The 57671-nt window shown below is 46.1% G+C and carries 49 protein-coding genes, 7 tRNA genes and 2 pseudogenes (2 of these 58 only partly in view); 21 read left to right on the forward strand and 37 right to left on the reverse strand.

Annotation, left to right across the window (positions count from 1 at the left end):
- The 10 genes from BQ7489_RS11720 to BQ7489_RS11765 form a co-directional block, all read right to left on the reverse strand.
- A protein-coding gene (locus BQ7489_RS11720; protein WP_072531152.1) for a site-specific integrase crosses the window boundary here: on the reverse strand, positions 1–1311 show its 5' portion. It extends 45 nt beyond the left edge of the window; 1311 of the gene's 1356 nt are visible here — the first part of the coding sequence; its start codon is at positions 1309–1311; its stop codon lies off the left edge, out of view.
- Positions 1312–1511: 200 nt separating this feature from the next.
- A complete protein-coding gene (locus tag BQ7489_RS11725; RefSeq protein ID WP_072531153.1) occupies positions 1512–1733 on the reverse strand; it encodes a DUF2795 domain-containing protein in 222 nt (73 codons plus the stop codon).
- A gap of 63 nt (positions 1734–1796) precedes the next feature.
- On the reverse strand, positions 1797–2366 hold the full coding sequence (locus BQ7489_RS11730; RefSeq protein WP_072531154.1) for a cob(I)yrinic acid a,c-diamide adenosyltransferase: 570 nt from the start codon (positions 2364–2366) through the stop codon (positions 1797–1799).
- A 10-nt stretch (positions 2367–2376) separates the two neighbouring features.
- A complete protein-coding gene (locus BQ7489_RS11735) occupies positions 2377–3054 on the reverse strand; it encodes an O-methyltransferase (RefSeq protein WP_072532166.1) in 678 nt (225 codons plus the stop codon).
- Between the two features lie 107 nt (positions 3055–3161).
- A complete protein-coding gene (locus BQ7489_RS11740; RefSeq protein WP_072531155.1) occupies positions 3162–3647 on the reverse strand; it encodes a ferritin in 486 nt (161 codons plus the stop codon).
- A 136-nt stretch (positions 3648–3783) separates the two neighbouring features.
- Positions 3784–4992: an MFS transporter gene (locus tag BQ7489_RS11745; RefSeq protein ID WP_072531156.1), complete on the reverse strand. Its 1209-nt coding sequence runs from the start codon at positions 4990–4992 to the stop codon at positions 3784–3786.
- Positions 4993–5188: 196 nt separating this feature from the next.
- Positions 5189–6787 carry a hypothetical protein gene (locus BQ7489_RS11750; protein WP_072531157.1) on the reverse strand — a complete coding sequence of 533 codons (1599 nt, stop codon included), beginning with the start codon at positions 6785–6787 and terminating at the stop codon, positions 5189–5191.
- Positions 6788–6789: 2 nt separating this feature from the next.
- Entirely contained in the window at positions 6790–7824 is a 1035-nt protein-coding gene (locus tag BQ7489_RS11755) for an HlyD family secretion protein (RefSeq protein WP_072531158.1), read from the reverse strand.
- A gap of 36 nt (positions 7825–7860) precedes the next feature.
- Positions 7861–9171: a TolC family protein gene (locus BQ7489_RS11760; protein WP_072531159.1), complete on the reverse strand. Its 1311-nt coding sequence runs from the start codon at positions 9169–9171 to the stop codon at positions 7861–7863.
- 348 nt (positions 9172–9519) lie between these two features.
- Positions 9520–9603 (reverse strand) — tRNA-Leu (locus BQ7489_RS11765).
- Positions 9604–9773: 170 nt separating this feature from the next.
- On the opposite strand from BQ7489_RS11765, the gene BQ7489_RS11770 reads away from it, so the two are divergent.
- Positions 9774–10772 carry a TlpA disulfide reductase family protein gene (locus BQ7489_RS11770; RefSeq protein WP_072531160.1) on the forward strand — a complete coding sequence of 333 codons (999 nt, stop codon included), beginning with the start codon at positions 9774–9776 and terminating at the stop codon, positions 10770–10772.
- 48 nt (positions 10773–10820) lie between these two features.
- Here BQ7489_RS11770 and BQ7489_RS11775 read toward each other — a convergent pair whose 3' ends face one another.
- Together BQ7489_RS11775 and BQ7489_RS11780 are read right to left on the reverse strand one after the other, a co-directional pair.
- The gene (locus BQ7489_RS11775; RefSeq protein ID WP_072531161.1) at positions 10821–11270 is read right to left on the reverse strand and encodes a cupin domain-containing protein; all 450 of its coding nucleotides are present in this window, start codon (positions 11268–11270) and stop codon (positions 10821–10823) included.
- A gap of 296 nt (positions 11271–11566) precedes the next feature.
- Positions 11567–11650, reverse strand: a tRNA-Leu gene (locus BQ7489_RS11780).
- 164 nt (positions 11651–11814) lie between these two features.
- Here BQ7489_RS11780 and BQ7489_RS11785 point away from each other — a divergent pair.
- Positions 11815–12855 (forward strand): mannose-1-phosphate guanylyltransferase, encoded by a 1041-nt coding sequence (locus BQ7489_RS11785; RefSeq protein ID WP_072531162.1) that lies wholly within the window; start codon positions 11815–11817, stop codon positions 12853–12855.
- Positions 12856–12947: 92 nt separating this feature from the next.
- Here BQ7489_RS11785 and BQ7489_RS11790 read toward each other — a convergent pair.
- Positions 12948–14021 (reverse strand): annotated as a pseudogene (locus BQ7489_RS11790) (TonB-dependent receptor plug domain-containing protein); the annotation flags it as partial.
- A 117-nt stretch (positions 14022–14138) separates the two neighbouring features.
- Here BQ7489_RS11790 and BQ7489_RS11795 point away from each other — a divergent pair.
- On the forward strand, positions 14139–15089 hold the full coding sequence (locus BQ7489_RS11795) for an IS1595-like element ISPvsp1 family transposase (protein ID WP_072531163.1): 951 nt from the start codon (positions 14139–14141) through the stop codon (positions 15087–15089).
- Between the two features lie 27 nt (positions 15090–15116).
- Here BQ7489_RS11795 and BQ7489_RS11800 read toward each other — a convergent pair.
- The 4 genes and pseudogenes from BQ7489_RS11800 to BQ7489_RS11815 form a co-directional block, all read right to left on the reverse strand.
- Positions 15117–16418: pseudogene (locus BQ7489_RS11800) on the reverse strand (TonB-dependent receptor); the annotation flags it as partial.
- A 117-nt stretch (positions 16419–16535) separates the two neighbouring features.
- Positions 16536–16940 (reverse strand): HIT family protein, encoded by a 405-nt coding sequence (locus BQ7489_RS11805; RefSeq protein ID WP_072531164.1) that lies wholly within the window; start codon positions 16938–16940, stop codon positions 16536–16538.
- A gap of 51 nt (positions 16941–16991) precedes the next feature.
- Positions 16992–17456, reverse strand: a complete 465-nt coding sequence (gene greA, locus BQ7489_RS11810) for a transcription elongation factor GreA (RefSeq protein ID WP_072531165.1) — start codon at positions 17454–17456, stop codon at positions 16992–16994.
- Between the two features lie 189 nt (positions 17457–17645).
- Complete coding sequence (locus BQ7489_RS11815; RefSeq protein ID WP_072531166.1) at positions 17646–18791, reverse strand: TlpA disulfide reductase family protein; 1146 nt, start codon at positions 18789–18791, stop codon at positions 17646–17648.
- Positions 18792–19238: 447 nt separating this feature from the next.
- Between BQ7489_RS11815 and pnp the strand changes: the two genes are divergently transcribed.
- Complete coding sequence (gene pnp, locus BQ7489_RS11820; protein ID WP_072531167.1) at positions 19239–21431, forward strand: polyribonucleotide nucleotidyltransferase; 2193 nt, start codon at positions 19239–19241, stop codon at positions 21429–21431.
- A gap of 74 nt (positions 21432–21505) precedes the next feature.
- On the opposite strand, the gene BQ7489_RS11825 is transcribed toward pnp, so the two are convergent.
- The 3 genes from BQ7489_RS11825 to BQ7489_RS11835 all read right to left on the reverse strand — a co-directional run bounded on the left by BQ7489_RS11825 (position 21506) and on the right by BQ7489_RS11835 (position 24113).
- Entirely contained in the window at positions 21506–22867 is a 1362-nt protein-coding gene (locus tag BQ7489_RS11825) for a glycoside hydrolase family 43 protein (RefSeq protein ID WP_072531168.1), read from the reverse strand.
- 298 nt (positions 22868–23165) lie between these two features.
- Positions 23166–23330, reverse strand: a complete 165-nt coding sequence (gene rd, locus BQ7489_RS11830; protein WP_007570351.1) for a rubredoxin — start codon at positions 23328–23330, stop codon at positions 23166–23168.
- A 75-nt stretch (positions 23331–23405) separates the two neighbouring features.
- Positions 23406–24113 (reverse strand): SIR2 family NAD-dependent protein deacylase, encoded by a 708-nt coding sequence (locus BQ7489_RS11835; protein WP_072531169.1) that lies wholly within the window; start codon positions 24111–24113, stop codon positions 23406–23408.
- Positions 24114–24248: 135 nt separating this feature from the next.
- Between BQ7489_RS11835 and BQ7489_RS11840 the strand changes: the two genes are divergently transcribed.
- Both BQ7489_RS11840 and BQ7489_RS11845 read left to right on the forward strand, forming a co-directional pair.
- Complete coding sequence (locus BQ7489_RS11840; RefSeq protein ID WP_072531170.1) at positions 24249–24833, forward strand: BamJ family beta-barrel-assembly machinery protein; 585 nt, start codon at positions 24249–24251, stop codon at positions 24831–24833.
- A gap of 66 nt (positions 24834–24899) precedes the next feature.
- Positions 24900–25763: a BamJ family beta-barrel-assembly machinery protein gene (locus BQ7489_RS11845; RefSeq protein WP_072531171.1), complete on the forward strand. Its 864-nt coding sequence runs from the start codon at positions 24900–24902 to the stop codon at positions 25761–25763.
- Between the two features lie 152 nt (positions 25764–25915).
- Here BQ7489_RS11845 and BQ7489_RS11850 read toward each other — a convergent pair whose 3' ends face one another.
- Positions 25916–27610: a Na/Pi cotransporter family protein gene (locus BQ7489_RS11850; RefSeq protein WP_072531172.1), complete on the reverse strand. Its 1695-nt coding sequence runs from the start codon at positions 27608–27610 to the stop codon at positions 25916–25918.
- A gap of 80 nt (positions 27611–27690) precedes the next feature.
- On the opposite strand from BQ7489_RS11850, the gene BQ7489_RS11855 reads away from it, so the two are divergent.
- The 6 genes from BQ7489_RS11855 (at position 27691) to BQ7489_RS11880 (ending at position 34434) form a co-directional block, all read left to right on the forward strand.
- On the forward strand, positions 27691–29364 hold the full coding sequence (locus BQ7489_RS11855; protein ID WP_204352772.1) for a nucleoside kinase: 1674 nt from the start codon (positions 27691–27693) through the stop codon (positions 29362–29364).
- A 112-nt stretch (positions 29365–29476) separates the two neighbouring features.
- Positions 29477–30955, forward strand: a complete 1479-nt coding sequence (gene rpoN / locus BQ7489_RS11860; RefSeq protein ID WP_072531174.1) for an RNA polymerase factor sigma-54 — start codon at positions 29477–29479, stop codon at positions 30953–30955.
- Positions 30956–31046: 91 nt separating this feature from the next.
- Positions 31047–31643 carry a hypothetical protein gene (locus BQ7489_RS11865; RefSeq protein WP_072532167.1) on the forward strand — a complete coding sequence of 199 codons (597 nt, stop codon included), beginning with the start codon at positions 31047–31049 and terminating at the stop codon, positions 31641–31643.
- Between the two features lie 34 nt (positions 31644–31677).
- Positions 31678–32058, forward strand: coding sequence for a glycine cleavage system protein GcvH (gene gcvH, locus BQ7489_RS11870; RefSeq protein ID WP_072531175.1), 381 nt, complete (start codon positions 31678–31680; stop codon positions 32056–32058).
- Positions 32059–32072: 14 nt separating this feature from the next.
- Positions 32073–32582, forward strand: coding sequence for a 5-(carboxyamino)imidazole ribonucleotide mutase (gene purE, locus BQ7489_RS11875; protein ID WP_072531176.1), 510 nt, complete (start codon positions 32073–32075; stop codon positions 32580–32582).
- 4 nt (positions 32583–32586) lie between these two features.
- Positions 32587–34434 carry a 4-hydroxy-3-methylbut-2-en-1-yl diphosphate synthase gene (locus BQ7489_RS11880; protein ID WP_072531177.1) on the forward strand — a complete coding sequence of 616 codons (1848 nt, stop codon included), beginning with the start codon at positions 32587–32589 and terminating at the stop codon, positions 34432–34434.
- Positions 34435–34525: 91 nt separating this feature from the next.
- On the opposite strand, the gene BQ7489_RS11885 is transcribed toward BQ7489_RS11880, so the two are convergent.
- Positions 34526–36220, reverse strand: coding sequence for a S41 family peptidase (locus tag BQ7489_RS11885; protein ID WP_072531178.1), 1695 nt, complete (start codon positions 36218–36220; stop codon positions 34526–34528).
- 47 nt (positions 36221–36267) lie between these two features.
- Positions 36268–37254 carry an adenosine kinase gene (locus tag BQ7489_RS11890; protein ID WP_072531179.1) on the reverse strand — a complete coding sequence of 329 codons (987 nt, stop codon included), beginning with the start codon at positions 37252–37254 and terminating at the stop codon, positions 36268–36270.
- A 78-nt stretch (positions 37255–37332) separates the two neighbouring features.
- Between BQ7489_RS11890 and BQ7489_RS11895 the strand changes: the two genes are divergently transcribed.
- The 4 genes from BQ7489_RS11895 (at position 37333) to BQ7489_RS11910 (ending at position 38711) form a co-directional block, all read left to right on the forward strand.
- Positions 37333–37406: transfer RNA gene (locus BQ7489_RS11895), tRNA-Asn, on the forward strand.
- Between the two features lie 23 nt (positions 37407–37429).
- Positions 37430–37503, forward strand: a tRNA-Asn gene (locus BQ7489_RS11900).
- A 25-nt stretch (positions 37504–37528) separates the two neighbouring features.
- Positions 37529–37602, forward strand: a tRNA-Asn gene (locus tag BQ7489_RS11905).
- Between the two features lie 182 nt (positions 37603–37784).
- Positions 37785–38711 carry a magnesium transporter CorA family protein gene (locus BQ7489_RS11910; RefSeq protein WP_072531180.1) on the forward strand — a complete coding sequence of 309 codons (927 nt, stop codon included), beginning with the start codon at positions 37785–37787 and terminating at the stop codon, positions 38709–38711.
- A gap of 75 nt (positions 38712–38786) precedes the next feature.
- Here the strand turns inward: BQ7489_RS11910 and BQ7489_RS11915 are convergent, their stop codons facing one another.
- Positions 38787–40235 (reverse strand): DUF1593 domain-containing protein, encoded by a 1449-nt coding sequence (locus tag BQ7489_RS11915; RefSeq protein ID WP_204352753.1) that lies wholly within the window; start codon positions 40233–40235, stop codon positions 38787–38789.
- A 249-nt stretch (positions 40236–40484) separates the two neighbouring features.
- Here BQ7489_RS11915 and BQ7489_RS11920 point away from each other — a divergent pair, with 249 nt between their 5' ends.
- Positions 40485–41432: a 2-hydroxyacid dehydrogenase gene (locus BQ7489_RS11920; RefSeq protein WP_072532169.1), complete on the forward strand. Its 948-nt coding sequence runs from the start codon at positions 40485–40487 to the stop codon at positions 41430–41432.
- A 12-nt stretch (positions 41433–41444) separates the two neighbouring features.
- Here the strand turns inward: BQ7489_RS11920 and BQ7489_RS11925 are convergent, their stop codons facing one another.
- The 5 genes from BQ7489_RS11925 to BQ7489_RS11945 form a co-directional block, all read right to left on the reverse strand.
- Positions 41445–42701, reverse strand: coding sequence for a permuted SH3 domain-containing protein (locus BQ7489_RS11925; RefSeq protein WP_072531181.1), 1257 nt, complete (start codon positions 42699–42701; stop codon positions 41445–41447).
- Between the two features lie 22 nt (positions 42702–42723).
- The gene (locus tag BQ7489_RS11930) at positions 42724–44193 is read right to left on the reverse strand and encodes a TolC family protein (protein WP_394334070.1); all 1470 of its coding nucleotides are present in this window, start codon (positions 44191–44193) and stop codon (positions 42724–42726) included.
- A gap of 186 nt (positions 44194–44379) precedes the next feature.
- The gene (locus tag BQ7489_RS11935) at positions 44380–45297 is read right to left on the reverse strand and encodes a DMT family transporter (protein ID WP_072531183.1); all 918 of its coding nucleotides are present in this window, start codon (positions 45295–45297) and stop codon (positions 44380–44382) included.
- A gap of 251 nt (positions 45298–45548) precedes the next feature.
- Entirely contained in the window at positions 45549–46226 is a 678-nt protein-coding gene (locus BQ7489_RS11940; RefSeq protein WP_072532170.1) for a response regulator transcription factor, read from the reverse strand.
- Between the two features lie 15 nt (positions 46227–46241).
- On the reverse strand, positions 46242–47663 hold the full coding sequence (locus BQ7489_RS11945) for a sensor histidine kinase (protein WP_072531184.1): 1422 nt from the start codon (positions 47661–47663) through the stop codon (positions 46242–46244).
- Between the two features lie 162 nt (positions 47664–47825).
- Here BQ7489_RS11945 and BQ7489_RS11950 point away from each other — a divergent pair, with 162 nt between their 5' ends.
- The gene (locus BQ7489_RS11950; RefSeq protein WP_072531185.1) at positions 47826–48707 is read left to right on the forward strand and encodes a GLPGLI family protein; all 882 of its coding nucleotides are present in this window, start codon (positions 47826–47828) and stop codon (positions 48705–48707) included.
- Between the two features lie 12 nt (positions 48708–48719).
- Positions 48720–51233 (forward strand): carboxypeptidase-like regulatory domain-containing protein, encoded by a 2514-nt coding sequence (locus tag BQ7489_RS11955; protein ID WP_072531186.1) that lies wholly within the window; start codon positions 48720–48722, stop codon positions 51231–51233.
- A gap of 98 nt (positions 51234–51331) precedes the next feature.
- Here BQ7489_RS11955 and BQ7489_RS11960 read toward each other — a convergent pair.
- The 8 genes from BQ7489_RS11960 to prmC form a co-directional block, all read right to left on the reverse strand.
- Positions 51332–51416: transfer RNA gene (locus tag BQ7489_RS11960), tRNA-Leu, on the reverse strand.
- 13 nt (positions 51417–51429) lie between these two features.
- A tRNA-Gly gene (locus BQ7489_RS11965) sits at positions 51430–51502 on the reverse strand.
- Positions 51503–51587: 85 nt separating this feature from the next.
- Positions 51588–52928 (reverse strand): argininosuccinate lyase, encoded by a 1341-nt coding sequence (gene argH, locus BQ7489_RS11970; protein WP_072531187.1) that lies wholly within the window; start codon positions 52926–52928, stop codon positions 51588–51590.
- 22 nt (positions 52929–52950) lie between these two features.
- The gene (locus BQ7489_RS11975) at positions 52951–53373 is read right to left on the reverse strand and encodes a polyketide cyclase (RefSeq protein WP_072531188.1); all 423 of its coding nucleotides are present in this window, start codon (positions 53371–53373) and stop codon (positions 52951–52953) included.
- A gap of 107 nt (positions 53374–53480) precedes the next feature.
- Positions 53481–54116, reverse strand: coding sequence for an orotate phosphoribosyltransferase (pyrE, locus tag BQ7489_RS11980; protein WP_072531189.1), 636 nt, complete (start codon positions 54114–54116; stop codon positions 53481–53483).
- A 98-nt stretch (positions 54117–54214) separates the two neighbouring features.
- A complete protein-coding gene (locus BQ7489_RS11985; protein ID WP_072531190.1) occupies positions 54215–54904 on the reverse strand; it encodes a ComF family protein in 690 nt (229 codons plus the stop codon).
- The gene (locus BQ7489_RS11990) at positions 54888–55367 is read right to left on the reverse strand and encodes a regulatory protein RecX (protein WP_072531191.1); all 480 of its coding nucleotides are present in this window, start codon (positions 55365–55367) and stop codon (positions 54888–54890) included. The genes BQ7489_RS11985 and BQ7489_RS11990 overlap by 17 nt, the downstream gene beginning before the upstream one ends.
- Positions 55364–56206 (reverse strand): peptide chain release factor N(5)-glutamine methyltransferase, encoded by an 843-nt coding sequence (gene prmC, locus BQ7489_RS11995; RefSeq protein ID WP_072531192.1) that lies wholly within the window; start codon positions 56204–56206, stop codon positions 55364–55366. The genes BQ7489_RS11990 and prmC overlap by 4 nt, the downstream gene beginning before the upstream one ends.
- 35 nt (positions 56207–56241) lie before the next feature.
- Between prmC and ribD the strand changes: the two genes are divergently transcribed.
- Both ribD and BQ7489_RS12005 read left to right on the forward strand, forming a co-directional pair.
- The gene (gene ribD / locus BQ7489_RS12000) at positions 56242–57279 is read left to right on the forward strand and encodes a bifunctional diaminohydroxyphosphoribosylaminopyrimidine deaminase/5-amino-6-(5-phosphoribosylamino)uracil reductase RibD (RefSeq protein ID WP_072531193.1); all 1038 of its coding nucleotides are present in this window, start codon (positions 56242–56244) and stop codon (positions 57277–57279) included.
- A 143-nt stretch (positions 57280–57422) separates the two neighbouring features.
- Positions 57423–57671: the start of a BamI family beta-barrel-assembly machinery protein gene (locus BQ7489_RS12005; RefSeq protein WP_072531194.1), read on the forward strand. It continues 1197 nt past the right edge of the window; 249 of the gene's 1446 nt are visible here — the first part of the coding sequence; the start codon lies at positions 57423–57425; its stop codon lies off the right edge, out of view.

A 57671-nucleotide genomic window follows, 5' to 3' on the forward strand; every position in this document is an offset into this window, starting at 1 on the left:
TGCCGATAGCGTTTCCGGCAGGAAACGGGCATAAACCTTCTCTGTAATATCCGTGCTGCTATGTCCGAGCAGACGGCTGACTACCGACATGGATAGTCCCTTGTTAAGCGCAAAAACCGCAAATGAGTGCCTGGCTGCGTGCATCGAGAGACTGAACGGAAGGCCGATTTGTTCACCGACAACGGCCAGCGACTGATTGATGCATTTCGTGGCATTGTTGCGGGCTTTGTACAGTGCCTCCGCATCATCCAGATCCAAAGTCTCTTTTACAAGGTTGAACACATATCGGCATCCCTCACGTTTTTCCCGCCATTGCTGTAATATATGTAATGCAGGTTCAGTAAGAGGTATGACGTGACGTTTGTTTGTCTTTATCATAATCTTCCGCAACTCTTTCCTTGCGAAGTCGATATGTTTCCATTGCAGGGTCATCACATCCACTACACGGAGACCGCAGGCGTGGAACGCAAAGAAGAACATTTCTAGAAATTCTTTTCTGCGCGGTTCAGTACAAGTCTTGTAATATTCAAGCAATGCCGCCATCTGTTCCTTACTTAGACTTTTGCCGTCAAACTCTGCCTCTTCTTCAGAAAGCGATACCTTAGTTACAATGCGCATATCTTGAATCCTTGCATTGACGGCAGGTTCCATCATGCCCATTTCACAGGCGTATGCACATGCTTTTAATATCGGAGTCAAAGAGTGGTTGATAGTGGCATCACTGTTCTGCTTGATTTCCCTGCGCCACGATATATAACTGTCTAACAACTCCGGAGTCATATCGCCTACATAAATGCTGTCAGAACGATAGGTTCCCTGTCGGGTAGCCCTCAGGAATGTCTGGAATATATTCATGCAGCTCTTTCCGTTTTCATACCGGCTCCTTCCGATTCTGTTTCTTGCATAGTCAGAAGAAAGACGTTCCAATGTAAACTCCACGAAGTCCTTTCCTTGGTCACGGCGCGCAAGAGGTTTGTCAGCAAGAAAGCCGGATACGACATCAGCGGTTATCTGATTAGGATGTTTTTCGTTATATTCGGCAAGTTGCGAATCTATACGTTCAACACGAGCTAGCAATAACTGGTTAAGTCGTTTGGCTTCACCGCCATGACTTGCACGAATTTCACCTCGTCCCTGATTGCCGTTCTGGTTCCAGTCCGCAACTTTGACGAAGACATTCGTAGTCTTGCGAATTATCTGCCTGTTCCAAGTGTATTCCAACTCGACAGGATAGGCTTTTTCCTTGTCAACCACTTTCGGTGTACGAAGGCGGAATTTGCCCAATGGATATAGTCTTTTCGGTCTTCCCATATGCTTTTCCTCCCAATTCAATATTCCTGAGGAGAAACAAAGGTAATGTATTTTAGACAAACAAACCCTGTTTTCGAGAAGAAAAACCGCAATTTAGACAAACAAACCACACCATCAAGCACCATAAAACACCAACGCGACAAACAAATTTTCATTGTTCATCGCGCTGGTATTCAATTGTTTAACCTATCTGAAGGCTATCAATATTCCTCCTCGTTGAAGAAGAAATCTTCTTTGCTCGGATAATCGGGCCAGATATCTTCGATACTTTCGTAAATATCGCCTTCATCTTCCATTTCCTGCAAATTTTCTATTACTTCCAGCGGAGCGCCCGAACGCATCGCATAGTCAATCAACTCATCTTTAGTAGCTGGCCATGGCGCATCTTCCAGTTTTGAGGCCAATTCCAATGTCCAATACATAGTATTTATTTTATTAAAAGTTATTTTATTCTATTTTGAGCCACAAATGTATAATAAATTCTTTCACTTGCAACTCTTATCCCAATAAATTTCATTGTAATGTGTTAAATCATTTAACTTTCTCGATAAAACGAACAAATAATCTGACAATCTGTTTACAAATTGTTTCACTTTCTCATCAACTTGACATCCTTCCCGTTCTTCCAGATCGAGAATCCTTCTTTCCGTACGCCGACATACCGTACGACATATATGGCACACAGAAGCCTCGCGGGAACCGCCGGGAAGTACAAAAGCCTGCAAAGGAGGCAATGATCCGTCCAGCAGGTCAATCGCCTTCTCCAAACGTTCTACCGTTTCATCCGATATCCGGCTTTCCATCTTCAAATCAGTCTGTGTCTGGTCTGTAGCCAGATAAGAACCAACCGAAAACAACTTATGTTGCACATATTGCAGAAGACTCCGATCATCACCGTCTTCCATCAAAGAAATGAGCATACCTAAAAAAGAATTAAGTTCGTCGACCGTTCCATATGCCTCCAGACGGGCATGAGTCTTCGACACACGTATACCGCCAACCAACGAAGTTGTCCCATTGTCTCCTGTACGGGTATAAATCATACTTTTCTTCATAGCATTATAGTTAAAGGAAATTTACCACTCGATGTTCTTTTATACGCTTTTTATCAAAGAATACCAGACCTATATCATACAAGTCGAATGTAACTCCCGTACGTGGATCTGCAACCACCTGCCTCCACCATTCTTTTTTCTCCTTGTTTTCATAAGGACTTCCCACAACAAAGCAGGTATTCTTGCCAGCGTACGGCAACAACCGTTCAAAAACTTTTCGGTAAGAAGAAGTATGGGCTATATGAACCAACCCAAGACGCTCCTTTCCGGCCAGCAGTTTATCGACATCATCTTCCCATGCCGCACCATAGAAAATATTTGGCTTATCCGACAAAAAAGAATTAACTGCAGATTCCTTTTGACCGTCAGACCAGGTCAATAGAGGAACATTCCTTGCCGCTGCCATATAACTGGCCTCCAGTCCGCTACCTGTTCCAAACTCCCAAATGGATTCAGGCCGCAAATAATTCACCAGGCGGAACAGTAATTTGTCTGTTTTCTCCCGATAATGAGGAAAAGCCACTCTCGTTTTCCGCTCTTTATGCAAAACTGTATACGCGTAATATGGCATCTGTTCATAAATGACAAATGTAATCAGGAAAAAATCAGATGGGGAATGTACTCCATACCCACATCGATGACGGAAACGACAGCACCAGTTCCATCCGCGTAACAACAAACTTGTCATATGTTCCAACTTAGTAACCGGAACAAAGATAGCAAAAAACAAAAAAGTATTGTCACCCTATACCGGGTAACAATACTTTTTATGAAAAAATCAATGTATAAATTCCATCATTTACGTGCACCTAACTTATCGTCAAGATAAAGTATACCGGCATGATCACCGCATTTCTTCAATTTCTCAACGATACTCTGAGCAGTTGCTTCTTCTTCAACCTGTTCACGGACATATCCCCACAAGAAATCCTGAGATGCTTTATCCTTGACTTCAGAAGCCACATTCACCAAATTATCGATCAGCTCGGATACATGACATTCATGATCATATACATGTTCAAACACTTCCTGAACGCTGCCCCATCCTTGTGGAACAACATCAATCTTATCAACCAATGCTACACCTCCACGTTTTGCCAGATAATCGGCCAAATCATAAGCATGCTGCAATTCTTCCTGTGACTGTAGTCTCATCCAGTGTGCAAATCCATCAAAACCTTCTTTCTTCAAATAAAAAGACATGGACAAATACAGGTTAGAAGACCATAATTCGGCTGTAATCTGTTCATTGATTGCTGCTTGTAATTTTTCTGAAATCATAATATAATCGTTTTTTAATTAATAATCAATCCTTTAATCTATCCGCAAATTCAATGCCAAAAACAAATAGTATATATCGAAAAAACTTAATTTCCTGGGAAATACGCCAAATTGACATCAGCTGTATAAAAAAACGTCATCTATTCCTTACCAGATTAGGCAGAAACACCGCCAAAATGCCAAACAGCGGCAACAATGTAGTAATCTCAAAAACATACCTGATGCTTGTTTCATCTGCCAGCCACCCAAAAAATACGGAACCTATTCCTCCCAAAGCAAACGAAAGTCCATAAAATACACCGGCCATAGTCCCGAACTTTTCAGGTATCAGATCGGTTGCATATACCAGAATGGAAGAGAATGCCGACGATATAATCAACGCCGTCACAACAGCAAGGGTCATTGTCCAATACAGACTGTCTACATAAGGCAAAAAAACCGTAAATGGAGATGCCCCAAATATAGAACCTAATATCACATACTTACGCCCGAATCTGTCGCCTATGGCCCCTCCGGCAATAATACCTACCGCAAATGCAAAAAGATAAATGAACAGACAGATCTGAGAATCTTGTATTGTCAGCCCGAATTTATCTATCAGGAAAAAAGTAAAATAATTGGCCATGCTGTTCACATAGAAATTCTTCGCAAACATCAGAGCTACCAAAAGGATCAATGCGAAACCTATCTTTTTCTTCGACAATCCGGAAGATTCTCCTTCCACCCTCAGATGTTTCCATCTTACCCCGTCAGCCAACTGCCTGCTTAACCATCGGCCGATCCAGACAAGCAGCAATGCTGCCACGACAGCCACACCGGCAAACCACCCGATAGCCCTCAAGCCATAAGGCACAACAACCATGGCAGCTACAAGCGGACCTACAGCATTACCCCCCTCACCCCCTACCTGAAAAACAGACTGGGCAAACCCCTTACGACGCCAAGATGCCATCCGGGCTACCCGCGATGCACAAGGATGAAAAACGGAAGACCCCAAACCGATAATCGCAACTGCCAGCAGAATGAACGAAAACCGGCCGGCAAAAGAAAGCAGCAACAATCCGGCAAACGTAAGACACATTCCGAACACCAATGAATAAGGACGGGGATGACGGTCGGTATACGACCCTACAAAAGGCTGGAACAAAGAGGTAGCCAACTGAAAGACCAGCGTTATGATTCCTATCTGGACAAAAGAAAAGCCGAATTTCTCCTTGATCAAAGGATAGCTGGCCGGAATGACAGACTGTATCATATCATTCAACAAATGTGTCAGCGTAATGACAATCAGAACCTCATAAACGGTTCTTCTTGCCGTAAACCTTTTTTGACTGTGTGCTTTCATAGATTTTCATCTTACACGTACCGAACAGCTACTTGATCCAAGTAACGATAAGTAAATATAAACAAAAATCCACAGATTTCCAAAGAGATAAGGCAATTAAATTCCCCAGGGTCCGACTCTCCTATGGAGCATATACAAAATCAGGCTTAATACCTGGTACGGTATCAAGCCTGAAAAACGATCTATACTATCTGTCTCACTTGCCTTGCTTGTCCGACAAAGACTCGGCAACTTCCTTACGCAACCCTCTCCAGGTCGGCATCAGCTTCAATTCCCTCCGTATAGGCATATCATACAACAGGAACAGCAGAAGCAACAAAATACACGCATATGCAGCCCATCCATACAACTGTTTGATGCTGATTTCCATCACTCCCGACATAAAGCTCTCCATAGAGTGCTCAAAGAACGACGGATCCCGGCTCAAAGCCACACTGTCTACGGCAGCACCATACCGGGCTATGTTATCGGTTACATAATAGGAAAATCCTTGTGTATAAAGTGCGGCTCCCATCACACCTCCCATCACCATATGAAGCATATTGAACACACTGAGCCCCTGGAAAAAATGCTGGAAAGTCATAATCTCCTCCAGACAGACCATGAAGGTAGCGCTCAATACGGCATAAGAGAATCCACGACAAACCGCAGGAAGATAAAGTTCGGAAATATGGATATCAGCCGATATCACAAAATAATATCCTAACAGATAACATATCAGTGCTATAATACCGACAATCAGCAGGCGCAAGTAGTTGAAACGTTTGACATGCATCCACCAATAGGCAAACAAACAGCCACAAACCACCCCGATGCCGATAAACCAGTCAAGCTGTACACTGACCAAGGCTTCGTAATGCATGACTTCTTCATAATAGATCTCTTCCAACACATGTTCCGTTGCCAGAAAACCCTCTACCAAAGTTATGAGGATAAGTATGGGGAACAAATGACGGTATGTCCACATCTTGGGCTCTATATAGGGATGACGGATAGAAAACATACGCCCGAGACAGATAACCAGTGTAGCTACAATGGCCACAGCCAACTGGCACATGACCGGACTGTTCCACCAGTCATAGAAATCAGCGTAATCGAAAAAATACGCCAGCTCCAGCAATAAGGCAGCCCACAGAACCGCCCCCAGCCAGTCAATCCCGAACAGAGGGAATTTCTTCATCATCCGGAAATGCCGGGTACAGGTAAACAGGATTATCAGTTCTACCATCATTACACCGGCTATACACCAATGCATATAGCTCCAATGATAATAATACATCAGGTAAGTAGCCAGCAGGTCGGACAGCTGCATACTACCCAGAATCACAATGTGAAGCAAAGGGAAAAAGACCGTAAAATCACGCTTGGGAGTCATCCAAAGCTGGATGTTTGACATTGCCTCAAACGTACCCTGAATCTTGCATATCCCTTCCACAAAACAAACTGCCCATAACAACGGCAGGAAAGTGATGTGAGGTGCCAACAGGTTACACACCATCACCCCCGATGCGGCCGCAATCATTAACGTCTTGTTTGTAAACCGGAACTTCATGCGGAACAGCAAAGGAAAATAAATAGCCATTCCGGCCAGATTCGAATACAGACACATCAACAGATCTTCACGCATCAGGGAAGTCTCGCCCACCATCTGGTTGACTGTACCCAGATACAAACCGCCGGAAAACTGGAAGGTGAAGGCAAAAAGCACATAAATCCAAGGACGAATCTTTTCCGGTACAAAACTTCGAAACATAGGCATGGAAAAAGGCATGCCTAATCCACCTGGTCCTCCCATAATCAATATCTGACTTTACATTCTACATTAAATCCGGCACGAAGCAGCTTCAGATCTTCCTTATCATTTCCTGTCAGGCTGATACGTACAGGTACCCTCTGTTCTGTCTTCACGAAATTACCGGTGGCGTTGTCTTGCGGAATCATGGAGAACGAGGCTCCGGTGGCATCCGAAATAGATTCGACGATTCCCGTATAGGTTACACCCGGCACAGCATCGGCTGTGAAAGTGACCTTGGCACCTTCCTTGATATGCGGAAGCTGAGTCTCACGGTAATTGGCAATGACCCACAGATCACTTCCGTCTACAATATTCAGCATCGTCTGGCCAGGCTGTACCAACTGGCCTTCATGTATATCCTTACGTCCGGTAACTCCGTCGCACGGGGCTACAATCACTGTATATGAAAGATTCAGACGAGCCAGATCAACGGCAGCCTGAGCCAGACGTACCCCCGCCTCGTTCTGTCCCAAACGGTGCGTCTGTTCACTTTTCACCAGCGAAGTTGAATGTCTAGCCCGGGAAACCTGTTCAAAACGGGCTTTGGTTGCCTCATAAGCGGTAAGGACATTGTCGTACTGCTGCTTGGTAACGGCATCTTCCTGAAGCAGTTTTCTGTAACGCTTCAGTTCACGTTCCGCATTTTCCAACTGTACCCGCACTTCGGCAATGGTCGCATCGTTCACGGTCAGATTATTCTGCGTAGTAGCGATTCCGGCCTCCGTCGCCTGCTGTCCGGACAAAGCATTCGCCAGATCGGCTTCGGCCTGAGCCAGACGTAAGCGGAATTCGGTATCTTCAATCAGCATCAGTGTATCTCCCTTATGTACAGGTTTGTACTCTTCAAAATAAATCTTCTTGATAAAACCGGACACACGTGTATTTACCGGAGTTATATGCTGTTTCACCTGGGCATTGTCTGTATACTCCACATTACCCAAATGAATGAAACGGGAACATACATATATGAGTCCCACTACCAGAAGAGCTATAATAACAATATTATAAGTCAGTTTCTTTACATTTCTTGTTGCCATGATTTTTCAGATTTTATCGGAATGTTTTTCAGATTATTATAATGTATGAGTCAGGTACTTCATCTTATAGAAATTATAGATGACATTGATACGTGCATTGACCAGCGCCAGATCGGCACTCAACTTCATGTTGCTGGCGTCCAGCATATCGGTCAGCAAGGCCATTTCATTCTTGTAACGGTTATCGGTTACAGCATAATTTTCATTTGCCAGTTTCACACTGTTCTCCTGTGTACGCAGGTCTGTAAAAGAAGTCATAAAGTTCACATAACCAGCTTGTACGGCATTTTCCACCTGCTCCTGGGCCAGCTCATGCTGTTCCTGAGCCTTCCGGACATTCAGCCTGGCCTGTTTGACCTTCCGGTTGTTCTTGAACAGCGAAGATATGCTGTATTTCAGTCCTACCCCGACATACCAGTAATTGAAATTATTGTCGAGTACGGGAACTTCAATCGTGATCGGACCATCCAGATGGTCGGCCGCCATCAGAGCTATCTTCGGCAAACGTGCCGAGCGTTCCAGCTTCAGCTGCTGCTGGTTCATCTTCACCCCTAACTGGGCCTGCTGTAGTTCCAGGTTATTCCGGTATGCCAACTCCTGCCAATCCTTTTCGGCCAAAGTCTGGATCTGCTGGTCCAGCAATGTCGTATCCGGATAGATCAGTGTATTCTTATCCAAGTGCAAAGTCGTGACCAGATGATGGTTCATAATCTTGCAGGCATCCTCAACCTTGGCCAACTGCAGTTTCAAGGTTTCTTTCTGCAGTTCATAACGTGTTATATCGTTTTTCAGTACAGTACCTTCCTCACGCCGTGCCTTCATGTTGGCTATGACCTGATCCGTCAGTTCCAGGTTCTTTCTCAATACCTGCACCTGATTTGTCAGCTTATACAGATCCAGATAATAACCGGCAAGGAGGAAACGGATTTCCTGCCTGTTTTTCTGCCAGTCAAGTTCGGCCATCATCTGCCCCAGTTCGGCCAGACGGATACTCCCCGTAATAGCCCCGCCGGCATAAATCACCTGTTCGGCCTCAAAAGCATAATTATTACCGAAATGAGGCATATCCACTCTCATTCCGTTACTATAATCCCGGTCCCAAAGCTTGCCGTCACCCAAATAACTGGCTGACACAGAAACGTTAATATCCGGCAATCTCTGTGCTTTGGCAGCCTTTACAGCCTCATCGGCAGCCTCTTTACCTGTGCGGTAAGTCTGAATACTCTTGCTGTTTTCATCCGCAAGACGGAAAATCTCTTCTATGCCCATCACTTTAGGCTGGGCACATAAATTATGGCTGCACAGTGCTATGCAACAAAGCACTATGAGCCTCATTTTTTTGCTCATAAAAATAAGTAAATGATTGGTTTATTTCAGAATAATAATAAGAAACAGTATAGAAATAGATATAAGGAAAATCAAATTTGGAAAGCTATTCCCCACGCATGAAAATCATGAATCTTATTCTTGAAAGGAATAGTAACGTATGTCGGTTTGATGGTATTCATTTCCTTATTATTGTCTCTTGATTTCGGGTACAAAATTAAAAAACGGATAAATAAGTTGTAACCTTAGCCGTATACACATTTAAATGGATTTAACAGATTAACAAGCTATTGAGCAAGTTTTATTAACAAAAATCCGGGCAAATAAAAAAAGCTGAGCATTGAATAATCAATAACTCAGCTTTTTAAGTACCCAGACCCGGGGTCGAACCGGGATGGATGTTACTCCACTGGTGTTTGAGACCAGCGCGTCTACCGATTCCGCCATCTGGGCATTTGTTGAATTGCGTTGCAAAGGTAGCGCATTTTTTTGAATTTGCAAATTTACAAACTTAAAAATCCACTGTACATCAGCCAAGCATACCTGTACATCAAAATAAACCCCGTTACATGTCAACTCAATTATTTTTTCTATTTTTGTAACCGAACCAACATATAATTAGCATGAAAACAGATATCCGACTCTTATTCTTAACCGGAGGCCTGGCTGCAGCAATTGCGTCATGCTCTTCTCCCAAGGCCGAAGGCTACCAGATTGAAGGAAAAATTACCGATGTACCTTCTGGAACAATCTACCTTAAGTGCTACCAGAACGGACAATTCAACACAATCGACTCGACAACCATCACTGACGGAAACTTCGTATTCAAGGGACAAAGCAAAGAACCGCTTGTATACGGACTGACTACGATAGAAAAAAGCCGCCGCCCGCTGACATTCCTGATAGGTAACGAGACGGTGCAGGCCACCCTGAACGAATCAGAAAAAAGCATTGAAATAACAGGCTCCACATTCAACGACACGTATGCAAGGAATGAACAGGTTGCCGATTTCAACACAATCGACAGCCTCATCAGCAAAGATCCTGCATCACCCGCCAACGCTTACCTGTTTGCACGTAACTGCGCTCCTCAGATGGATTACACACAGGTAAACGAATACCGTCAGAAATTCGCGGCATCACTGAACGGCACCGAATACATCAATCAGATCGACACCTTACTCAGTCAACTGAAAAATCTGCAGGTAGGAGCTGTAGCCCCTGATTTCACTTTGCCCGATACCGAAGGGAATCCTGTACAGTTGTCTTCATTAAGAGGAAATTATGTATTGATTGACTTCTGGGCTTCATGGTGCCCCGACTGCCGTAAGGAAAATCCGAATGTCGTAGCGGCATACAATACATTTAAAGATGAAAAATTCAAAATCCTGGGTGTATCACTGGATACCAAGAAAGAACCGTGGATCAACGCCATCGAAAAAGATAATCTTACCTGGATGCATGTAAGCGACTTGAAAGGATGGGATTCGGACATTGCCCGTCTATATGTCATCAAATGGATTCCGCGCAATTACCTGCTTGACCCCGACGGTGTCATTCTGACATCAGGTCTTGAAGGAGAAGCACTGACCCAGAAACTACAGGAAATATTCAAGAAATAAGACAAAGGCTGCAGGTCGAATCTGCAGCCTTTACTTTTTCTTATCATATTACCATTTTACAGGTTCATCCAGAATATTGCCATCCATGGCATCTTCCGCAGTAAATGTGTTACTCTTATATTGTACACATAACATAATCAGCGGTTCTGTTCCATTATTACGTACCGAACGCTTACCTGCCGGCGAAACACGTACTACGCTACCCTCTTCCACAGGAAACACATGTCCGTCTACCTGAAACTCCCCGTTTCCTTTCAAGAAAAAATATAACTCTTCATGGTTCTTATGTGTATGCAGAAATCCGGTTTCGGTCCCCGGCTGAAATACCTGAAATGAGAACTCACTGCCGGTAGTCTGCAACGCCTGACCGACAAACACCTTTCCCGGAATCTTGATTTCAGGACCCATTTCCAATACATATTCACTGATTTCACCCAATTTACCGACATTCACGGCGCTAAAAGTTTGCGATTCGGCTATTTTCTCAATCTTTTTCATCTTACTTTCTTATTATTCGGTTAATTTATATGCTGCAAAATTAACCCGATGCTATGAGAGAAACAAGAAGTCACTTCATTGTAAGTTAGTTACTTACAGGAAACCATTATTGAAAATGAGGGCTTTTCCGGGAATAAGATTAACGCATATTAACTGTTGTTCCACTCAGAGAAGAAACATCCGGAAGGGAAGATTGCAAAACTTATTTTTACGTCAATCCGTTAATTTCTGCCAGCAACCTGATATAAAGTAAAAAAGCCAAGTAATTGATTACTCAATACTTAGCTTTTACCCTGTACCCAGACCCGGGGTCGAACCGGGATGGATGTTACTCCACTGGTGTTTGAGACCAGCGCGTCTACCGATTCCGCCATCTGGGCATTTGTTGAATTGCGCTGCAAAGATAGCGCAATTTTTTGAATCCGCAAGCATTTTACACAAAAAAACAGGAAAAAATTTCATCTAACACTATTTAAAGGGCTTTAAGAGGCATTTTTGAAAATAAAGGCTATATTAGCGCAAACTTTAAAGTTATCCCAACACCATGAACAACAACTATTATTGTATCATTATGGCTGGAGGAATGGGAAAACGGTTCTGGCCTTACAGCAGGAAAGCGCTTCCCAAACAATTCCTCGATTTTCTCGGAACAGGACAGACGCTTCTCGAGCAGACTTTTGACAGATACAAGTATATTGTTCCACCCGAAAACATCTTCATTTCTACACACTCCGACTATAAAGATATCGTACTGCAACAGATTCCGGAAACAGACGAAAGTCATCTCATCGTCGAAAACGAAAGAAGGAACACGGCTCCTGCCATTGCATACGCTACACATATCATCCAGGAAATAAACCCTGACGCAACCATTGTCATCACTCCATGCGACCAGCTTATCCTGAAATACGAAGAATTCAAACACGATATACTGAAAGGACTTGAGTTCGCTTCAAGAAACGATAAACTGATTACCTTAGGCATCAAACCCAACCGGCCCGAGACCGGATATGGATACATCCAGATAGACGACGAAAAAGAAGAGGATTTCCATAAAGTAAAGACATTCATCGAAAAACCGGCTCTGGAGTTTGCCGAAATATTCGTACAGAGCAATGAATTCTACTGGAACTCCGGGATATTCATATGGAACGTACAAGCCATACAGAAAGCCTTCCATACACTGATGCCCGACGTATGTCCCCGTTTTGAATGTGACCATCCGGACTTCTCTTCCTGTCCGAATATCTCCATCGACTACAGCATTATGGAAAAGGCGGATAACGTATATGTGGAAATCTGTAATTTCGGATGGGCGGACCTGGGAACATGGAAAGCGCTCTATGAGGCTTCCCCGAAAGACAAAAACCGGAACGTAATTATACACAGCAATACCATTCTTGAAAACTGCAAAAACAATGTTATCATCATACCCGAAGGGAAAATAGCCGTCATACAGGATCTGGACGGATATCTGGTCGCCGCACACGACAAGGCTCTCCTTATCTGTAAAAAAGACGATCAGAATGCCATCCGCAAGTTTGTAAATGATGTGGAAATGGAATTCGGCGAAAAATATTCATAAAACAAATTTCCGACTATATTATAGCTATATATGAAATCAGACGCATTTACCGGCAACCTACCAATATACGGCCATCGGTAAATGCGTTTCTGTCAATATTCGAAAGTAATGCCTAACGTCGGCAGCAAAGTGCCGCTTTCCTGACCGATCGACTTCATCACATAACGCTGTTCCGACAACGGAGCCGAAGGATTCTCTATCACCCCGGTACTCATCCACACGTCCTGCTGTTTCAATTTGCTGCCCGTAATGTTCTGGATATCCAGATAGATGCCGAACATGCATTTCTTCCAATAGAAGACCTTGTCTACACGCACGTCTACCCTCGCATAGGCCGATAACCGCTCCGTATTGTAACGGCTGTAATCGAAATAGGCCTTTCCCTGCGCATCCCAGGCCTCCACCAATGAAGATTTATCGAGATCGTATGGCGTATAAGGCGACCCTCCTATGCAGCTCACCCTCAGTCCGGCACTCCAGTTTTTCGGGAAATTATAGGTACCCGAAGCATTCCAGATAAAACGGTTGTCCCAGGCGGACGGCACATAAGCACTTTCGCCTTCTTTTCTGAACTCACTCTTGAAGAGGGTTAGCGAGGAAGACAGATTCAGCTTTTGCCGCAATAGCCACCTGAACATCAATTCCAGTCCGTAGGAACGGCCTTCTGCACCGGATACCAGCCGCTCATTACCGATCACTCCGTAGTCATTCCCCTTACAGGACAAAGGGATTCCATCATTGACCGACAACGGCATGTGGTCATAATACTTATAGAAACCTTCCAGAGTAAGTTCCATATTTTCACCGGGACGCCATGCCAGCCCTACACTTTCCTGCGAAACGGAAATATAACGCAGATCCCGGTTTACATAATTACCATCTGTATCCTTAAAGCCTAAAGCAGTATAGGCAGGCAACTGATAATAAAGTCCCATGTTACCGCTCAGAAACCATCCGTCGGCAATCCGCCATGACACCGACATACGGGGCGACAACTGACGCCAGAGCTCCTTCATTTCATCATTGAAGTCATTCCCGTCCGTACGTACTCCCAAAGATGCGGTAAATCCTTCATCGGGCGATTCATAGTCCATGGATGCATACAACCCGTAACGCCAGAGACCCATAGCTGTACGGTATTCCAAAACCCGGGGATCCTTTATGAAAAATGAATGTCCGCAAACGTCCAAATTAGCAAAGTTTAAACAGGCTATGAGATGCCAATGCAGGCATAGGAACAGAATTTGCAGGCACTCCCTGTAAAACAATTGAAAGGAAACACAATGAATCTGCTTGACTTCTACCGTCAATATCCTGACGAAAGCTCCTGCGAGGAGGCTCTCCGTCGTTTCCGTGAACGCCACGGTCTTTTCTGTAGCCGCTGCGGCGGTTTGCGTTTGAGTTGGAATCCGAGCCACCGTTCTTGGACCTGCATGGACTGTAAGCATGAGATGACCTTGCGTTCCGGTACTGTGATGCAGGGAAGCAACCTGCCCATCCGCGACTGGTTCGCCGCCATGTACCTTCTGACGGCGACCAGACGTGCCATATCCTCCAAGGAAATCCAACGCCAACTGGGGCGCAAGCGTTACCAGCCCGTATGGGAAATGGTGCACAAGCTTCGTGACGTGATGGGCAAGCGTGACGCACGCTATAATCTTCATGGAGATGTGGAGATAGACGAAGGGTTCTTCTCCACCGAGACGCCTGAGGCTCAGAAAAACTGCCCGCTCAAACGTGGACGTGGAAGCCAGCGCAAGACATCCGTCCTTGTCATGGCTGAAAGCAGTTTCCCGGACACTCCTTCCGATAAGAAGCGGAGTACCCCTAAAATCGTGGGACACATAAAGATGGAGGTAATAGACGATTTGAAGGCTTCCACCGAAACTCCCAGGATAAAACAGGCGACAGACGGGAAGGCAAATGCCACTACGGACGGTTCCAGCACATACGCATCCCTTGAAAAGGACGGGGCAGTGGCTTCCCACAAGGCCGTTGTCATGGATGACAAGAAAAAAGTCGGAAAGGTTCTACCTTGGGTACATATCGCCATCAGCAACGCCAAGAGGAGCATCCTTGACACCTACCATGACATAAAGGCGGAATTCCTGCAACTCTACCTTAACGAATTCTGCTACAAGTTCAACCGAAGGTATTTCGGTTTTAGGCTCTTTGAGAGGTTGGAACTCTGTGCTTGCACTTATAGAGCTGAGTTTAAACATCGAATTTACTAATTGGATATTTGCGGACATTCATCTTATGAAAAGTTTCTGGTAAGTACGGTTGGTATACTGCGAGAAACCCAGTTCGATACCGGCATTCAGTTTCCAGTTTGCCCAAGACGAAGTATTTTCCATGCGCAATTTTGTTTCCTGTTCTACAGACCGCAGGTTCAAGGTCAGGTTGTCGGGAGAACTTTCATCATTATCCTTATACTTGATGTTACGGTTGTTCAGATAACTGTGGCTCAACGTAACCGACTGTACATGTTTCCCCGCATAATGCCGGTATACCCCACCTACCGTAAAGGTCTCCTGGTTTATAGTAGGGAGGTAGCTCAGCAGGTATTCACTGTCTTCCCCGTCAATATCGAAATTCAACTTCATCCGGTCTATTCCCCCCAGGCCAAGCAGCGTCAGTTCATTATGCGCATCGAACCGAGTCTTTATCTTGAACGAAGCATCGGTATAGGCCGGCAGGAAAGGCAGCCCCAAAATCTTGAACAACATCTGCAGGTACGACTGCCGTACAGACACTATATACGATGTCCGGTCGCCCAAATGTCCGTTAGAGCTCAACGAGACTTCCGACGCCCCTAAAGTTGCCTTCACCGAATTCTCCTCCATATCTCCGTCGCGAAGGCGGAAATCGAGGATGGAGCTCAAGGCATTCCCTTTACTGGCCGGAAACGCCCCGCTATAGAAATTCACACTGCGGATAAGATCGGCATCAATCAGTCCTACAGGACCGCCCGAAGCGCCTTGTGTACTGAAGTGGTTAATGTTCGGAATTTCGACACCATCCAGATAAAAACGGTTCTCGGAAGGACCGCCGCCCCGCACTATCAGGTCGTTCCGATAGCCGACCGGTGAAAAGGCGACTCCCGGGTAGTTCTGGACCACTCTTGAAATGTCCCGGTTAGCACCGGGCACCTTTTCAATTTCCTGCATGCCGATAACCCGCAGGCTTACCGGGCTTTCCGTCACCCTCGGGAAAGGAGTAGCCGTAACCGTTATACCTGCAAGTTGAGCGTCTTCCTCTTCCATTTCAATCTGAATATGAGGTGTCCGGTGGTTTACCCTGTATTCTGGTGTGAATACAGTCTTATACCCCAACATAGAAGCCTGCAACCGATAGATTCCGGGAGGTACCTGTTCTATGACAAAGTGCCCATCGGAATCGGTCGATGCCCCCACAGCCAGTCCTACCACCAGGACATTCACATATTCCAGAGGCTGGCGGCTTACCTTATCTATAACCGTACCTTCCACCCGATACGTCTGCCCCCAGACTGAAAGGACTCCCGACAGCATACACAACCACAAGACGACCCATTTTTTCATTGTGTCACGTTTTAAAATTAACAGCCTAAAGATAACTATTTTACAACCAAAAGGCATAAAAAAAGTCATCCTTTTCAGGATGACTTTTCACTTTATATCAAACAAGGAGTTATCTGATTATGCCTTACCTTCCCAGGCTTTATTGATAGCTTCAGCTATAGACTTGAATTCTTCACTAGTCAGTTCCAGCTTCGGATTCGAAAACAACATATCCGACTCCTTCTGCATCGGAATCAGATGGATATGCGCATGAGGTACTTCCAGACCGATTACGGCTTCACCCACTTTACGGCACGGAAAAACCTTCTGGATAGCCAGTGCCACATGTTTGGCAAACACATGCATGGCGGCCAGCTCTTCATCGCTCAAGTCATAGATATAGTCCACTTCACGTTTCGGGACCACCAACGTATGCCCCTTCACCAGCGGATTGATATCCAGGAATGCATAAAACTTGTCATCCTCAGCCACCTTGTAGCTAGGGATTTCTCCTGCAATAATTTTACTGAATATTGTTGCCATAATTTATAAATTAAGAAGGCAGACCGGCACAAAAGCCGGCCTGCCTGACGGTTAAAATGATATTCCTGTAATTTCCAGACTGATTTTACCTTGCGGGATAGTGATTTCGGCCACGTCACCCACCTTCTTGCCCAACAGACCCTGGGCAATCGGGGTGTTTACGGAAATCTTGCCTTCCTTCAGGTTCGCTTCAGTTTCCGATACGATGGTATAGGCCATCTTCATTCCATTCTTCACATTCTTCAGTTCTACACGTGACAGAATCTGCACAGTATCGGCCTTCAACTTGGATGTATCGATAATCTTGGCATCACCGATAGTAGCCTTCAACTGGTTAATCTTCATTTCCAACAGCCCTTGAGCTTCCTTCGCCGCATCGTATTCGGCATTTTCCGACAAGTCACCCTTATCACGTGCCTCCGCAATGGCGGCCACAATTCTCGGACGCTCTACCGATTCCAGGCGCTTTAATTCGGCAACCAGTTTCTGGTAGCCCTCTTCTGACATATAAGCCATAATGATTCCTCCTTAAAATATTCGTTATTAAATTAAATTTTATTTATTCTCTTTCCTATAAAACAAAAAAGAATCCCGGCACATCAAGATATGCCGGAACCCTTCCTTCATATGATTTATGGCAAAGGTAGCCTTTTTTATGATAACCACAAGTACCTTAGCCAACTATTTTACATGCTTTTCAACATGTTATAATAAATTCTTAATTGCCGCTTCCACATCAACCTTTTCATCCAGACGCTGCGTCAGCTCGTTGTTACGGTTCACCAGGAACGAAGTAGGCAACTGCTGTACACCATAAAGGCGGACATAAGTGGAATAAGGTCCTTGAGGATCGCGGACACAGATCCACGGCAGATTGTCGGCCGCCGTCTTCCAATAGTGCTCGTCAGTATCGAACGAAATCTGATAGATTTCCAGACCTTGCGGCGCATACTTGTCATACAGCTCACGCAAAAGCAGGTTACGTGCTCCCGACTGTGCATCGCCGTAAACGGTAAAGTCTATCAGAACCACCTTTCCCTTCAAGTCTGTCAGGTGACGGGTATTTCCGTCAATATCCTTCAAAGGAATATCGATGATAGACGTTTCCTGAATCTTGTCGGCAGGTATTTCCAAAGGTTTCACTTCAGGAGTACGGGTATTCTTCATACCTTTGATTACCATATTATATAGGTTACGCGAACGGTCGGCATGCGGATACATGTTGGTCAGGCTGGTAGCTACAGCAGCAAAACACTTCACGTCATCCTTGCTGTTCAACGGATCGAAAATCATATAACCGTTCAGTTCCTGAAACAAAGCAAAATAGGCATAAGCCTTATTCGGCTCTTTGTAGATATAATTACGCTTTACATTGTTTTTATAGGCATCTACCAGCACAGCAATACTGTCACGAGCAATTCCGATAGGCATTCCAGCCTTGGCCACTTCGTTCACCTTTTCCTGAAGGGCAGCCTGCAGTCCAACCAGTTCCTTGATTTTCGTATTGTTTTCGGAACCTTCAATCTGGTAATCCGTAGCGAAATTATTGAAATCGGCCTTTACACTGACTGTTTCCGTTGAATCGACAGAAAAATTGATGACTTTATCTTCAATCCGGAGACGGTAGAATTCAGGAGATTCAGGACGGGTTCCCGAGAACTTGAAGGAACCTCCATCATCAAGCTTGGCAGAATCCAGGGCAACGATACCTTCCAGTCCGGTCTGTTCAAAATAGAGCATCTTGTCAGCAGCATCGGTCACGGAACCTTGCACTTTAAAAGCAGGCTCGTTGTTGCAGGCAGTAAAGCCTGTCAACAACAGCGCTGCGGCGATATAAGCATTTCTTTTCATTGCTAGATTAATATTAACTTAATTTTGTGATGCAAAGATACGGCTTTTCATGACTTCACAAAGTTTTTAAGGTAAGTTATTGAAAGAAAAGAAAAAACTTTCTACATGACGGAAGGCAGGATACCGGCAGCCATATGTATGTCGACGTCGGGAAAATCATCTTATCACCCAAGTGATAAAATCTTTTCACTCCAGTGATAATATCTTATCACCTATGTGATGAGTTCTTTTCACCCTAGTGATAAGATAATTATTCCTTCTGTAAAGAATCATACAGCAAGGTATGGCCCGGCACCGTTATCCGGAATCTTTCCGAAGCACAGTCTTCCGGATTGTAACAAAACCACATTTTATAGAAACTTTTCTCTCATTTTCACCCGATTAGTCCAAATATATTTGTACCTTTGGCACGAATTTTTAAGATGAAAATTATTTAATCCAAATTTTATGATCAATCCTATTGTTAAGACGATCGAGTTAGGCGATGGAAGAACCATCACCCTCGAAACGGGAAAGCTAGCAAAACAGGCAGATGGTGCTGTAATGCTACGCATGGGTAATACCATGTTGCTGGCTACTGTTTGTGCAGCAAAAGATGCAGTTCCCGGTACTGATTTTATGCCTCTGCAGGTAGAGTATAAAGAGAAATATTCGGCATTCGGACGTTTCCCGGGTGGCTTTACCAAACGTGAAGGCAAAGCTTCTGACTATGAAATCCTGACCTGCCGTCTGGTTGACCGCGCTCTCCGTCCGTTATTCCCGGACAATTTCCATGCAGAAGTTTACGTAAACATTATTCTTTTCTCGGCAGACGGCGTAGACATGCCCGATGCATTGGCTGGTTTGGCAGCTTCAGCAGCTTTGGCTGTATCAGATATACCGTTCGGCGGACCGATTTCTGAAGTACGTGTAGCACGTATCGACGGTAAATTCGTAATCGATCCGACTTTCGAAGAACTGAAACGCGCTGATATGGACTTGATGGTAGCCGCTACCTACGAAAACATCATGATGGTAGAAGGTGAGATGAACGAAGTGAGCGAACAGGATTTGCTGGAAGCAATGAAATGTGCGCACGAAGCCATCAAGGTTCATTGCAAGGCACAGATGGAACTGATGGAAGAAGTCGGTTCTACACAGAAACGTGAATACTGTCACGAAGAAAATGACGAAGACCTCCGCAAGGCTGTACACGATGCCTGCTACGACAAGGCATATGCCATCGCTCAGTCGGGTAACAAGAACAAGCACGAACGCGAAGACGCCTTCACTGCCATCTGTGACGAATTCAAGGCACAGTTCACCGAAGAAGAACTGGAAGAAAAAGGTCCGATGATTGACCGTTACTACCATGACGTGGAAAAAGAGGCTATGCGCCGTTGCATCCTTGACGAAGGCAAACGTCTGGACGGCCGTACTACCACCGAGATCCGTCCGATCTGGTGTGAAGTAAGTCCGCTGCCAGGTCCTCACGGTTCTTCTATCTTCACCCGTGGTGAAACACAGTCACTGAGTACAGTCACATTGGGTACCAAACTCGATGAAAAGATTGTAGACGACGTACTCGACCAGCATAAGGAACGCTTCCTGCTACACTACAACTTCCCTCCGTTCTCTACAGGTGAAGCCAAGGCACAGCGCGGTGTAGGCCGTCGTGAAATCGGTCACGGCCATCTGGCATGGCGTGCGTTGAAGGGACAGATCCCTGCCGATTACCCTTACTGCATACGTGTGGTTTCCGATATTCTGGAATCAAACGGTTCCTCTTCAATGGCTACGGTATGTGCCGGTACACTGGCATTGATGGATGCAGGTGTACCTATCAAGAATCCGGTATCTGGTATTGCAATGGGATTGATCAAGAATCCGGGCGAAGAGAAATACGCTGTATTGTCTGATATTCTGGGCGACGAAGACCACCTGGGCGATATGGACTTCAAGGTAACAGGAACAAAGAACGGTATCACCGCCACCCAGATGGATATCAAGTGTGACGGCCTGACATACGACATCCTTGAAAAGGCGCTGTTACAGGCAAAACAGGGACGTGAATACATTCTGGGCAAACTTACCGAATGTATTGCCGAACCTCGTCCTGAACTGAAACCTCACGCTCCACGTATCGAGACCATGACTATTCCTAAGGAATTTATCGGTGCCGTAATCGGCCCGGGCGGTAAGATTATCCAGGGCATGCAGGAAGAGACCGGTGCAACCATCACCATCGAGGAAATTGACGGAGTGGGCCGCATCGAAATTTCCGGCAACAACAAAAAATCCATCGATGACGCCATGCGTCTCATCAAAGGTATCGTAGCCGTTCCGGAAGTAGGTGAAGTCTACATGGGTAAGGTACGCTCAATCATGCCTTACGGCGCATTCGTTGAATTCCTCCCGGGCAAAGACGGTTTGCTGCACATTTCTGAAATCGACTGGAAACGTCTGGAGACAATCGAAGAAGCCGGACTGAAGGAAGGTGACGAAATCGAAGTCAAGCTGTTGGATATTGACCCGAAGACAGGCAAGTTCAAACTTTCGCACAAGGTACTGACTCCGAAACCGGAAGGAATGCCTGAAGGTAACGGAAACAACCGTCCGAAACGTGAGCACAAGCCTCAACAGCACAAAGAACAGAAATAAGGAGTTCTCTATAAAAAACAAAGGCTGAAGTCAATGACTTCAGCCTTTGTTTTTTATATCCCGACTTCGGATATTTATTTCTGCGCCTGAAACATCCAATAGTCAAAATACATCAAACGACCGGGTTTATTGCCTTTACATACGAAATACAGGTCGTGCACACCGCTCACCCCAGCTATGTCTGAAGAAACCAGCGCCCAACGGTCATCACCTCCTGTCATAGGAACATCTACAGTAGCCAGCAGATTGCCTTGCGGATTATCCAGACGGACTTCCATCGTAACACCTCCGTTGTGCGTAGTCCCTAACCGGGCCATAAACTTTGACGCACCCTTCGCACGGAAATCAACATCTCTTACCTTTATATAGGCTCCGTCTTTCATGGCGTTGACAAATACGCCCACTTCCTTGTTCTGACCAGCTTTCATTCCTTCCGAAAAAGCCATGGTCTCGGCCTCTGTCTTCCGGTACGGATTCAAGGTCTCAAGACCTTTTTCTATCCCTGCCGTCATCTTCATAGGCACCAGTGTTCCGTCTTTATTGAATTCGGCTTTCTGTACACAAACGGAACGGGTAAAACCGCTGCCACCCGGCAGTGCACCGTTGTGATAAAACAAGTACGTGGACCCTTTATAGTCTACAATACCCGGATGGTTGGTAAAGCTGCCGCCCTCGGTAGGCATCAGCGTACCGCCATATTTCCACGGGCCCACAGGACTCTTGCTCATCGAATATCCCAGGTGTTCGGGAATAGGCCCTCCCGCCCAAAGCAAGTAATACCAGTCATTGTGCCTATACAGCCAAGGCCCTTCCTCATACAATGTAGGACGTTCGGCAACATTCCCTTCCCGTTTACCGAAAGATTCTACGGTCATCGGGACACGGACAATGTCGCCCGAATACGAAATCATGTCCTCATTCAGCTTCACATAGTAACAGAACGGGTTACCCCAATACAGATAAGCCTGACCGTCATCGTCAATCATTACAGTAGGATCAATATCACCCTTTCCGCTGCTTACCAACGGCTTGCCCAACGCATCATAGAAAGGTCCGTACGGGCTGTCTGACACAGCCACACCGATGGCCCCACCTCCTTGTCGCATCGTTACAGGAACGTATGCATAGAATTTCCCGTCACGCTCCACGCATTGCATGGCCCAGGCATCACCCTTGGCCCAACTGAAGGTCTTATACGAAAGCACTGCTCCATGATCGGTCCAGTTAACCATATCGGTCGTAGTATACAGCTTCCAGTCGTTCATGACAAACCACGTAGAAGCATCTTCATCATGACTGGTATAAAGATACAGCGTACCGTTATATGCCATCGGTGCCGGATCGGCCGTGTAATGTGTCTGCACAATCGGATTCTGCGCATATACAGACGCAGCCAGCAACCCGAAGGATAAAAATAAAAATCCTTTTTTCATCATAGTTTAATGGTAATATAAAGTTTAACATACAGGTTTGTTCTCACATAGTTCAGAAATAAGGGAAACGTCCGGTGACCGAATGAAGAACTTAAAGAAAGGACTTCAACATTGGATTATAACATTTAGACACCTGGCACCGTGTTTCCGCAGTTAAAGGTACATAAATTTATAATATCTACGACAGAAGAAGATACTAAAAAATAAAGATGGATGTCCGGTCAAAATCCAGGAATCATACAAAATAAGGGAGACCTGCATGACAGCAGACCTCCCTTCTACTCCTTATATGTACTGAGAATTATTCTTCTACAGGCTGGAAATCTTCTTTTCCAACACCACAAACCGGGCAAACCCAATCTTCCGGAATATCCTCAAAAGCTGTACCTGGAGCGATTCCACCTTCAGGATCACCTACTTCTGGATCATAAACCCAATCACAGACAGTGCAAATGTACTTTTTCATAATTTCGTTGCAATTTAATTTTTAGTGTTACTAAGTTTGTTTCAATTACAGAAAACAAATATAGGGAAAATATGTTCACTCCCTATCATTTAATAACAATTTTTTCAATTCTTCCATTCCAGCAGAAGCTCCTTTCTGTATTACATGGACTTTCCGGCCCGAGGCAATGGTCACTTCCTTAGGATCAATAAGGTAAACAGGTACATGCTCCGGTACATAATTAAGGAGTCCGGCTGCCGGATACACATTCAAGGATGTCCCGATGATTACAAAAATATCGGCCTGTTCTACTATTTCTATGGCAGTCTCAATCATAGGAACAGGCTCGCCGAACCATACGATAAACGGACGGAGCTGCGACCCGTCGGCCGCCTTGTCGCCGATCTTTACCTCACAATTACCGGCCGACAGTTCCCTGATGCAACGCGGATCGTTCGGATTCCGGCTGGACGTCACTTTCATCAGTTCTCCATGCAGATGAATCACATGATGGCTGCCGGCACGTTCATGCAGATTATCCACATTCTGGGTCACAATCCTTACATCGAAATACTTTTCCATCCCGGCAAGCAGCTCATGACCTCTGTTCGGTTTGGCCGCCAGCAATTCCCTGCGCCGCTGGTTATAGAAATCAATGACCAGCTTCGGATTTGCCGCATACCCCTCAGGCGTCGCCACCTGTTCCACCGGATAACGGTCCCATAGGCCGCCCGAATCACGGAATGTACTGATCCCACTCTCGGCACTCATGCCCGCGCCTGTAAGCACTACTAGCTTTTTCATATCCAAATCCTTTCTTTTTAGTTAGATGACACAAAAATAAGAATTTTTAATCGCCTAAAGAAGTTCATATTCAAAGAAAAAAGATACCTTTGCGAAATTGAAATTGACAATCATTTTTTAATTTAAGACAACTATATGGATAAATTCAGTTACGCCATCGGCCTGGGCATAGGCCAGAACCTGCTTAGCATGGGCGCACGCAACATCGATGTAAACGATTTTGCACAGGCTATCAAAGACGTATTAGAGGGAAACAAGACAGCTATCACCCACACAGAAGCCCGCGAAATAGTAAACAAATATTTCACAGAGCTGGAAGAAAAGATCAACGCTGAAAATATAGCCAAAGGAAAAGCATTCCTGGAAGAAAACAAGAAGAACCCGAAAATAGTAACCTTACCTAGCGGACTGCAGTACGAAGTCATCAAAGAAGGTAACGGCAAGAAACCGAAAGCAACCGACCGTGTACGCTGCCACTACGAAGGGACCTTGATTGACGGAACATTGTTCGACAGCTCCATCAAGCGCGGTGAACCTGCAGTATTCGGTGTAAACCAGGTAATCAAAGGATGGGTAGAAGCCTTGCAGCTGATGTCGGAAGGCGCCAAATGGAAACTCTACATTCCGTCAGAGCTTGCCTACGGAGCCCAAGGAGCAGGCGAACTGATTCCACCCCACAGCACGCTGATTTTTGAAGTAGAGCTCATCGAAGTGCTGTAACAGACGGGAAAAACTTCTTTTTAAAGACGTAAAAATTATCATTCTATAAAATTTTAACTGAAGCAAATGAAAAAAAGTACTGTTTTAATGATGTTTGCAGCCGCAGCAGGCTTGGCATCATGTACTGCTCAAGGCCCCAAAGCAAACATGAAGAGTGACATTGACTCACTTTCATACATGATGGGGGTAAGTAACACACAAGGTTTGAAAGAATATGTAATGGGCCGTCTGGGAGTTGACTCAGCCTATATGGCCGATTTCGTAAAAGGTCTTGAACAAGGTGTGAAAGAAACTGATGCAAAAGAAAAGGCTTATATGGCCGGTATGCAGATCGGACAACAGATCAGCGGTGATATGTTCGAAGCCATCAACAACCAGCTGTTCAACGGCGACAGCCTGCAGAGCCTGAATAAGGAAAACTTCTTGGCTGGTTTTATTGCAGCTGTACAGGAAAAGAGCATCGTATCAGCTGATTCAGCAAGTATGTACGTACGCGCCAGAGCCGAAGTCATCAAAGAAAACTCAATGAAGCAGAAATATGCCGACTATATCAAGAAGAACGAAGACTTCCTGGCACAGAACAAGAGCAAAGAAGGTGTAAAGGTTACTCCAAGCGGTCTGCAGTATAAGATCATCACTGAAGGTAAAGGTGAAATTCCTGCCGATACTTCAAGAGTAAAGGTACACTATAAAGGAACTTTGATTGACGGAACTCAGTTCGACAGTTCTTACGACCGTAAAGAACCTACTACATTCCGTGCCAACCAAGTGATCAAAGGATGGACAGAAGCATTGACCATGATGCCTGTAGGTTCAAAATGGGAACTGTACATTCCAGCTGAATTAGGTTACGGTTCACGTGAAGCCGGTCAGATCAAACCGTTCTCTACTTTGATTTTTGAAGTTGAGCTGTTAAGCATCGAAAAATAATACGGAACATTATAAAAAGAGGTAAGAAACTATATTCTCACCTCAAAACAAAAAGGTATTGTCTGCGGATCAGATCCTGTAAAGACAATACCTTTTTTCATATCCTTTAGAAAATCCTGGAATCATTTCCCTCCCGCAAGACGGGAAACGGATCAAGGCTTCTTTTCCTTCACATCCGAATGAGCCTCTACTACATTTACCACATAATCGCCAAGTTTCTCACATTCGGCTATAATGTCCATATAATAAACCCCCATCTGATAGCTGTATTTTTTGTCGTTCACATCAATCACATTCTGTTCCTTCAGCTGTGTCCGGTAATTGTTGATTTCATTCTCGATATTAAACGACTTGTTCACATCGACCGTATGATGTACATCTTCAACCAGCTCAATCATCTGCGTCAAGGCCCTGTCAGTCAGATTAAACATCTGATGAATATGTGCATACTGCTTCTCCGTAAAATCCACAGTCCCTCTATGCTTATGGTTAATGGTACGGGCCAGATTATAGCAACTGTCACCGATACTTTCTATTTCCGTCACTTCACGAAGCATTCCACGGATCTGTAGCTTACTTTCAGAACTTAACCGCCCTTCGGATACCTGATTCAGGTAATTGGCGATCTCGACCTCCATATTGTCACTGATAGTCTCATATTTTTCGATCCGGCTGAACAGTTTGTTGAAATCGGCCTCATTATCAGTATGAAGCAGATCATTCACCATACGGAACATACGCTGAATCCTTTCTCCGAACAGATTGATTTCCTTCCGGGCCTGTAGAATAGACAACTCTGCCGTAGAAAGCATACCGCCGGTAATGAACTGCAGGCGATACTCTTCTTCCTGCTCTTTTTGCGGGATGATTTTACATACAGTCTTTTCTATCAGTTTGACAAACCATATCAGGATCAATACATTACATACATTAAAGCAGGTATGGAACGCTGAGAGCTTGAATGATACGGCAACCCCGTCGGCTTCGCTCACTTTCATGACATCGGTAACGAACCAGCCTACCATAGAAAGGAAAGGCTTGAACAGGATCAATACCCATATTACGCCGAACACGTTGAACATCAGATGCGCCATTGCAGCCCGCCGTGCCTGCGTATTGGCTGTCAAGGCGGCCAGATTGGCCGTAATGGTAGTACCGATATTCTCACCGAGTACCAACGCAGCACCCAGTTCATAACTGATCCACCCGTTGGCACACATAATCAATGTAATGGCCATCGTCGCAGCCGAAGCCTGTACAATCATGGTCAGTACCGTACCAATCAAGACAAAAAGTATGACAGAAAAGAATCCCATACCGGTATAGTTCTGCACAAAAGCCAGCATATCCGGATTCTGGCTCAGATCGGGAGCATTCGTCTTCAGCAGGTTCAACCCCATAAACAGGAATGCGAAGCCGAAAATGAATTCACCGACAGACTTTCGTGTACTTTTTTTAGAGAATAGAAGTGGAATTCCGATGGCCAGAAGAGGCAGTGAGAAAGCGGAAATATCGACCTTAAAGCCGAGAGCAGAGATAATCCATGCGGTTACGGTTGTTCCGATATTGGCACCCATAATTACACCGATAGACTGGGACAATGTCAAGAGACCTGCATTGACAAAACTGACAACCATCACCGTTGTGGCCGAGGAAGACTGGATAAGAGCGGTTATCAGCATACCCGTCAAGACTCCCGTCACCCGGTTTGTAGTCATTGCCGTGAGAATACTACGAAGCCGGTCTCCCGCAAACTTCTGCAAGCCCTCACTCATGATTTTCATTCCATAAAGGAATAGCGCAAGCGAACCGAGCAGCGCTAAAAAATCATAAAAAGTATATTCCATTTATAATTAATTAAATCGAAGATGGGCTTTTTACTGTTTATTGAGTAATTTAACTGCCCAAACATCCGTTAGTAACACATATTACATTTATGCTACAAATATATTGCAAAAATACCAATTCTACAAAAGAATTTCCCGGGGGGAGCACTCTTTTAGACATTTACAAAGGTTTCGAATTAGATATGCCCTATGGACCGATCAGTGCCAAAGTCAACAACAAGGTTGAAGGACTGAACTATAACGTATATTACAACAAAGATGTCGAATTTCTGGATATCACCAGTGCTTCGGGCATGCGCACCTATGTCCGCTCTCTCTGCTTTATCCTGGTCAAGGCTGTAGAAGAGCTTTATCCTAAAGGAAGCATATCGCTGGAACACCCTGTATCCAAAGGATATTTCTGCAACCTGAATATCGGCAGAGAAACTACACTGGACGATGTGAGCCGGATCAAAAGGAAAATGCAGGAAATTATCGATGCCGACATCCCGTACGAACGGATTGAATGTCATACTACCAAGGCCGTAGAGCTCTTCCGCCGCCAGGGAATGGAAGACAAGGCCCGGCTTCTGGAAACTTCAGGACAACTCTACTCCTATTATAACAAACTGGGGGATACTATTGACAGCTATTACGGAAGTCTGGCCCCCAGCACAGGCTACATACGCACTTTCGATATCGTGAAATACTACGACGGACTGCTGCTCCGTATTCCCAACCGTCAGAACCCTACAAAAATAGAAGATGTAGTCAAACAGGAAAAGATGCTCGACGTCTTTCAGGAATATCACCGGTGGAACAAGATCATGGGCATTGCAACCGTAGGTGATTTCAATATAGCCTGCAATGAAGGCCATGCTACAGATCTGATCAAAGTATCGGAAGCACTGCAGGAAAAGAAAATCGCCCGCATAGCCGATGAAATAGCAAGCCGGAACCTGAACGGAGAACGAGTAAAGCTGGTATTGATAGCCGGACCGTCGTCTTCCGGAAAAACCACGTTCAGCAAAAGGCTGAGTATTCAGCTGATGACCAATGGAATACGCCCGTATCCGATCTCATTGGACGACTATTTCGTAAACCGGGAAGACACTCCGATAGACGAAAACGGTAACCATGACTTTGAATCACTCTACGCACTGGATATCCCTTTCTTCGAATCGCAACTGAAAGCCTTGTTGGCCGGAGAAGAAATAGAACTGCCACGATTCAACTTTACGACAGGCAAACGGGAGGCCAGCGGGAAAAAGCTGCGTATCGGTGACAACATGATCCTGATACTGGAAGGTATCCATGCGCTGAATCCGGCCCTCACGCCCAACATCCCGGCAGTCAATAAATACAAGATCTATGTATCGGCACTGACCACCATACTTCTGGACAACCATAATTATATACCGACAACCGACAACCGCCTGCTCCGCCGCATTATCCGCGACTACAAATACCGCAACTATTCGGCCGAAGACACGATCCTGCGCTGGGAAAGTGTGCGGGCTGGAGAAGACAAATGGATCTTCCCTTATCAGGAAAACGCCGACGCCATGTTCAACTCGGCCCTGCTTTTCGAACTGGCCGTCCTCAAAGACTACGTAGAACCGATACTGAGGAAAGTACCGAACAGCAATCCCGCCTACTCGGAAGCGCACAGGCTGCTCCGGTTCCTGGCCTATTTCGTATCTGTCCCGGCCAATGAAATTCCTCCTACATCTTTATTGCGCGAATTTCTGGGAGGAAGCAGTTTCGAATACTGATTCAGCCGTTATAGAAGACTTATTGGAACCGGCAGATAAATAAATTCGGCAAAAGATATCCATTCCGTGCCTAATTTCATTATTTTTGCGATAACAAAAACTAAAATATCATATGGCAATCAATTCACGTCAAGTACAAACACAGAGCCAACAGCAAGTCCAGACGTTATCACCACAACAGATTCTGGTAGTGAAACTGCTGGAGTTACCGACTGTGGAACTGGAAGAACGCATCCATTCCGAGTTACTTGACAATCCTGCACTGGAAGAAGGGAAAGAGCCGGCAGAAGAATCTGAACATGAAGACAACTATGAGGAAGGAAGTGGAGAAGAAGACAATGCCGACTATAATAATGAAGACCTATCGTTAGGTGATTACCGTTCGGAAGATGATATACCCGACTATAAGTTGCAGGAAAACAACCGTTCACAGGACGATAAGCCGGAAGAAATACCGTTTTCTGACAGCATTTCATTTTATGAAACGCTGAAAGAGCAGCTCGACATGCAGAATCTGACACCGGAAGAGAAGCAATTGGGAGAGTATCTGATAGGATCTCTGGATGACGACGGACTCCTGCGCAAAAGTATGGACACGCTGATTGATGAACTGGCCATATACCAAGGGATATCGACGACTCCAGAAAAACTGGAACATGTCTTATCGATTATCCAGGATTTCGACCCGGCGGGAATCGGTGCACGCAACCTGCAGGAGTGTCTGTTATTACAGATCCGGCGTAAAGAAGATTCTCCGCTTAAACAGATAGAATATGATATCATCAGCAAATGTTGTGACGATTTCACCAAGAAAAACAAGGAAAAGATACTGCAGAAGCTGAACATCACTGAAGAACAATATAACAAGGCTGTAGCCGAACTGGTCAAGCTAAATCCACGTCCGGGAAGCTCGATGGGCGAAGCTATAGGCAAGAACTTCCAGCAGATCATTCCCGACTTCATTGTCGAGACAGAAGAAGACGGAAGTATCAACCTGAGCCTGAACAACAAGAATATCCCGGAACTCCGCCTTAGCCGTGAATTTACGGACATGCTTGAAGAACATACACGCAACAAGGCCAACCAAAGCAAGGAATCAAAAGATGCCCTGATGTTTCTGAAGCAGAAGGTTGATGCGGCACAAGGTTTCATCAATGCGGTAAAACAACGCCAGCAGACCTTACTGAATACCATGCAGGCCATTATAGATCTTCAACGGCCGTTCTTCCAGGAAGGCGACGAATCCCTTCTCCGTCCCATGATCCTGAAAGACGTTGCGGAAAGAGCCCACCTGGACATATCTACCGTATCACGGGTAAGCAACAGCAAATACGTACAGACCAATTACGGGATCTACTCCTTAAAATTCTTCTTCAGCGATGGATACACGACCGAAACAGGTGAAGAACTTTCTGTACGTGAAATCAAACGCATCCTGAAAGAGTGTGTAACCAACGAGAATAAGGAAAAACCTTATACCGACGATGAACTGGCCGATATTCTGAAGTCAAAAGGTTATCCGATAGCCCGACGGACGGTTGCCAAATATCGCCAGCAGCTCAATATACCTGTAGCAAGATTAAGAAGATAATATAAAAATGGAAGAGACAAACATACCCGACCAGCTGACCTACCATGAACCGGAGCCTAAGGCACAACAAGCCCCACAAGATCCGTTGTATATGGCCTCACGGATCATCTCGGCCATATTCACTCCCTTCATGGCCCCTATTGTCGCGTTCCTGATCCTGTTCTTTTTCTCTTATCTCCGTATTCTGCCGCTTGGCTATAAGCTCAGGGTACTGCTCATGGTGTATTGCTTTACAGTACTACTCCCCATGATAGGAATCTATCTGTTACATAAGGTAAACGGATGGACCTTGCATGAACTTTCTTATAGAGAGAAACGGTTTATTCCTTATGGACTGACCATCCTAAGCTATATAGGATGCCTGCTGACGATGTACCGCATCCATCTTCCCCGCTATATGGGAGGAATTATCATTGCGTCCTTGCTCTGTATGGTAATCTGTACCATTATCAACATAAAATGGAAAATCAGCACCCATATGGCAAGTTGCGGCATGATTATTGGTGGATCATTGTCTTTCAGCCTTATCTTCCAGTTCAACCCTACTTGGTGGCTTTGCCTGTTTATCCTGCTGGCGGGAATGTTAGGTTCGGCACGGATTATCCTCCGTCAACACACACTGAATGAAGTGACGGGAGGTTTTTTTGTCGGATTGTTTTGTGGAATCATAGGAATTTTGTTTATTTGAATCTATATATTAACCTCTTAAAAAAGTAAGATTTATGAATTACCCAACTAATGTAAAGTATACGAACGAACATGAATGGATTCGTCTGGAAGGAGAAGAAGCATATGTAGGTATTACAGACTACGCACAAGATCAATTAGGTGACATTGTTTTCGTTGACATCACAACAGAAGGAGAAACACTTGAAAAAGGTGAGACATTCGGCACCATTGAAGTTGTAAAGACAGTTTCTGACCTGTTTATGCCTATCGGAGGCCAGGTTCTGGAAATCAATCCGGATCTGGAAGAACATCCCGAACTTGTAAACCAGGATCCTTACGGAAAAGGATGGCTGATCCGAATCAAGCCAACCGACACAGCCGAAATGGATGAATTACTGGATGCCGAAGCATACAAACAGATCATTAACGAGTAAATATTGGAAAGAGCATGAAACCAACTGTAAGTATCATCATGGGCAGCACCTCCGACCTTCCAGTTATGGAAAAGGCAGCCAAATTGCTTGACGAAATGCAAGTCCCGTTTGAGATGAATGCCCTTTCGGCACACCGTACTCCGGCCGAAGTAGAAAAATTCGCAAAAGAGGCTGCCGGACGTGGTATTAAGGTCATCATTGCAGCGGCTGGCATGGCAGCAGCATTACCAGGGGTCATCGCAGCCAATACGACACTTCCTGTCATTGGGGTCCCTGTAAAAGGTTCGGTCCTCGACGGAGTTGACGCTCTTTATTCCATCATCCAGATGCCTCCCGGTATCCCGGTTGCAACCGTTGCCATTAACGGAGCCATGAATGCAGCAATTCTGGCTGTCCAGATATTGGCATTAGCCGATACGGAACTTGCCAAGAAATTTGCAGCCTATAAAGAAGGGCTGAAAAATAAGATCGTCAAAGCAAACGAAGAACTGAAAGAAGTCAAATACGCTTACAAGACAAATTAAATTAATGGATTACTTCAACTATTCACGCCGAGAGGCAAATGAGGTATACGTTGGCGCCACTCCTATGGGTGGCGCTAATCCTATCCGTATACAGAGCATGACCAATACCGTCACAATGGATACCGAAGCTTGTGTAGAACAGGCCAAGCGTATCATTGAAGCGGGAGGTGAATATGTACGCCTGACTACCCAAGGCGTCCGTGAAGCCGAAAACCTGAAAAACATCAACATCAGCCTCCGGTCACAAGGATATAATACCCCGTTGATTGCCGATGTGCACTTCAACCCGAAAGTAGCGGAAGTGGCTGCCCTCTATGCTGAAAAGGTACGTATCAACCCAGGGAATTACGTCGATGCCGCCCGTACTTTCAAGAAACTGGAATATACCGATGAAGAATATGCCCAGGAAATCCAGAAGATACGTAACCGTTTTGTCCCTTTCCTGAATATCTGCAAGGAAAACCATACCGCTATCCGCATCGGGGTAAACCATGGTTCTCTGTCCGACCGTATCATGTCCCGCTATGGCGATACTCCGGAAGGAATGGTGGAATCATGCATGGAATTTTTACGGATCTGTGTAGACGAACATTTCACAGATGTAGTCATCTCCATCAAAGCATCGAATACCGTTGTCATGGTCAAGACCGTACGGTTGCTGGTCGAACAGATGGAAAAAGAAGGTATGGCCTTTCCGTTACACCTGGGTGTAACCGAAGCCGGCGACGGTGAAGACGGCCGTATCAAATCGGCATTGGGCATCGGCGCCTTGTTGGAAGACGGTTTGGGCGATACAATCCGTGTATCGTTAAGTGAAGCCCCTGAAGCCGAAATACCGGTAGCCCGTAAACTGGTAGACTATATATCCAGACGCAAGGACCATCCTTATATTCCCGGTATGGCAGCTCCCGATTTCAGCTATACCAATCCAAGCCGCCGCAAGACCCGAGCCGTAAACAATGTAGGTGGCGGCAATCTTCCTATTGTCATTTCACCACGTCTGGAAGGCCAGACCGAAGTCAACGAACAGTTCCGGCCTGACTATATTTATTGTGGACAGAATCTGCCAGAAAACCGTCGTCAAGATATCGGCTATATTGTTGACGCCAACCGCTGGAACGGCTTAGAAGGTACCTATCCGGCATTCAATTATCAACAGCTTGTGGAGCTTCACCATTGCAACGCCCCGTTGAAATTCCTTTTCATCCCTTACATGGGCCTGAACGACGAAGCCATAGCTTGTCTGAAACTTCATCCTGAAGTAGTTATCATAGCACAGAGCAACCATCCGAACCGATTGGGTGAATTCAGGGGAATCGCTCATCAGCTGATGAACCAAGGGTTGGAAAATCCCCTGGTTTTCTTTCAGTTCTATCAAGAAAAGGAACTGGAGAATCTACAAATCAAATCGGCAGCCGATATGGGTGCATTAATCTTTGACGGATTTTGTGACGGTATCCTTCTCTATAACACAGAAAAGGAAATACCCATAACCAAAGTAGACGAAACAGCCTTTGGCATCCTGCAAGCCGGACGTATCCGGACTTCCAAGACTGAATATATCTCATGTCCGGGATGTGGACGGACCCTTTATGATCTGGAAGCGACCATAGCCCGTATCAAAGCGGCTACATCACACCTGAAAGGCCTGAAAATCGGAATTATGGGGTGTATCGTCAACGGACCGGGGGAAATGGCAGATGCCGACTACGGATATGTAGGTGCAGGGAGAGGCAGAATCAGTCTCTACAAGAAAAAAGAATGTATAGAAAAGAATATTCCGGAAGAACAGGCCGTTGAAAAACTGATTAAACTCATCAAAGCTAACGGAGATTATAAGGAAATGGAATAATCACACTACACACAGTAATAATTACATAGCCCGAAAACGACAGGTGGAATCTTTATAAAGAATCCGTTACAATCGTCTTCGGGCTATTACTTTATTTCTGGGCTACTTGAGGTGCCGACAAAATCAGTTTATATTTTTCCGGATTTGTCAAGACTTCGATGGCCTTCTTCAAATCATCATCGTCTTTCAGGCGCTGCATCACAGCTCCCTTCTGATAAAAATAACGGGTAGCTATCTCCTCGGCCAGCTGTTCCTTGATCGGCTTAGCAAAATAGTCCAGGTCACGATCCAGATTATGATTCAGCTTCTTCTCCAACGCCTTGAATTCCTCTGATGCCCCGTCCATATATCCTTCGAACTCAGCCACTTCTTTCAGTGTCTTCAATATCTTTTCACTTTCACGGTCATATTTGAAATCACGCGATTTAACCAGTTCCTTGAATCCGGCATAATCGGCATCCGTTATTACCAGCGAATCGATATCGGTCAAAGAAGGATGATCCAGACAATATTGGGTAGCATAATCAAAAATAAGATCATCATTCATCAAATAAAACAGGATATTGGGCAATTTGTCGCCTTTCACCTCAATATCCGGACGGATACCTCCTCCGTCACGGACCTCACGTCCGGCCGCCGTATGGAAAACGGTTGTCAGACTGTCCGGAATCCTAGCTACTGAACCGTCGGCGTTCTTTTTTGCATAATCAATGGCCTGAATACACCGTCCACTGGGAATATAATATTTGGAAGTAGTGACTTTCAATGTACCGTTATACGGTAACGGACGGGTAGTCTGCACCAGTCCTTTTCCATAGGTACGGGTTCCCACAATTACGGCACGGTCCAAGTCCTGCAAAGAACCGCTGGTAATCTCGGAGGCAGAAGCCGATCCCCCGTTTACCAAGACAGCCAGCGGGATTTCAGTATCAACCGGTTCGTTGGCAGTCTTGTACGAACCTGCCGCCTGACGCAGCTTACCTTTGGTAACCACAATCTCCTGCCCTTTCGGGACAAACAGATTCACAATGTCGACCGCTTCCTGCAAAGAACCACCTCCATTATCGCGCAAATCAATGATCATCGACCGGGCACCCCGTTCCTTCAAATCAATAAAAGCCTTCTTTACGTCTTTTGCACAATTATCGGTAAATCCGGTAAGCGACAGATAACCGACACTGTCATGTACCATACCATAATAAGGAACCGGATTGGTTCGGATATTCTTACGTGTAATCTTGAATTCCATGACGGTACTGTCATTCTTCAACGGACGGAGCACTTTCAGTATGAAGGAAGTTCCCGGCTCCCCACGCAATGCTTCACTCACCTTCGACGAAAATTCCTGAGGTTTCATCGTACCGCGCACCATATCCTTTCCGCCCACCGACAGAATAATATCACCCGCCTTTACACCAGCTTCGGCTGCAGGCATACCTTCGGTCGGTTCTACAATAGCTATACGGTCTTTCGCCTTATAATAACGGATAGCCGCACCTATACCTCCATATTTACCGGTTATCATTTCCTTCAGGCTGCCCACCTCTTCATCGGGATAATATTCAGTATAGGGATCGGTCAACGACAACATTCCGTTCACTCCGGTTTCTATCATCTTCTCAGGATCAATCGTATCTACATAAAACATATCCAGTTCCTTGAAGATTGAATTGAATATATCCAGATTCTTTGCAATCTGAAAGTTACGGTCGTCATCCTTAAAGCTGGAAAGTCCCAGCCCCAATAACACAACGAATGTGACCAACAACGATTTCTTGGTATTCATAGTCTATTTAATCCATTTAACTTATACAAATAAACATATTATTCTGCTTATGCCTGCAGAACCTCATCAATATTTAACTTTATTTCGTTCCATTTCCTCTTTGAAAGATTTGTCCCTACCGACTGAATTACGGCCTCGGCTACAATCGCACTGATCTGCGCACACTTCTCCAGTGAATACCCGCTGGTCAACGCATAGAGGAAACCCGCCGCATAATAGTCTCCGGCACCCGTGGTATCAACAACCTTCTTTATCGGGTGAGGCAAAACCTGGATAAACTCCGTACCTTTCTTTACCAAAGAGCCTTCCTTTCCTGTCTTTACGATGGCGATACTACATTTCGATGCAATCTCCTGAAGCGCCTCCATCGGCTCCTTTCCCGTATAGGCACGAGCCTCACTCTCATTGGCAAAAACAATATCCACATATTTGGTGATGAGCTGATCAAAAAAAGCACGCTCCGACTCCACCACATTATAACTTGCCATATCCAGACAAATCTGCATACCGGACTCCTTGGCCAGCTGGATGGCACGAAGTACCAGATCATGATCCTGCAACAGATAACCCTCTATATATAAATAGGAATAGCCCTCAAACATGGAGCGCGACAAATCATCGGCACAGATGGTCCCCGATGCTCCCAGATAAGTGGCAAAAGTACGTTCACCATCCGGAGAGATAAAAGTCGAGGCAATCCCCGAAGGAAGACCGCACTTCAGCAAACGGGTTTCCACCCCCTGCTTCTCCAGTGTATTTTCATAAAATTCTCCCATCTCATCCTCCCCCACTTTACCGATATACCCCGGTTTAGATCCCAGATTGGCCAAAGCATATGCCGTATTGGCTGCCGAACCGCCACTTGAACGCTGCGTCTTCATTGCCGCCAGCTTTTCACGGACTTTCAACAACCTGTCTTCATCTATCAACTGCATGCTTCCTTTCGGCAAATCCAGTTCGTCTAAAAGCTTATCGTTCTCCATCGGAGCCAAAATATCGACTAAAGCATTGCCAATTCCTATAATTTTATCCATTATGTGCTATTTTTTTTGCAAAGATATTGCATATTTCAAAATATCCTACTACCTTTGCGTCGCAATTGAGAAAAACCTTCTTCAGTAGCTCAGTCGGTTAGAGCATCTGACTGTTAATCAGAGGGTCGTTGGTTCAAGTCCAACCTGAAGAGCTTAATAGAACTCAGATTGCAATTCTTCAGTAGCTCAGTCGGTTAGAGCATCTGACTGTTAATCAGAGGGTCGTTGGTTCAAGTCCAACCTGAAGAGCAACTTTTTAAACATATTCACAAATTCTTCAGTAGCTCAGTCGGTTAGAGCATCTGACTGTTAATCAGAGGGTCGTTGGTTCAAGTCCAACCTGAAGAGCAAAATGAGTTCGTTTCTCAAGAACGAACTTTTTTTGTGCCCGGAATCAAACAAACAATTATATATGGACGACTCAAACTCGCGAACGCACACATACAGTAAAAACCTGCTTCTACAGAAGTAGCGAGATTTGATTCATCCCGTTACTTCTTAGACAGCGCAAAAAGAAAGGAGTAACGCATATGAGAAAGTATCTTTACTGCGAAGCTGGCTTTGTGGAAAAAGCCGACTGGCTTCCTAACTGCTGGGTAAATGTAGAATGTCCCACACAGGAAGATTTCGATTTCCTGACCAAAGAACTGAATGTACCCGAATCTTTTTTACAGGATATTGCCGACACAGACGAACGTCCTCGTACCGATACCGAGGGGAACTGGCTGCTTACCATCCTACGTATCCCTATGCAGACTCAAGGAAACAAGGTTCCTTACACAACTGTTCCTATCGGAATCATAACCAACAACCAAGTTACCGTTTCAGTATGTTACCACTCCACAGACATGATTCCTGATTTCATCGAACATACCCGCAAGAAAGAGATTAACGTACGCAACAAATACGAACTGATTCTCCGCCTCATCTATTCATCGGCCGTATGGTTTCTGAAATACCTGAAGCAAATCTATAATGAAGTGAACCATGCCGAAAAAGAACTGGAACGGAGCATACGTAATGAAGACCTGCTACGCCTGATGAACCTGCAGAAAAGTCTGGTCTATTTCAATACCTCCATCCGTGGGAACGAAGTAATGATAGGCAAGCTCCAGAACATATTCAACGACAAGGATTACCAGAATGTAGAACTGACCGAAGATGTAATCATCGAGCTGAAGCAGGCACATAATCAGGTGAATATCTACAGTGACATCCTTACGGGAACAATGGATGCATTCGCTTCCATCATCTCCAACAACGTGAACACCATCATGAAACGTATGACCAGCATATCCATCATCCTGATGGTTCCAACCCTGATTGCAAGTTTCTATGGGATGAACGTAGATGTACATGTAGACGAAATGCCACATGCCTTTTCATTCATCGTACTCTGCTCTGTCCTGTTATCGGCCTTAGCATTCGTAATTTTCCGTAAAATAAAATGGTTCTGATATACAAAAGGCTGCCCTTATAATACGGGCAGCCTTGTCATACTATCCTTTTCAGCACAAATCTTCTTATGTCTATCATTCCGCAACCTGGACAATGACTCTCCGATACCCTTTCAACGCAGGAACCCCTTTATCCGTCACTTCACAAATTACATGAATCTGTTTCCCTGCCGCATCCTCTGGCACACATAAAGTGGCGCAACTGTCATCGGATTTCAGGATTTCAACCTTCCCTGCATAAGTCCCCGCCTCAGGAAGGACCCACCAATGGCAGGTAAAGGCATCACCGTCCGGATCGGTTGTTCCCGAAGCATCCAGCCTGATTTCTGTACCCGGCCCGGCAGATACAAGAACCGGCGCCAGACCTTTTTCCTTATTCACCACCACTACAGGATTCCTGTTACCTTTCCCTTCAGCAGCCCAATCCATGCGGGCTGCAAAACTGGCGAACGTTGCCGGATAGAAATAATTCTCGTATTTCTGTGAAACAGCCTTAACCGTCGGATCAGTATTGGTATAACATTCGGTTTGCCCGTCAAACGACAAACCCCACCGGAAATATCCGCCCCAACCTACCTGCCCGGGGATAGTCGGATCATTCAGCCCATTGGGAAACACATGCAGGAAAGAAGGAGTATCACCTTCCACTCCATACTTGTTTTTCGGATAGATCTTGCCCAGGTTTCCATGTCCCTGTATATGGGTAGCATATTCCTTCCAGTTACTGCTTCCCGTACTGTTCTGGGTCAGCCATGCACTTTCATCCCAAATGAAATGAATATCTTTTCCACAGGTCTTGCGTATCCATTGATGAGAACTGAAGGCATAATTTCCACGGTCACCCCAAGGCACATCCTGATCGGTAATGGTATAGACATACAACTTATGGAGAAACTTACGGAACTCTTCTTCTGTACGATCATGCTTTACCCTCCAGATAGCCTGTGCCAAGGTATTTGCCCCACCCCATACGGTAATCCACAAAGGACGGTCGTCCTCTTCATCGGCCAACCGGATAATCAATTCGCTACCGGGAGAATCATTCCCTTCACCCAACTTTCCAACTCCTAGTTCAAGGCTTCCCAATAAAGTACGGCTCCGCAAATAATCAGGACTCGGCCAGTAGCCTAAAGACTGTTTCTGGGATTCCTGATCTGCCGGAAGGAAACTTGTCTGGCCTGAGCGCTTCATCAGGTTCGGCAAATCCCTCTCATACGCATTGATGGCTATCTTCAGACTATCCATCCAATCGGTCGGATATGCTCTACCACTGCTGTTCCAGCCTCCCGTACTTATCAGTCCTTCTATTTCATACAAATCGGCATGTACCAACAGACGGACCATGGATTCCATATCGTCCGGTTCCACATCCACCGGTGCAATATCCGTCAGAACTACAATACGCGGTTTCAAGAAAGAAGTTTCAGATTGAGTCTTTTCCGAAGCACAGGCAGTGGCCGTAACAAAGAAGGCTCCCAGCAAAAAACCCGACCACCCTGCCAACATCTGTTGTATTTTCATCATTTTCCTCATTAGATTTGGTTATTCACATTTCAATTACAAATGTATAGGATAAAAAGATTTATATTTACCTTTTACCCACACACCTGAAAAGCCCGCTCCATTTTTAAATAATTTTAACTTATTCAATTTATTTCCAGACTTCACAAAATTCCCACCATGTATTCAAACAAAGCAGTTCCCGGTAACAACTATTTTTCATACATTTGCCCTATAATAGCCTTAATAGACAAACAAAAAAATACTTCAAACATGAAAATAGTATTACTCGAACCATTAGGAATCAGCGAAGCTTCCCTCGAAAAATATACGGCTCCGCTCATTGAAGCAGGACATTCTTTCAAAGCATACCCGAAAGATACAGATCCTGCCATCCAGATTGAAAGGGCCAAGGATGCCGATGTAATCATGATTGCCAACATGCCCCTTAAGGCAGAAGTCATCAATGCCTGCGACAAGCTGAAATTCATAGACGTAGCCTTTACCGGAGTAGACCACATAGCCCTCGACGCCGCACGTGCCAAAGGTGTCAAAGTCAGCAACGCTGCCGGCTATTCTACCCAGGCAGTAGCCGAACTTGCACTCTGCATGATGATTTCTCTGTTACGTAATGTTCCACAGGTATCGGAACGTTGCCGCAACGGTCAGACAAAAGACGGACTGGTAGGTTGTGAACTCCGGGGAAAGACCGTGGGCATAGTAGGAGCCGGAGCTATCGGAACACGTACTGCCGAGCTGTGCCATGCCTTCAGATGCAAGGTGCTGGGAAACAAGCGTCACGTTACCGGACAGGAACCTTCCTTTATCGAGTTCGTTCCACTTGAAAGACTGCTGGAAGAATCGGACATCGTTTCACTCCACTGCCCGCTCACCGAAGAAACCCGACACCTGATCAATGCAGAACGTATCGCACACATGAAGCAGGGAGCTTACCTCATTAATACTGCACGCGGACCTGTTGTCGATTCGGAAGCGTTGGCAAAAGCATTAAACGAAGGCCGTCTGTCGGGAGCTGGAATCGATGTATTCGAAAACGAGCCTCCATTGGATACGGCACATCCTCTGCTACATTGTAAAAACACATTGGTAACCCCACATGTGGCTTTTGCTTCGGCCGAGTCAATGGAAGCACGCGCTGCAATCGTTTTCAATAACCTGTCTGCCTGGATGGCTGGCAAACAGCAGAATATCATTCTCTGAAACGAACCATAATCAATACTGGGACAGCACCAGCTCTTCCGCATCGCCAAAGTTATCATATCCTGTCGTAATCACCCAATCGCCTGGCTTCAGACCTTCGGTGATTTCATACTGTACAGGATTCTGCCTGCCGATGGTGATGGGAACTTTCACCGCACGGGTCTTGTCGGCATTCAGCTTATAGATCCAGTTTCCACCCGTCTGCTGGTAGAAATTACCACGGGAAACCACCAAGGCCTTTTCCGGCTGTCCCAGTTCAATCTGTACCCTGAAACTCTTTCCCAGGCGGACATTCTCCGGCAGGCTGTCCGTAAATACCAGATCCACTTCAAACATACGGTCCTTCACTTCGGGTACCACTTTTGTAACCTTCAGCGGATATTTCCGGTTCTGGTAAGAAATGGTGGCAGGAAGTCCGGTGGTAACCCGGTCGATGTAATACTCGCTGAGCGATGTATGTATCTTGAACTGATCCATCACCTTCACTTCGGCAATGTTTTCTCCGGCAACCACTTTCTGACCGGGAGCCACTTTCACGAAGCTCAGTTGTCCGTCAATCGGGGCACGTACCACCAGTTCCTCTACCCGGTTCTGGCTACGTTCCATCTTCTTGTACTCCCGCTCCAGATCATTACGGAGCAGTTCTTTCCGGATAACCGTCATGGCCGAATCACTGCGCAGGCTCTGCAGCTTCAACCGGGTAGATGCCGTCTTGTACCTGAACTCATCTTCCGAAACCTCCAGCTGCGCCTTGCTACGGATGCCCATCGAATACTCTTCTTTTTCGAGGGTATAGCTCTTGCGGATCTTATTCAATTCATATTCTGCTTCCAGCGTCTGCTGTTTCAGAGTCAGACTCTTCTGTTCCATTTCCAACTGCTTCTCCCGGTAAGAAATACGCTGTTTCTCCCATTCATCCCGCTGGTCTTCTATATCACGCATCAGGTTCGGATTGGTAAGCACCAGAATGGTGTCTCCCTGCTTCATCAACCGGCTTTCCTCGGCCACAATACGATGTACATTTCCCTCTTCACGGGTATTGACGATGATGGTCATGATCGGTTGTACAATGCCTTCCACATCTACATATTCCATAAAATCGGCATCACGTACTTCAGCAATCTGCACATTCTCCGGTTTGATGCGTAACCGACGGGGTCCTGCTGCCAGCACAATGACATAAACCAATCCGGCAAGCAGGACTGCACCGCCTATCAGGCTATAGCGGTAACGGATGTACCACGGTTTTTTCTTCAATTTGATATCCATAGTCGTTGATTTTTGTTTTTGGTTAGAGTTCGGCCGGAAGATTATGCCACAACGGCCGGTCGTGTTCGAAATCATATTGGGTCATGCTCCGCAAGCCGTAATACAGAGTCCAGTACGTCTGCATGGCGGCCATGTAGTTTCTGCGGGCCGAATCTTTCTCGGTTGTGGCGGCATTGAGGTCGAGTATCGTCGATTTTCCCAACAGGTACAGACGCAAAGCCACCTCATAACGTTTCTGCGCCGTACGGTCCGTCTTGGCGGCTACAAGAACCTGACGCCCCTGCAGATTGAACTGACGCACCATCTTTCGTACATTCAGTTCAAAATCGGTTATCCCTTGTGCCACCTGGGTCTCAACCAGTTCCACCTGCGATTTGGCTACACGCACCTTGCCTTTTCCTCGTCCCCAATCCAGAATAGGGATAGCAATGGAAAGGCTGACATACTGCTGGTCGAGCGGATTACGGTACGATTCCTTGAACTTGTCTGCCGTCTGTGACAGACCGAACTGCAGATACAAATCGGCTTTCAGTCCCCGGGAAGCCCGTGCCGAAGCCAGCTGGCTCCGGCTTTCCAGGCGGAGACGCTGATACATATCTATGTCCGGGCTGTTGGCGTATGCCTGCCGTAGAGCCTCATCCAACGCAATCTCAAAAGAAGGAATGCTGTCGGAAGGCAACACTTCTATCGTTACATCTTCCCGTATACCCAGAAAAGAGCGGAAGGTAAGCATGGCATCCTCCACTTCCATACGGGCCTGCATAAGGTTGGTCTCTTCATTCAGCCTGTTCACCTCCAGCTGCAGCATTTCGTTTTCGGTAATGCTCCCGATGTTATAGCGCCCGCGTGCATAACGGTACAGGGTATCGGCCGAAGCATAATTCGATTCGGCAATATCAAGGTTGGTCTGGGCTGTTGCCAGCTGATAGAACAGCTCGCAGGTTTTCGAAGCGATAAGCTCCAGCGTCTCCGCATAACTTTTCCCGGCCTCACGGAAACGCACCGGTTCAATGCGTTTGTCCCATTTCAGGTAGTTGTAACCGAAAACAGACTGGCTGTAGCCTATAGAGAAAGGTTGGGTATTATACGCTGTCGACCCGTTGCCCAGTTCATCCATACGCTGTACGGAAGTCTGCACAAAGAAGTTACCTCCCGTCAGTGGAACATTCTGACTTATTTCAAGTCCCATATCGGTACTGAGCTGGTTCTGGCGGATAAACAGTTCCGTTCCGTCGGGTTGGGTCACCTTGTTTATCTGACGGTTCAGATAAGGATTGGAAATCAAGGAAACCGAAGGCAGGTAATTGGCCCGGAACGAACGGTAGTTCCAATAAGCGGCCCGATAAGTATGCCGTGCAGCCTGCGCCTCGGGCGAGCGCTCCTGTGCCAATGTAATGGCTCTGTCGAGTGTAAATACCTGCTTGTCCGTCTGTGCCGGAAGGAGAAGGCAGGAAACGGCAAGCAGTCCTATCATGAAAATCAGCCGGTCCATAATCATTGCTTTAAACAGATCTATATGAAAAATCCGTTCAAAAACCGTACCATTTTCACAACACGATGATTAACAGAATATTATAAGCAGAACAGATATACGGTTCCTGTGCGCATCCGCACAAAAAACGTGCGGAACCACACACTATGACACACCCGGAATACAGAACCGGAAAAGATTCCGCCGTCAGGAATGACGTGGACGGATCTTTCTGAACACATTCGAGAGAGTCCGCCGGATAGTGTCTGTAAGAATAATCATGATTACAGCAATGATGATCAGTACGATACCTTCACCTTCCTGACGGGTAAACGCTTCCTGGAAACACCATACCCCCACACAGACTGCCGTAACGGGTTCGAGGGCTCCCAACACCGAAGTCAGCGTACCTCCTATGTTGCGGACTGCCAGCAGCAAGGTAATGTTTGATATGACCGTAGGCACCACAGCCAGCAAAATCAGGTTAATGACAGAAATTCCGTCGGGAATAGGCTGTATCCCCTGGTTGGTCATTGCCTTGACGGCAAAGAAAACGGTAGTGAATACAAAAACATAAAACGCCAGTTTACGGCTGGGTACATCACGCAGATGCGACTTGTTGACCGCAACGATATAGCTGGCATACCCCACAGCCGAAAGCAGCACAATAACGACACCCATCGCATCGAACCCGAACGACGTGCCGTCCAGTGACAGTTTGGCCACTCCACAAACAGCCAGTACAATAGCCAGATAAGTCACCCACGATGCCTTTTCACGGAACAGCAGCAGAAGAAACAGGGTTACAAACACCGGATACGTAAAATGAATGGTTGTAGCCACTCCGGCTCCCATAAACTCATATCCCCAGAAAAGGAACATGGCCGAAGCCGTATAGAACAATCCCAGCAGCATAAACCAGGGAATATCACGTCTTTTGATTCTGAAAGATTCCTTATTCAGTTTCATCATTCCCGCAAGGGCAAAGGTTGCGAGCATAAAACGGTAAAAAAGGATGGAATCGAACTCCATACCTTTCTGCATCAGCGGTAAAGTAAACAGCGGAATCAGGCCAAACGTTACCGAAGTGATAATTCCATACAGAAAACCTGCTATACGACTCATTTTTATCCGATAATATCAGTTATTCTAAAACGTTTTGAAATCTTCTTAAAGACACCTTGAAGTTCCATCTGAAAGGACTTGATGTTTCTATCGGAAGAACTTGTAGTTTTGCGCGGAAATTCAAGTTCTTTTCCAGAAATAACTTGAAATTTTTCCCTGAAGCAAAATCAGCATAGAATGTACCGACAGTTGACCAGCCAAACCAGACAGAATCCATAAGGTTATCGTACCTACAAAGATAATACAAAAAACTATCCCCGCAATACATAACCTTTCTTTGTCAATGATTCGATCCTGACCGATGCATCTCCTTTCAAGGCCCTGCGCAAGTAGGTGATCTGTACGTTCAAGGCCAACGAATTGGCATACGAAGCGTCCCCCCAGACATGCTCCAGCAACAGCTCCCTGCTCACCACGGAGTTCTTGTTCTTGATCAGCATACGGAGGATTTCTGCCTGGCGGGAAGTAATCATCACCTTATTGGCCTGGGTGCGCAATTCATTGTTCGTATAATCGAATGTGGTATGACCCAACTGGTAAACTTCCTTATCCTCAGAGTCGTCTACATCTCCGAAGCGTTCCCGGATCCGGGCTGTCAGTTCTTCCGGATAAAAAGGTTTTGCCAGATAATCGTTGGCACGCACCTTAAATCCTTCCAGACGGTCTGTCTTGTCGGAGCGGTCGGTCAGAAAGAAAATCAGCACATGCCGGTCGTGCTCCCTGATCTGCCGTGCCACTTCATATCCGTTTACTTCGGGCATATTGATATCCAGCAGCACCAAGTCCGGTTTCACCTCCGGATACTGCTCCAGGGCAATCCGTCCGTTGCCTGCATAAAATACTTCATACCCTTCCGCCTCCAGAAAGCGTTTCAGGATCATGGCATACTTCAAATCATCGTCGGCAAAAAGAATCTTCAGTTTTTTCATATGCATCTTTATTTCTTATTGAGGAATCTCGAGGGTAAAGACGGAACCTTTGCCCAATACACTTTCTACACTTACAGTCCCTCCATGGGCTTCCACCATAAGCTTCACATAGCTCAACCCCAGACCGATTCCCGGCAGGCTGCGGCCGATAACCTGTTCCGAACGGTAGAACTTATCGAAAATATGCAACTGGTCCTGAGAAGATATTCCGAAGCCATTGTCTGCTACCTGTATCACCAGCCTTCCCTCTGCCAGCGAGGCACTGATGCGAATGCACACTTCGTTCCCCGAATACTTTATGGCATTCTCCACCAGGTTGCTGATGCTATTCGTGAGATGTACCGGATCGGCAGTGATCCACAACGGTTCGGGAGTGAGACGGGTCTCAAAACGTACATGTTTGTCGGCCGGAACCACAGTCAGCCTCAACAATTTCTCCAAGGTCTCACTCAAATTAAACAAGCGCACCGAAAGCGGGGTCTGTTCATCATCCGCCCGCGTCATCTCGCGCACCTTCACCAGATAAGCCGAAAGATTATCAAGTTCGAACATGGAGTCTTTCACCACTTCATCCATCATCTGCTCATCTTTCCGCATCCGTCTGTTGTTCAAAAACGCCACGCACATCTTCAAGGTCTGTACCGGACGCTTCAACTCGTGGATCATCGTATTGACAAAACCTTTCCTCAGCTCATCCAGTTTGTACTGTTTCAGGATGGTCTGTACCTGATAGATCAGGCAGAAAATCAACAACAGAATCAGTACCAACGAACCGACCAGCTGCCACCCCATCTCTTTCAACAACGGATTCGTCGGCAGGTCGATATAGCCTGTCACCGCATCGCGGACAAAAGGATTGTAGGGATAGATAAACTTCATCCGATACCTCATACATGATTTCTCGGCCACATACGTCCCCTTCCAAAGAATGGAATCAAGTTTGGCCGACTGCAAATCCACCGCATGGATATGATGACTGGCGAAGAGCGAATCCAGCGCATGCAGATCAAACGGCCGGTCTGCATACTTAGTATAACGCAAACTTGCATTCACGACCTCGTCGAGAGTCAAACCAGTGACATCAAATGAGTCTACCAGATGTAAATTTCCCAACGAGTCAGCATCATACATTTTAGAGAACCTGACATACGATTCAGCCTTCCCTTCCCCAAAATTCACTCTCAGAGAATACCCCAGCTTGACCAGATCAGAATCTTGCATCACACGGTTCGCATCAACCATCTTGATAATATGGTTGGCATCCATTGCCGAAGTAAAGCTCCTGTCCTGAAGCACCAGCAGGGTATCATTCAACCGGGCCATATAGGCCAACGCCGTATAGGTATATTGATGGTACAGCCAGTACACCTGCCCGCCAATCACCAGCAAGGCGGTTACGATTGTCAATATCCACACCAGTTTGATCTGTTTTCCCATCTTTTCAAATTCTTTTCCACAAAAATAGAATCCTTACGCCATTTATAAGGTATATCCGCTACCTAAAATCGGAGAAGGTAATATTTCAGTAATAACTTTTTCCGGAAATTCACCCTACTGCCATTTACCTTTACCGCATCGGAAACTTAAAACTGCAAGATTATGAAAAAGATTTTAGTTCTTACACTCAGTCTGATGGGCAGCTTATTCCATGCCCTTTCTTTACAAGCACAGATATTTGTCGTGGACACAGGTTCCATCTTTAACCAAGACTCCATTGATACCCAACGCATCAAGGTACAATATGAGATGACTTACCTGCAAGATACGGTTTCGGAAGACGCCAAACCCGGCCAAGAAACCCTGATGCTGGAAATCGGCAGACAGTACAGCAAATGCTACAGCTACAATTTCTATGTAAGTGATTCGTTGCTGATTGCCGACGCCCAAGCAGGTGCATCCAAGGAAACCATGCTACAACACGCCACGGCAATCGGAAATTCCCGAATCTCTTACCAGATATTCAAACATTACCCGGCAGGTAAAGTCACGACACTCGACCGCCTGGCAACCACCAATTTCCTGTGTGAGGAGAAAGAGGAAATGCCGGAATGGACCCTTCTTCCCGATACAGCCACCATTCTTTCTTATTCCTGCCAGAAGGCTACCTGCCATTTTAAAGGCAGAAACTATACTGCCTGGTATACTATGGAAATTCCGGTTTCGGAAGGTCCCTGGAAACTGTTCGGCCTGCCGGGACTGATAATCAAAGCGGAAGACGACAAGAAACACTATACGTTCAACTGTACCGGGATAGAACAATGCAAAACTCCGAAACCTATCCTGATCAATCTCAAAGGAAGGGAAAAGGTTTCCCGCCAGAACTTGAACAGGATGTATGAACGGATGGCTAAAGACCCGATGAGTTTCATCGCCTCGACGGCACCCAATGTAAAGGTCAGTGTGACCGACAAACATGGAAACCCGATGAAATCGATGAAATCATTCTCCGTACCTTATAACCCCATTGAACTGCCTGAATAACCCTCCTGCCGTATGAAACCACTGATTTTGTTTTCCTTTCTGCTTTTCACCTGTCAGATGCAAGCGCAGTTCCTTATCAAAGGAAAAGTCATCGACAACGAAACGCACCAACCGCTGGAAATGGCTGCAGTCACCCTCACCCGTGACTCAAGTAGTACCGTCTACAAATATGCCTTGACCGATCCCAAAGGATATTTCTCCTTTTCGGTATCCGAAGACGCTGCATGGAAAGTACATGTCACCTATCTGGGATACCAGAAAGAAAGCCGCCCTGCACGGATGGGAACAGAAATGACGTTCCGGTTGGAACCGGAAGCCATCTCCCTGAAAGAAGTGGAAATCAAGGGAGGACGTATCTACGGACGACAAGATACCGTGACATACGACCTGGCTCGTTTCACTTCCGGAAAAGAGCAGAACATCAAGGAGGCACTGAAAAAATTACCGGGGATCGACGTGAACGAACAAAATGGGGAAATCCGATACAACGGAAAAGCCATCAGTCAGTTTACCGTGGAGGGAATGGATGTGTCGGGAGGCCGGTACAACCAGATTACGGAGAATCTGAAAGCTGATGCGGTGGAAAAGGCCGAAGTGATAGAGCACTTCCAACCCATCCGTTCCCTACGCAACAAGATGCCGAGTGACAAAGTGGCTTTGAATCTGAAACTGAAACCGGAAGTACGTTCCCGCTGGCTGCTCACCTTGCAGGCGGCAGGAGGGTATGGCGACCAACTACTGTATAGCGGAAAACTTAATGCCTTACAACTGGCCCGTGAACGGCAAGGCATCTATGCGTATAAGACAGACCATACAGGGAAAGACCTTTCTACCGAGCTGCAACAACTGGCATCCGACAACCAGAACTTTATCACGCCTGCCGACGTTCCGAGTTTTATCGGCCAGCCAGACTTTTCTTTCCCTCTGGAAAAACAACGGCTGATGGACAATACCACTCACCTGGTATCTGTGAACCGTCTTTACCGAAAAAACGAGGAACGACAGTCCCGTTTCAGCTTCCACTATCTGTACGACGAACAGCACCGTAATCAAGGGACCCAGGAAATTTACTACTACCCTACCGATACCGTCCGTATCGCACAGGAGCAGACATACGGTCTGTACACCCATCAGGTACAGGCCAGCTACAATTATGAACGGAACGGCGAACAGTCCTTCTTCCGGAATCTGCTGGAAGCAGACGGAACCTGGAGCAAAAGCCGGGAAAACCTGCGGGGCAGCCGGGAACTGACCCAACACCTGCAAACGGCCGGTCTTCAACTGACCAACCGGCTGAATTACCTGACCACCCGCGAACACTCCACTTCCGGCTTCCGTTCATTCTTCCGCTATGCCTATCAACCCACTACACTCCGGTTCACACAAGTCGACCAGTCGTTCGGGCTTCAGCAAGTGTATGCAGACAACCAGGCTTATTACCAATGGAAAAAAAACGGAATGACTTTCGGAATTACCGGCGGTATCCAAGGGGAGTTGCTGTTCCTGAATCAGACGACAGATTTCTCCAGCCATCAATTCAAACTCTACGCAACCCCGATGTGGATGTGGGAACGGAACACCTTCCGTCTGACCGTATCTGCCGATGCCGCCTACCTGAGAAAACCCAACCAAGGATATACCGACATACGGATCAGTCCGACGGTCTCGCTACACTGGCAGCTCGGTCCACGCTGGGAACTAGTAACCCGCGCCCAACTTCAACAAAAGAACGGAGAGGCAACCGATTATTATCCATACTCCTACTGGCAGAACTACCGTACCCTTGTTTCCTTATCGCCTCGTATCCCGGAATTACAGGATCAGCTTTACTCCTTTTACCTGACATACAAACGGACCGTCCACGAATTTTTCTGGAGCCTCTCGGGAAGTTACTGGAACCGGAAGAACCGGCAACTGACCCATTCGGAATACCGGGACAGCATCTTTACCCTTACTACCTGGGACGTACCGAACCGGATCCGTAACTACAACCTGAACAGCCTCATCTCGAAAGGATTCTACGGATGGAACCTGAAAACCTCACTGGAAACCCAACTGATTCATAGTGAAGGGAAGCAGGCCGGACAAGGTTCAATCCAGAACTACCGCTACACCCAGCTCACCCTGACTCCCAAAATCAATTGGGCGCCCCTTAACTGGTTCAGTGCCACATATCTGGCTACACTTACCTGTAACCGTTCCATCATCGGCGAAGGGAACCGTCTGCCTGCCTTATGGGATATCCGTCAGAAAATCAATTTTGAAATAGGAAACAGGACATTCAGTATCCGTCTTATCGGAGAACACTACTATAACCAGCTCGATGAAGACAGCCATCAGCACGTATGGCTTGCCGACACCGAAGCTTCGTACATCAAGGACAAATGGCGTTTTTCCATGAGTCTGTGTAACTTGTTCAACCAAAAGGAATACCGATATACCACCTATTCAGCAGTCCAACAATATACTTCGTGGATTAAAATGCGGCCAAGAGAAATCCTGTTTTCCGTTCAATACCAGTTATAGGAAGCAGGAACAGCAAAAGGATATATCTTATATTTTAACTGTCCTAGAGAAAAATAAAAAACGCTAACTACTTATTTTCAAGTAATTAGCGTTTCTTGTACTCGAAGCGGGACTTGAACCCGCACAGCCGCAATGGCCAAGGGATTTTAAGTCCCTCGTGTCTACCGATTCCACCATTCGAGCAGCCTTTAAAACGAGCGGAAAACGAGACTCGAACTCGCGACCCTAACCTTGGCAAGGTTATGCTCTACCAACTGAGCTATTTCCGCGTTTACGGGTGCAAATGTAGGGAGTTTTATGTTACACTCCAAACATTTTACCCGTTTTCTCATTTTCTTTACCAAAAATCTCCTTTCAACGTCCTAACAAAGCCTTTTCGGCCTGTTCTACAGCCTCAAAATTGAAACCGCCTACCACCTTGTCCATCAGCTCGGAAATCTTGTCGTTACACAGGTTACCGATACTTCCGGCATGTGTGTGATGCACTTCCTTACTGTGGGTAAACTTACCGGCTTCAATATCCAGCCCTACCTTCTTATAGGCATCACGGAAAGGCATACCTTCACTTGCCAGACGGTTCACTTCCTCTACGCTGAACATGTAAAGATACTTGTCGTCATCCAAAATATGTTCATTGATCTTGATCTTGTTCATGATATAGGAAGCCATCTTCAGACAATCCTTCAGTTCATCGAACGCTGGCAGGAACACTTCCTTGATAATCTGCAGGTCACGGAAATAGCCGGAAGGCAGATTGTTCATAATCATCATGATCTGCTGTGGAAGCGACTGGATTTTATTGCATTTGGCACGTGTCAGTTCAAATACGTCCGGATTCTTCTTGTGAGGCATGATGCTCGAACCTGTAGTACATTCGTCGGGCAGTTTCACGAAACCGAAATTCTGGCAACTGAACAAACAGGCATCGAAAGCCATCTTCGACAATGTTCCGGCAATGGAGGCCAGGGCAAACGCTACGTTACGTTCCATCTTACCACGGCCCATCTGCGCATACACAACGTTATAGTTCATTGAATCAAAACCCAGCAGGCGGGTCGTCATTTCACGGTCGAGCGGGAAGGAAGAGCCATATCCGGCAGCCGACCCCAGCGGATTACGGTTGCACATCTTATAGGCAGCCTGCAGGAACATCATGTCATCTACCAGACTTTCGGCATAGGCTCCGAACCACAGTCCGAAAGAAGACGGCATGGCAATCTGCAGATGGGTATATCCCGGCATCAGGACATCCTTGTAACGGTTACTTTGGGAAATCAGAATCTTGAACAGGTCTTCCACGGCCTCGGCTACCTGCTTCAACTGTTCACGGGTAAACAGTTTCAGGTCGACAAGTACCTGGTCGTTTCTGGAACGCCCGCTATGTATTTTCTTTCCCACATCACCCAATTTACGGGTCAGCATCAGTTCAACCTGAGAATGTACGTCTTCAACACCGTCTTCAATGACAAATTCACCTTTCTCGGCAGAAGCGTAGATATTCTTCAATTCCTCCAGCAACACTTTCAACTCATCGGCAGTCAGCAGTCCGATGCTTTCCAACATAGTTATATGAGCCATTGAACCAAGTACATCGTGCTTGGCCAGATAAAGGTCCATCTCACGGTCCCGTCCTACGGTAAAACGGTCTATCTCTTCATTTACCTGGACATTCTTTTCCCAAAGTTTCAAAGCCATATTCGTAATTGATTATTATATATTAATAAGGTATATTAGCCAACAGCATGGCAATTTTCTCAACACTGTTCTGCAACGGTTTGGCAATCATTGCCTTCATGAAGGCATTCACATCAGAACGGACAGTCACTTTCAGTTTTGCCTCCTCTCCGGCAACAGGAAGAATCTGGATCCACATATTCAACGGAACCGGAGTGTCCTTTCCCTCAAACTTGATACACTTACATGGTTCACGTTCAATAATACACAACTTCATGGTGATGCCCTGTACCTTCATGGTCAATGAATCACGGTCAAAAGAAATCTCTTCCATCTGAGGCATTTCAGTCTTCACCATATCCCAACTCTTGCGCATCTCTTCCAGGTTGTTCAGGTCAGACAGTTTGTTATATACACGTTCCTGACTATACGGAACATATTTTACACTACTTTCAGCTTGTACCATAAATAAACAGATAAAAAAACACGGATTGCAAGGATAGACACGGTTCCATCTGCAAACCGTGTGTCCGTGTAATCCGTGCCTATAAATAGTTGATTAAAACAAATCGCTTATTTGCCAGTCCAATGAGAAGGGTCTTCTCTCCATGCCTGAAGAACAGGGATATCGGCAGCATCAATATAGTCGGTCTTCAACGCCGCATCCAGTACAGCATTGTAGTTGGTCAAGGTAACCAGTTCGACCTTAGCATTCTTGAACGCTTCCGCAGCGACATCAAAGCCATAAGTGAACGATGCGACCATACCCACCACTTCACATCCGTTGTTGCGCAAAGCCTGGACAGCCTTCAGACTGCTTCCACCTGTTGAAACCAGGTCTTCAACGACAACTACCTTCATTCCCGGACGAAGTTCGCCTTCAATCAAATTTTCCAAGCCATGATCTTTTGGACTTGAACGCACATATACGAACGGGAGGTTCAACTCATCGGCAACCATTGCACCTTGCGCAATAGCACCTGTAGCGACACCGGCAATGGCGTCTACCTCACCGAATTTTTCGAGGATGACACGACAGAACTCCAATTTCACAAAATCACGCAAAGCCGGATAAGACAAAGTCTTACGGTTATCGGTGTAAATAGGAGATTTCCAGCCGGAAGCCCAGGTAAACGGGTTCGCAGGCTGAATTTTAATTGCTTTTACTTTCAGTAGTTTTTCTGCAAATAATCTTTCCAAAGCTTTCATAACGTTATAGATCTGATAAACATTAATGCAAAATTAAAGAAATCCATTGGGAATAAGAAATCTAAGCATATTTTTTTTAATAACATGCAAATTTTCGCCTATTTTGTCCATGCCAATGTTACTACACTTATTCTGATCCCTTCTATTTCCGACAGGACATCGGCACACGAAACTAAAGTGGCTCCCGTAGTGAGCACATCATCGACAAGCAGCACATGCTTGTGTTCCAACAAGTGGGAACCTTCCCTCAGTGCGAACAGGCTTGACACGTTCTGCCAACGTTCATACCTGCTTTTATGGGTCTGCGTCACATTGTTGCGGGTACGTACCACCGCATCTGTACACAACGGTATTCCCGTCACCTCCCTGAGCCCTTCGGCCAACAGTTCACTCTGGTTATACCCACGCTGCCGGAGACGCCTGGCCGACAAAGGTAAAGGCAGCAGAACATCAATTCCGTCAAAAAATCCGGACGGCTGCAACTCACCGGCCAGCAGGCTCCCCATCGCACGGCAAAGACCTTTCTGTCCATAATACTTCATGGAATGTAAGATATCGGCTACCATCCCTCCCTTGGTGTAAAAGAGCAAGGAAGACGCACGTTCTATCGGGAAACGCCCCCAGAAACACTTTTCCATCTCGTTCCCGACCGAATTCAACAGCCGTGTATAAGGCAGCCTGCACTGGCAGGAAACGCATATTCCCTTTTCTGTAACCGTAAGCTTTTTCCCACAAACCGCACAAAGCCTCGGAAACAGAAATTCACGTACGTCAGTCCAGATATTCATCGGCATCCGTCTGTCTGATATACCGCATAACCTCTTCCATCGAGAATCCCCTCCCCACCGCAAAACGGATCAGTTTGGCATTCCTCTCATATTCATTCCTCCCCGTCACACTCCGTCTCTTCCGGCGGATCAGTTCTTCCAACCCCTTACAATACTCCTCTTCGTCAATTTCATCCAGACCGGCCCGGATCTCTTCAGACGAAAGCCTTTTCATCCGCAGAGCCTGGGATATCTTCATTCTCCCCCATCCGGCAAAACGGTATTTATCACGGACAAAAGCCCTGCAGAAGCGTGCATTGTCCAGATAACGCTCTTTTTGCAGATGCGCTATGATCCGTCCGGCCATCTCTTCACCGGCTCCCCACGACACGAGCTTCGCCTCCACCTCCGACAGGCAATGTTCCGCCGCCGAACAGAAGGCCTCGGCCTTATACTGCAACTCCTTCTCTGAAAACTCTTTCATAATCTGACTGCTTTTATCATACGGTCGTTTCCCGACAAGTCCTTACGCAATTCTACATGTCCATATCCCATTCCTTCAAGCAACCGGACCGTTTCAGGACCATACATGCGGTTTATCTCATAATAGAGGCAACCTCCCCTCACCAGGACAGACAGCCCCAGCTCTCCTATACGGCGGTAAAAGACCAACGGATCATCGTCCGGCACAAAAAGGGCAAGTTCCGGTTCCCAGTCAAGTACATTACGTTCCATATCCTTACGCTCCTTTCCGGTAATGTAAGGCGGGTTACTTACCAGGACATCAACCTTCATTTCCGGCCAGTTTCCGGAAAGCACGTCCACTCTCATGAAACCTACATCGGTCCGGTTCAACCGGGCATTCCGGCGGGCTACTTCCAGAGCCTTGTCCGAGATGTCCCATGAAAAGACTTCTGCCTTATGTAAACGCTTGGACAATGTCACAGGAATACAACCGCTTCCTGTTCCTATATCCAAAACGCAAAGCCCTTCATTTTTTGCATGGTCTGTGACAATCCATTCCACCAGTTCCTCCGTTTCCGGACGTGGAATCAACACATCCGGAGTGACATGGAACGGTAATCCGCAAAACGTAGTCTTGCCTAAAATATATTGCAGAGGTTCATAGCGTTTCAGACGGGACAGAATATCTTCCAGCTTCCGGATGTCATTCATTGAAAAATTCATATCTTTGCCCGTATACAGATCGACAGTGGAAACATGGAAAACCTCCTCCAGAATCCACTTCGCAAGAGCCGACAATTCGGTATCCGGATAAAGACCGGAAAGCGACTGTTTGATATAGGAATAAATAGGATGCATAGACTGCAAAAGTAAACATATTTAATAAGACAACTATGACAAAAGACGAAAAATATATCAGCCGGTGCATACAACTGGCCCGTAACGGACTATGTACCACCGCTCCTAATCCGATGGTAGGTGCCGTAATTGTACATAACGACAAGATTATCGGAGAAGGCTACCACATCCGTTGTGGGGAAGGCCATGCCGAAGTCAATGCGATAGCTTCCGTCAAGGACGAAAGCCTGCTGAAGGAATCCACAATCTACGTCAGTCTGGAGCCCTGCTCGCATTATGGGAAAACCCCTCCGTGTGCCGACCTGATTATCCGCAAAGGGATCCGACGGGTCGTAGTAGGCTGTATCGATCCGTTTTCACTGGTAGCGGGAAGAGGAATCCAGAAACTGAAAGACGCCGGCATTGACGTGACCGTCGGTGTCCTGGAAAAGGAATGTCGTGAACTTATAAAACGGTTCGTAACATTCAATACCCGGCAACGGCCGTATATCACCTTGAAATGGGCCCAGTCGGCCGACGGATTCATCGATGTCTGCCGCACGGATGGACATCCCGAAGTCCTCTCCACACCAATCAGTTCCATGTATGTACACAAACAACGTGCCGAACACCAAGCCATACTGATAGGCCGTCGGACTGCGTTACTGGACAATCCGTCGCTCACCACCCGGCTATGGTACGGGAAAAATCCGGTGAGACTGGTCATAGACCGCGACCTCACACTTCCCCCCTGTCTGAAACTATTTGACGGTAGCGTCCCTACCTGGATATTTACCGCGTCGGAACCCGTTTCCCCTCTACCTGATGTTAACTATTGTAAACTGGATTTCAGTCGGGATATCCTGCCCCAGATAGCCGGATTCCTTTACAAACAGAAACTACAATCCCTGCTGGTCGAGGGTGGAAGCACGCTGCTGCAATCATGTATCGATTCAGGATTCTGGGACGAAATCTACATCGAGCATGCCTCCAAAGCACTTCACAATGGCATTAAGGCTCCAACCGTTCCAGCCGGATATCCGGCTGACTATCAACAGCGCGACCATGTGCAGATCATTCATTACAGGAAATAGAAGACGTGACAAAGTTCCATTTCGCCGATAAAATAGCCGGTTTTATCCATAATTTTATATAAAACTTGAACCAAAAGTTCTGTTTCGCGAAAAAACTTTCTACATTTGTAACTTGTAATATAATACAAAGCATACAACCACAAATGAAAATAAGATTCGTACCTATCATAATGGCTGGCCTGTTTGCCGCGGCTACATTTATGACCTCTTGTTTGAACGATGATACGCCAGAAATTACGTATAGTTCGGAGACCAGCATTACGTCTTTCTCACTGGGAACCCTACATTGCGAAATCCATGGTCTGGATAAAAACGGGAACGACTCCGTATATACCGACACGATATCCATGTCGAACTATCCGTTTACCATCAACCAGCTGCAGCGTACCATT

Source organism: Bacteroides ilei (assembly GCF_900128495.1).
GTDB classification, from domain to species: domain Bacteria; phylum Bacteroidota; class Bacteroidia; order Bacteroidales; family Bacteroidaceae; genus Phocaeicola; species Phocaeicola ilei.

Excerpts from the sequence above, each read along its gene's own strand:
- BQ7489_RS11725 (WP_072531153.1), bottom strand. The coding sequence starts at position 1,733 with ATGTATTGGACATTGGAATTGGCCTCAAAACTGGAAGATGCGCCATGG.
- BQ7489_RS11730 (WP_072531154.1), bottom strand. The coding sequence starts at position 2,366 with ATGAAGAAAAGTATGATTTATACCCGTACAGGAGACAATGGGACAACT.
- BQ7489_RS11735 (WP_072532166.1), bottom strand. The coding sequence starts at position 3,054 with ATGACAAGTTTGTTGTTACGCGGATGGAACTGGTGCTGTCGTTTCCGT.
- BQ7489_RS11740 (WP_072531155.1), bottom strand. The coding sequence starts at position 3,647 with ATGATTTCAGAAAAATTACAAGCAGCAATCAATGAACAGATTACAGCC.
- BQ7489_RS11745 (WP_072531156.1), bottom strand. The coding sequence starts at position 4,992 with ATGAAAGCACACAGTCAAAAAAGGTTTACGGCAAGAAGAACCGTTTAT.
- BQ7489_RS11750 (WP_072531157.1), bottom strand. The coding sequence starts at position 6,787 with ATGGGAGGACCAGGTGGATTAGGCATGCCTTTTTCCATGCCTATGTTT.
- BQ7489_RS11755 (WP_072531158.1), bottom strand. The coding sequence starts at position 7,824 with ATGGCAACAAGAAATGTAAAGAAACTGACTTATAATATTGTTATTATA.
- BQ7489_RS11760 (WP_072531159.1), bottom strand. The coding sequence starts at position 9,171 with ATGAGCAAAAAAATGAGGCTCATAGTGCTTTGTTGCATAGCACTGTGC.
- BQ7489_RS11770 (WP_072531160.1), top strand. The coding sequence starts at position 9,774 with ATGAAAACAGATATCCGACTCTTATTCTTAACCGGAGGCCTGGCTGCA.
- BQ7489_RS11775 (WP_072531161.1), bottom strand. The coding sequence starts at position 11,270 with ATGAAAAAGATTGAGAAAATAGCCGAATCGCAAACTTTTAGCGCCGTG.
- BQ7489_RS11785 (WP_072531162.1), top strand. The coding sequence starts at position 11,815 with ATGAACAACAACTATTATTGTATCATTATGGCTGGAGGAATGGGAAAA.
- BQ7489_RS11795 (WP_072531163.1), top strand. The coding sequence starts at position 14,139 with ATGAATCTGCTTGACTTCTACCGTCAATATCCTGACGAAAGCTCCTGC.
- BQ7489_RS11805 (WP_072531164.1), bottom strand. The coding sequence starts at position 16,940 with ATGGCAACAATATTCAGTAAAATTATTGCAGGAGAAATCCCTAGCTAC.
- greA (WP_072531165.1), bottom strand. The coding sequence starts at position 17,456 with ATGGCTTATATGTCAGAAGAGGGCTACCAGAAACTGGTTGCCGAATTA.
- BQ7489_RS11815 (WP_072531166.1), bottom strand. The coding sequence starts at position 18,791 with ATGAAAAGAAATGCTTATATCGCCGCAGCGCTGTTGTTGACAGGCTTT.
- pnp (WP_072531167.1), top strand. The coding sequence starts at position 19,239 with ATGATCAATCCTATTGTTAAGACGATCGAGTTAGGCGATGGAAGAACC.
- BQ7489_RS11825 (WP_072531168.1), bottom strand. The coding sequence starts at position 22,867 with ATGATGAAAAAAGGATTTTTATTTTTATCCTTCGGGTTGCTGGCTGCG.
- rd (WP_007570351.1), bottom strand. The coding sequence starts at position 23,330 with ATGAAAAAGTACATTTGCACTGTCTGTGATTGGGTTTATGATCCAGAA.
- BQ7489_RS11835 (WP_072531169.1), bottom strand. The coding sequence starts at position 24,113 with ATGAAAAAGCTAGTAGTGCTTACAGGCGCGGGCATGAGTGCCGAGAGT.
- BQ7489_RS11840 (WP_072531170.1), top strand. The coding sequence starts at position 24,249 with ATGGATAAATTCAGTTACGCCATCGGCCTGGGCATAGGCCAGAACCTG.
- BQ7489_RS11845 (WP_072531171.1), top strand. The coding sequence starts at position 24,900 with ATGAAAAAAAGTACTGTTTTAATGATGTTTGCAGCCGCAGCAGGCTTG.
- BQ7489_RS11850 (WP_072531172.1), bottom strand. The coding sequence starts at position 27,610 with ATGGAATATACTTTTTATGATTTTTTAGCGCTGCTCGGTTCGCTTGCG.
- rpoN (WP_072531174.1), top strand. The coding sequence starts at position 29,477 with ATGGCAATCAATTCACGTCAAGTACAAACACAGAGCCAACAGCAAGTC.
- BQ7489_RS11865 (WP_072532167.1), top strand. The coding sequence starts at position 31,047 with ATGGCCTCACGGATCATCTCGGCCATATTCACTCCCTTCATGGCCCCT.
- gcvH (WP_072531175.1), top strand. The coding sequence starts at position 31,678 with ATGAATTACCCAACTAATGTAAAGTATACGAACGAACATGAATGGATT.
- purE (WP_072531176.1), top strand. The coding sequence starts at position 32,073 with ATGAAACCAACTGTAAGTATCATCATGGGCAGCACCTCCGACCTTCCA.
- BQ7489_RS11880 (WP_072531177.1), top strand. The coding sequence starts at position 32,587 with ATGGATTACTTCAACTATTCACGCCGAGAGGCAAATGAGGTATACGTT.
- BQ7489_RS11885 (WP_072531178.1), bottom strand. The coding sequence starts at position 36,220 with ATGAATACCAAGAAATCGTTGTTGGTCACATTCGTTGTGTTATTGGGG.
- BQ7489_RS11890 (WP_072531179.1), bottom strand. The coding sequence starts at position 37,254 with ATGGATAAAATTATAGGAATTGGCAATGCTTTAGTCGATATTTTGGCT.
- BQ7489_RS11910 (WP_072531180.1), top strand. The coding sequence starts at position 37,785 with ATGAGAAAGTATCTTTACTGCGAAGCTGGCTTTGTGGAAAAAGCCGAC.
- BQ7489_RS11915 (WP_204352753.1), bottom strand. The coding sequence starts at position 40,235 with ATGATGAAAATACAACAGATGTTGGCAGGGTGGTCGGGTTTTTTGCTG.
- BQ7489_RS11920 (WP_072532169.1), top strand. The coding sequence starts at position 40,485 with ATGAAAATAGTATTACTCGAACCATTAGGAATCAGCGAAGCTTCCCTC.
- BQ7489_RS11925 (WP_072531181.1), bottom strand. The coding sequence starts at position 42,701 with ATGGATATCAAATTGAAGAAAAAACCGTGGTACATCCGTTACCGCTAT.
- BQ7489_RS11930 (WP_394334070.1), bottom strand. The coding sequence starts at position 44,193 with ATGGACCGGCTGATTTTCATGATAGGACTGCTTGCCGTTTCCTGCCTT.
- BQ7489_RS11935 (WP_072531183.1), bottom strand. The coding sequence starts at position 45,297 with ATGAGTCGTATAGCAGGTTTTCTGTATGGAATTATCACTTCGGTAACG.
- BQ7489_RS11940 (WP_072532170.1), bottom strand. The coding sequence starts at position 46,226 with ATGAAAAAACTGAAGATTCTTTTTGCCGACGATGATTTGAAGTATGCC.
- BQ7489_RS11945 (WP_072531184.1), bottom strand. The coding sequence starts at position 47,663 with ATGGGAAAACAGATCAAACTGGTGTGGATATTGACAATCGTAACCGCC.
- BQ7489_RS11950 (WP_072531185.1), top strand. The coding sequence starts at position 47,826 with ATGAAAAAGATTTTAGTTCTTACACTCAGTCTGATGGGCAGCTTATTC.
- BQ7489_RS11955 (WP_072531186.1), top strand. The coding sequence starts at position 48,720 with ATGAAACCACTGATTTTGTTTTCCTTTCTGCTTTTCACCTGTCAGATG.
- argH (WP_072531187.1), bottom strand. The coding sequence starts at position 52,928 with ATGGCTTTGAAACTTTGGGAAAAGAATGTCCAGGTAAATGAAGAGATA.
- BQ7489_RS11975 (WP_072531188.1), bottom strand. The coding sequence starts at position 53,373 with ATGGTACAAGCTGAAAGTAGTGTAAAATATGTTCCGTATAGTCAGGAA.
- pyrE (WP_072531189.1), bottom strand. The coding sequence starts at position 54,116 with ATGAAAGCTTTGGAAAGATTATTTGCAGAAAAACTACTGAAAGTAAAA.
- BQ7489_RS11985 (WP_072531190.1), bottom strand. The coding sequence starts at position 54,904 with ATGAATATCTGGACTGACGTACGTGAATTTCTGTTTCCGAGGCTTTGT.
- BQ7489_RS11990 (WP_072531191.1), bottom strand. The coding sequence starts at position 55,367 with ATGAAAGAGTTTTCAGAGAAGGAGTTGCAGTATAAGGCCGAGGCCTTC.
- prmC (WP_072531192.1), bottom strand. The coding sequence starts at position 56,206 with ATGCATCCTATTTATTCCTATATCAAACAGTCGCTTTCCGGTCTTTAT.
- ribD (WP_072531193.1), top strand. The coding sequence starts at position 56,242 with ATGACAAAAGACGAAAAATATATCAGCCGGTGCATACAACTGGCCCGT.